31 protein-coding genes are annotated in these 41,819 nt (G+C 69.6%); 16 read left to right on the top strand and 15 right to left on the bottom strand.

The genetic code is table 11. From position 1 onward, the window contains the following. Positions 1–354 precede the first annotated feature (354 nt). Positions 355–675 (top strand): hypothetical protein, encoded by a 321-nt coding sequence (locus ACFV88_RS34370; protein ID WP_385496090.1) that lies wholly within the window; start codon positions 355–357, stop codon positions 673–675. Between the two features lie 1,119 nt (positions 676–1,794). Here the strand turns inward: ACFV88_RS34370 and ACFV88_RS34365 are convergent. The 7 genes from ACFV88_RS34365 to tap form a co-directional block, all read right to left on the bottom strand. Continuing rightward, entirely contained in the window at positions 1,795–2,046 is a 252-nt protein-coding gene (locus tag ACFV88_RS34365; protein WP_385496089.1) for a hypothetical protein, read from the bottom strand. Positions 2,047–2,183: 137 nt separating this feature from the next. After that, a complete protein-coding gene (locus tag ACFV88_RS34360) occupies positions 2,184–2,564 on the bottom strand; it encodes a hypothetical protein (RefSeq protein WP_385496088.1) in 381 nt (126 codons plus the stop codon). 1,422 nt (positions 2,565–3,986) lie between these two features. Continuing rightward, complete coding sequence (locus tag ACFV88_RS34355) at positions 3,987–5,216, bottom strand: GNAT family N-acetyltransferase (RefSeq protein WP_385496087.1); 1,230 nt, start codon at positions 5,214–5,216, stop codon at positions 3,987–3,989. Position 5,217: 1 nt separating this feature from the next. Next, the gene (locus ACFV88_RS34350) at positions 5,218–5,610 is read right to left on the bottom strand and encodes a hypothetical protein (RefSeq protein WP_385496086.1); all 393 of its coding nucleotides are present in this window, start codon (positions 5,608–5,610) and stop codon (positions 5,218–5,220) included. Between the two features lie 429 nt (positions 5,611–6,039). Continuing rightward, on the bottom strand, positions 6,040–6,954 hold the full coding sequence (locus tag ACFV88_RS34345; protein ID WP_385496085.1) for a hypothetical protein: 915 nt from the start codon (positions 6,952–6,954) through the stop codon (positions 6,040–6,042). A 228-nt stretch (positions 6,955–7,182) separates the two neighbouring features. Beyond that, the gene (gene tpg / locus ACFV88_RS34340; RefSeq protein WP_385496084.1) at positions 7,183–7,740 is read right to left on the bottom strand and encodes a telomere-protecting terminal protein Tpg; all 558 of its coding nucleotides are present in this window, start codon (positions 7,738–7,740) and stop codon (positions 7,183–7,185) included. Positions 7,741–7,755: 15 nt separating this feature from the next. Then, positions 7,756–9,936 carry a telomere-associated protein Tap gene (tap, locus tag ACFV88_RS34335; protein ID WP_385496083.1) on the bottom strand — a complete coding sequence of 727 codons (2,181 nt, stop codon included), beginning with the start codon at positions 9,934–9,936 and terminating at the stop codon, positions 7,756–7,758. A gap of 194 nt (positions 9,937–10,130) precedes the next feature. Here tap and ACFV88_RS34330 point away from each other — a divergent pair, with 194 nt between their 5' ends. The 3 genes from ACFV88_RS34330 (at position 10,131) to ACFV88_RS34320 (ending at position 15,164) form a co-directional block, all read left to right on the top strand. Further along, positions 10,131–12,557, top strand: coding sequence for a Helicase associated domain protein (locus ACFV88_RS34330; protein WP_385496082.1), 2,427 nt, complete (start codon positions 10,131–10,133; stop codon positions 12,555–12,557). Positions 12,558–12,650: 93 nt separating this feature from the next. Further along, positions 12,651–13,415: an HNH endonuclease family protein gene (locus ACFV88_RS34325; RefSeq protein WP_385496081.1), complete on the top strand. Its 765-nt coding sequence runs from the start codon at positions 12,651–12,653 to the stop codon at positions 13,413–13,415. A gap of 363 nt (positions 13,416–13,778) precedes the next feature. Next, positions 13,779–15,164 (top strand): hypothetical protein, encoded by a 1,386-nt coding sequence (locus ACFV88_RS34320; protein WP_385496080.1) that lies wholly within the window; start codon positions 13,779–13,781, stop codon positions 15,162–15,164. 114 nt (positions 15,165–15,278) lie between these two features. Here ACFV88_RS34320 and ACFV88_RS34315 read toward each other — a convergent pair whose 3' ends face one another. Next, positions 15,279–16,091: a TIGR02391 family protein gene (locus ACFV88_RS34315; protein ID WP_385496079.1), complete on the bottom strand. Its 813-nt coding sequence runs from the start codon at positions 16,089–16,091 to the stop codon at positions 15,279–15,281. 211 nt (positions 16,092–16,302) lie between these two features. Between ACFV88_RS34315 and ACFV88_RS34310 the strand changes: the two genes are divergently transcribed. Together ACFV88_RS34310 and ACFV88_RS34305 are read left to right on the top strand one after the other, a co-directional pair. Then, positions 16,303–17,736: a helix-turn-helix transcriptional regulator gene (locus tag ACFV88_RS34310; RefSeq protein WP_385496078.1), complete on the top strand. Its 1,434-nt coding sequence runs from the start codon at positions 16,303–16,305 to the stop codon at positions 17,734–17,736. A gap of 612 nt (positions 17,737–18,348) precedes the next feature. Further along, a complete protein-coding gene (locus ACFV88_RS34305) occupies positions 18,349–18,720 on the top strand; it encodes a hypothetical protein (protein ID WP_385496076.1) in 372 nt (123 codons plus the stop codon). A gap of 198 nt (positions 18,721–18,918) precedes the next feature. Here the strand turns inward: ACFV88_RS34305 and ACFV88_RS34300 are convergent, their stop codons facing one another. Continuing rightward, positions 18,919–19,530: a DUF2399 domain-containing protein gene (locus ACFV88_RS34300; RefSeq protein ID WP_385496075.1), complete on the bottom strand. Its 612-nt coding sequence runs from the start codon at positions 19,528–19,530 to the stop codon at positions 18,919–18,921. On the opposite strand from ACFV88_RS34300, the gene ACFV88_RS34295 reads away from it, so the two are divergent. Continuing rightward, positions 19,507–19,995, top strand: a complete 489-nt coding sequence (locus ACFV88_RS34295; protein ID WP_385496074.1) for a DUF4265 domain-containing protein — start codon at positions 19,507–19,509, stop codon at positions 19,993–19,995. The genes ACFV88_RS34300 and ACFV88_RS34295 overlap by 24 nt on opposite strands. A 13-nt stretch (positions 19,996–20,008) precedes the next feature. Here ACFV88_RS34295 and ACFV88_RS34290 read toward each other — a convergent pair whose 3' ends face one another. Then, positions 20,009–20,140: a hypothetical protein gene (locus tag ACFV88_RS34290; protein WP_385496073.1), complete on the bottom strand. Its 132-nt coding sequence runs from the start codon at positions 20,138–20,140 to the stop codon at positions 20,009–20,011. Positions 20,141–20,260: 120 nt separating this feature from the next. Here ACFV88_RS34290 and ACFV88_RS34285 point away from each other — a divergent pair, with 120 nt between their 5' ends. Next, positions 20,261–20,818, top strand: a complete 558-nt coding sequence (locus ACFV88_RS34285; RefSeq protein ID WP_385496072.1) for a hypothetical protein — start codon at positions 20,261–20,263, stop codon at positions 20,816–20,818. 213 nt (positions 20,819–21,031) lie between these two features. Here ACFV88_RS34285 and ACFV88_RS34280 read toward each other — a convergent pair whose 3' ends face one another. Then, on the bottom strand, positions 21,032–21,343 hold the full coding sequence (locus tag ACFV88_RS34280) for a helix-turn-helix domain-containing protein (RefSeq protein WP_385496071.1): 312 nt from the start codon (positions 21,341–21,343) through the stop codon (positions 21,032–21,034). Positions 21,344–21,418: 75 nt separating this feature from the next. Here ACFV88_RS34280 and ACFV88_RS34275 point away from each other — a divergent pair, with 75 nt between their 5' ends. Next, positions 21,419–22,345, top strand: coding sequence for a hypothetical protein (locus tag ACFV88_RS34275; RefSeq protein ID WP_385496070.1), 927 nt, complete (start codon positions 21,419–21,421; stop codon positions 22,343–22,345). Then, a complete protein-coding gene (locus ACFV88_RS34270; protein WP_385496068.1) occupies positions 22,342–24,159 on the top strand; it encodes a hypothetical protein in 1,818 nt (605 codons plus the stop codon). The genes ACFV88_RS34275 and ACFV88_RS34270 overlap by 4 nt, the downstream gene beginning before the upstream one ends. A 212-nt stretch (positions 24,160–24,371) precedes the next feature. Here ACFV88_RS34270 and ACFV88_RS34265 read toward each other — a convergent pair whose 3' ends face one another. Further along, complete coding sequence (locus ACFV88_RS34265; RefSeq protein WP_385496067.1) at positions 24,372–24,614, bottom strand: hypothetical protein; 243 nt, start codon at positions 24,612–24,614, stop codon at positions 24,372–24,374. Next, a complete protein-coding gene (locus ACFV88_RS34260) occupies positions 24,553–26,256 on the bottom strand; it encodes a DUF2397 family protein (protein ID WP_385496066.1) in 1,704 nt (567 codons plus the stop codon). Before ACFV88_RS34260 ends, ACFV88_RS34265 begins: the two co-directional genes overlap by 62 nt. Positions 26,257–26,546: 290 nt before the next feature. Between ACFV88_RS34260 and ACFV88_RS34255 the strand changes: the two genes are divergently transcribed. Then, positions 26,547–27,428 (top strand): hypothetical protein, encoded by an 882-nt coding sequence (locus ACFV88_RS34255; protein ID WP_385496064.1) that lies wholly within the window; start codon positions 26,547–26,549, stop codon positions 27,426–27,428. Beyond that, positions 27,413–30,925 carry a DEAD/DEAH box helicase gene (locus ACFV88_RS34250; protein WP_385496063.1) on the top strand — a complete coding sequence of 1,171 codons (3,513 nt, stop codon included), beginning with the start codon at positions 27,413–27,415 and terminating at the stop codon, positions 30,923–30,925. The genes ACFV88_RS34255 and ACFV88_RS34250 overlap by 16 nt, the downstream gene beginning before the upstream one ends. A 313-nt stretch (positions 30,926–31,238) precedes the next feature. Here ACFV88_RS34250 and ACFV88_RS34245 read toward each other — a convergent pair whose 3' ends face one another. Next, positions 31,239–31,484, bottom strand: a complete 246-nt coding sequence (locus ACFV88_RS34245; RefSeq protein WP_385496062.1) for a hypothetical protein — start codon at positions 31,482–31,484, stop codon at positions 31,239–31,241. Positions 31,485–31,865: 381 nt separating this feature from the next. Then, on the bottom strand, positions 31,866–34,580 hold the full coding sequence (locus ACFV88_RS34240; protein ID WP_385496061.1) for an ATP-binding protein: 2,715 nt from the start codon (positions 34,578–34,580) through the stop codon (positions 31,866–31,868). 472 nt (positions 34,581–35,052) lie between these two features. Here ACFV88_RS34240 and ACFV88_RS34235 point away from each other — a divergent pair, with 472 nt between their 5' ends. The 4 genes from ACFV88_RS34235 (at position 35,053) to ACFV88_RS34220 (ending at position 41,360) form a co-directional block, all read left to right on the top strand. Beyond that, positions 35,053–36,366 (top strand): hypothetical protein, encoded by a 1,314-nt coding sequence (locus tag ACFV88_RS34235; RefSeq protein WP_365859089.1) that lies wholly within the window; start codon positions 35,053–35,055, stop codon positions 36,364–36,366. Continuing rightward, positions 36,363–38,909 carry a ThiF family adenylyltransferase gene (locus ACFV88_RS34230; RefSeq protein ID WP_385496059.1) on the top strand — a complete coding sequence of 849 codons (2,547 nt, stop codon included), beginning with the start codon at positions 36,363–36,365 and terminating at the stop codon, positions 38,907–38,909. Before ACFV88_RS34235 ends, ACFV88_RS34230 begins: the two co-directional genes overlap by 4 nt. Next, a complete protein-coding gene (locus tag ACFV88_RS34225; protein ID WP_385496058.1) occupies positions 38,906–40,006 on the top strand; it encodes a patatin-like phospholipase family protein in 1,101 nt (366 codons plus the stop codon). The genes ACFV88_RS34230 and ACFV88_RS34225 overlap by 4 nt, the downstream gene beginning before the upstream one ends. 154 nt (positions 40,007–40,160) lie before the next feature. Continuing rightward, positions 40,161–41,360 (top strand): hypothetical protein, encoded by a 1,200-nt coding sequence (locus ACFV88_RS34220; RefSeq protein WP_385496057.1) that lies wholly within the window; start codon positions 40,161–40,163, stop codon positions 41,358–41,360. Positions 41,361–41,819 lie beyond the last annotated feature (459 nt).

Here is a 41,819-nt window from a genome sequence, read left to right as displayed (position 1 = left end):
TCCCCCGCAGTTCCTCGATCTCCCCAAGATCCACGACGGGCAGCATGCACCACCACGCGCCATCCCATCAAACCAACCTAACGAAGTACTACTAGGGCTTTCGGATTTTGGCTGGAGAAGGTTCTGAGTCTTCGGAAGCCGGGCCATGCACCAGATGCTGCCCGGGACGCGGGACACGCAGGGGCATGCTGCCCGTACGACGGGAGCCAGCGCACGCCTCATCCTGATCCCCCTCCACAGCCTGCGAAGATGGACCTGGAGCATTCGACGGGGAGCGAGGAGAGAGCGTGGCGTCTGGAGAGCCGCGTGGCCGACTACTCGTGGTCGACTTTGACTTCTTCTTCCACAACCCCTATGAGGGCCTTGCCGCTCGACGCATCCGTGCTCGACGGCCTCGGCCTCTCCGGCTTCGCCGTCCGGGCCCACGACCCTGCGCCGCTCGTCCCGCACGAGCCCGCACAGGACACGGTGAGCCAGGACCTGACCGGCCTGATGCGGAACATGCCCCCGGAGGAGGTCAGTCGCCGCCTCGAACATCTGCGGGGCCAGCAACGGCAGCGGATCACCGACCACCCCGCGCCTGCGCTCCCCCGAGCCCGCCCCAGCGCCCGCGACCAGCAGCAAGAACAGGCCGCCGCACACCAGCAGCGCCCTCAGGCCCCCGGCCTCAGCTAGAAGCGCTCAGGCACTCGCCCCGGCACCCACCTGCGCGACGGAGGGCGCCCGCCACCCTCTGCGCGGGCGATAGAGCACAGCCCGGGCGGCCCGGGCGAGGTGAACGCGGGCGGGGAACAAGGTGGATGCGGACCGCTGGATGCCGTGGCGCCGACCAAGGTCCCTTGACGCAGCTTCCCGCTCGATCGCCTCCTGGGACGCCGCGGCCCGCCTGCAGGCCCGCGCGCATCTCCTGTGGCTCGCCCAGCAGATCAGCGAGGCCCGCACGGTGGCCTAGGTCGCTCTCGACCACCGACCGTCGGCTACGCCCGCCTGCAGGATGCTCTGAACTTCACTCTCGTGCCCCAACTCCACGCTGACAGTGTGCTTGCGGGTACCGCCCAGGTGGAGGGCAAGGCTGGCATCCTGGCTCCTGAATGAATGGTCGGCGTGAGAGTGGGCGGAGCGTACGCCAGGTCGTTCCAACGTCAGCGAGGATTTTCCACTTTGGATTTCTTCGGGGGAGTGACACCCACACCCAGCGCGGCCCACCATGTAGTCACTTGGGCATTCGTGACGAGACACGTGTTGAGCTCCCAGTCCGGATGGCCTTGGGGGCGGATGTGCGTGAGAACGTCCCGGAGTGTTGCCTCAAGGGCTTCTACCCGGGCGACTTCGACAGCCTCGTGACTCATGACGCTCCTTCCAGGCAGGTTGCAGGGATCATACTCACCAGAGGTACGTGTCTTGTTGTGCATTTTCCCTGTCCGCGAGCGACCAGATTTCGGTGACTCACCGATCGCGGGCTGATCGTCCTGATCGTGTCATCGACCAGCTGGCAACACCCCGAAAACCGTTCGCAGAACGCTGCGCTACGCGTCCGTGTTCGCGTAGCCGCCCTACTCGCCGAGATCGTCGGGCCCCACTGGCATGCCCGATCGGGGAGGAACCCACGCGGCGCCGCGGCGGGCGACCCGCGCGGCCCGGCTGCCCGCACCACGAGCACACCTCCAGCGGCACATCCATACGCCGCTGGTAGGCGTCGGTCGCCAACAGGACATCATCCTCCGGGGCGGCGCGCGGGTTCCCGCAGGATGAGATGCCGCGTACCTCAGTGACGGCCTCCCTGGGCGAGGCGCTTCACTGTGGGCCCTCTTCCGCCTCTTCCGCGTTGCGTGCGGCGAGCTGCACCAACCACTCTTCGTAGGCGGCCAGGTAGTCATCAGCAACCACCTTGGCTTGAGCAAGTGCGGCCTCGCTCGGTTCGACGCGGTCGCCCAATGCGCCGTGAACCGTGATGCAGCACAGCCCGCGCGCGAAGAAGTCGAGCAACTTCTCCCGCTCCTGCGCCGCCTCTTCCCGAGTTGCGATCGGTTCGGGGGAAGTGTGCACCGTATGCCTCCTGTCGGAACGGTAACGAGAACGCCATCAAGACAGCGCGCGCCAACTCTTCGGGCAGGTGTGATCCTCCTCCACCAACAGCGAGAACTCATAATCGACTGACATGCCCATGGCGAACCATCAGGTCGTCATGCCCGCATAGGTGGTCGACTGGACGGCCGCCCACTGCGCGACCAGCCCGGCCGACAAAGGGGTTGGCCCGGGCCGCCGGGGCAGGGGTGGGTGGTGTCGAACAGGTTGATCCAGACCTTGACGGACGTGGCTGCGAAGCCGGTGTACTCCGCTTCCAGGGCCTTCTCCAGGCGCTGGTGGGCCGCGTACGCCTTCTCGTCCACGCTCTTCCAGCCCTCGCCCAGCCGGTGACCGGCTAGGTGAAGGAACCGGTCGGTCAGCAGCGACAGCTCCTCGGCCGTCGGCAGCGTCGAGTCCGCCTGACCGGACGCCCTCACGGGCGCGGCGGCAGCGCCACGGTGGCCGGTATCGGCGTCGTCGTTACGAGACGTGCTCACCGCCCGTCCCGCACCAGCGGCGCTTTCCCGTCACGAGGCCGCTACCCGGTGGCGTAGCCACTCCGCCCGGGGCGCCGAACAGGCCGGCTGGGACGCAACCGTCCAGACCAACCGCACGGACGACCTCGCCCACGCCCACATGACTGAGGGAACACCACGGGACAGGGCCGAAGTCATCGCACAGGTCCAGCGAGCCCTCACTGTTGTCACCCGCTACCACGACGAGCATCTGACCACCCACGCCGCTCGCGGACACCTGCGCACACTGGCTGCCTCTCTCGTCACCCTCGACAAGGCCCAGCGCGCCCTGCAACACGGCATCTGGGGCATCGCCGCCGCACGCCGAGCCCAGCACGACCACGCGAAGGGGCCCTGGAACGGCTACGACGAGCAACGGGCCACCGCTGACCTCACCCCCGTCCTCACCGACGGCGAAGCCCGCATCGCTCACCTGCGCCAGCGCCACCTCGACGCCACCCACGACGCCCTGACCGGCCTGATCCCCCAGCTCACCGACACCCCGCGGCACGGCCACCGGCACCACAACATGCGCAGCTACCTCGCCCCCCCTGGACCTGCTGCGCCAGGACCTCAACACCCTGGGCTCGCTGATCGATACGCAGCGCCATATCTGCACCGAACTCCGCACCCGCCTGAACACAGGCCCCCGGTTCGGCCAGAAACACGCCACCACCCACAAGCTGACCGTCGCCGAGGAACAACTGCAGAACCTACAGCGGCGCTACGCCAACACCCAGACTGAATTCGCCCTGTCCGTGACCCTCGCGCGGACCTTCGACCAGGTACGCACCCCCACACTCCCGGAAGTACCCGCCGCCGCACCGCCACGCCCCTCCCGCGGCACCGTCCCCACGACACAGAGAGGCCACGACCAGGCCACGGCCGCGGCACTCCTTCCAGGCCCTTCCGCTCACGGCAGGACCCCAGGCGCCTGACCGGACGGCCGGGGCCCCGCTGCTGGAAGCGGGGCTGGACATTGAGCATCCACACCTTCACCGCCTGTCTGTTGGGATGCACATGGACATCGAGGTGTCCGCCGAGCCGCTGGCCCTGTGCCGGGCGCCCATATGGCCGCAGGTACTGGGCCGCGAACCGGTATCGATGGTGAAACCGCCCTGCACGACGATCTCGGCCGCCCGGAAGCTGCCACCTGCCTTGGCGCGCAACGGGTGGCCGTTCGGGCTGTGTACACCACGCCGCCCCGTGCGTCCGGCTGTGGAATCTCGCGCGGGCCGACCGCTGCGCTGGGCCCGGGCGGTGCAGGAGAGGTTCAGGTCCTTGACCGGCGTACGCGCAGATGTTCCGCTGCTCCGTGATGCGGACGCTTCCATGACCGCAACTGCCCGCCATATCCCCCAGCCGTGCACCGGCCTTGGACACTCATCCGCTCCCGGCGCGTACTCACGCGCGGCGGCCTGGCCGCGGCGGGGTCTGCCCGGGCGCGGGGGGATGCGGCACGGCCGTCTGCGGTGGCGCGGGCGGGGGCCGGGTGGTTCGGGCGCGTGCGGTCCGGCCCAACAGGAGCCGTTCGGCCATGGCCTGGATCTGGGCGGCCCGGTCGGCGAAGGGCAGCGCGCCGCTGCGAGCCGCGGCCCGCAAGAAGCCCCCCTCGTCGTAGCGGGCCTGGTAGGAGGCACTGGCGTGCCGCGCCGAGACAGGGGCGATGGCGGCTGCGACAGCGGGGGCGAAGCCGGCCTGGTGGGTCAGGTGCTGCCGGTCGGCCTGGCGCCAGGCTAGTTCGGTGATGTCGACCGCCATGTCACCTGGGTGCGTGAACTTCACGCTCGTTGCCAGTGCGTGGGCCGTGGAGGGCAGGAGGGCCTGCAAGGGGGCCAGGGTGAACACCACGTGCGTGAGGGGCGGCCCGGCTGGCCGGCTGTCGTAGAGGGCTATGTGGTGGGCGTCGGCGAACGCGGACTGCCGGGTGGTGTTCCAGTACGCCTCGCGTGGCAGGTTGCCGTGTCCGAGGTGTTCCAGCAGTGCCGTGGCCCGCGCGCGGGAGTCCTGCGTGCGGTCGTGGACGTACTCATGCACTGCGGGAGGCAAGGCCAGCCGGGCTGCACCGTGCAAGGGCTGGGAGCCCAGGTCGACGTGCATCGGCGCAACCGGCCGGAAGGCGGCGGCGTGCAGGGCTGCTTCCGCTTCCAGACGTTCGCCGTAGCGGTAGATGGCGTCCCGGTGGCCGTCTAGGCCGTAGTGGTTGTTCTGGTGCGCGTTGTGGGCCATGTCCGAGGCGACGTTCACCGCGTCGAAGTAGCTGGCCCACTCGGCGGGCGGCCGGTTGTGGACATTGCGGTGCGGCGTCGGCTCCCGGTAGCCGTTCCACCACTGCGCACCGTCTTTGGTGCGCCAGCCGTGGTTGATCCAGGCCGTGGAATACGCCGCATACAGGGCGTCCATCAGCACCCCGGCCAGACCGCGCCGCTGGAAGTCGGGATGCACGCGCAGCATGGACACTTTCACCGCTTGCCCATCGGGGTGCAGGAAGAAGTCGAGCTGCCCTGCCACGCTCGAGCCGATCGACGCCACCAGATGGCGTCCCAGCCAGGGGACCATCCTTGGGTTGACCTTCTGCTCCGTCAACCACAGCGCCAGCCCCTCCTCAGGGAGACTCTCCGCATCTGCGGCCACGCTAGAGAGCGCCCGCCGAGGACACCACGGCCACCAGCCTGCTGCCCACCACCTCGCTGACGCCTTCCACCCCAGCGAGTGCGGCTGCGGCGTCCTCCTCCAGCCGCCGGGCCCCCTCGTCCTGTTCGAGGCCGGGCCGGCGCACCGTGTCGAAACGCAGGGTGCTTTGCACGACTGCCTCCGTCTGCCAGGCCCCCGTCGGCTCCCCAGCCTCGTAGGTGACCACCTTGGCTCTGCACGCCACGTTGCCGCGCACGTCGGGCGCCGAGCGGTGGTCGAAGATGACTTCCCCCGCTGCGGCGAGAGCGGTCATCAGTCGTGCGACCGCTTCCGGCGGCCCGCTCAGCTCTACGGCGCTGTAGGAGGGCTGTGACGTCTGCAACGACTCGCTCACGATTGGCTGCTTTCCTGGACTGCGGATGATTCCACAAGGAAGAACTCCCTTTCCTGCGAGAGAAGTTCCCCAACCCGGGCAGGGTGCGCTCCTACTCATTCCTGCGGCGCGCAGCAGGCGCTCGGCGTGCTCGCCCAGCACCTCCAGCCCGGGGAGGTGAGGTGTGGGAGCGGGACGAGGCGATGGGTAGGCGGAGACCGCGGTCGCCTGCGCCGACTTGCTGTCGGCCGTGTGGTTGGGAAGGGAGGGCCGCCGCGCCGCCGCCGGGGACACCGGAGCCGACGGGTACGCCGATCGTGCTGCACCGCCTCGTCGCAGCGGCCCCGGATGTCTGGACCGCCGACGTCCCCGTCGGCTCACTGCCCTGGACCGGGCGGAGCTCGACGCGTTCTACCTCGCCGCCGCAGGTGCTGACCTTGCCGCCGCTGTTCAGGTCAGGACGGCCCGGAGGCGGGCGAGGGTCTCAGCGTGGCGGACGTCGCGGGTGCGGTGCCATTTCAGGTTGGAGTACCACACCGGCCTTCCGGTGGCCGGATCAAGGAAGTCGACGGTGCATCCGGTTGAGGTGTGGTGGTGATCGCACTGGCAGGTGCACATCCTGTCGGTGACCTCCCACCCCAGTCCGCAGGGCTTCTGTGTCAGGAGCCGGATGAGGTCGGGGCAGGGCGGCCCGTCCGTCGTCTCCAGTCGTAGGCCCCTGCCGCTGGTCCAGACGTCGGTGCTGTTGACCGGCCCGGCCCCGGCGGTCGCCCGGATCCGGCGTAGGAGGGCGGACAGGGTGCCGAACGGCTCGATCGTCGGGGCGTCGTAGGCCGCCTTCTCGACGGGCGTCCAGCCCGGGTGCCGCAGCAGAGACCCGTAGAGGCTCTCGCGCTTCGCGGCGATCCGCTCCCACTTCCCTGGGCTGAACCCGCGCAGGAGGATCGCCGCACCCAGATCCGGCCGGTAAAGCTGCACCCCGCCGGGCACACGGGCACTGCGCAGCCCGGGCACACCGCCCACCCGGTCACGCGGGTCCTCACCAGCTTCCTTGACGTCACTGACCCGGGGATACAAGAGCTCGACCCAGTGCCCCAGGACCACCGGCTCGTCGACCAACTGCAGGGTGAGCACATCCTCCTCGGGCCGCACGCGCACGATGCCCAACGGATGACTGCTCAGACCACCCATCGAACAGACCCGCCGCAGGACCTCGGCCTCCAGCCGGGCCTGCGCTGTGTGCCGCACAGCCGGGATGGACAGCGCCAGGCCCGAGCCGGTCAACAACGGGTACAGAGCCTGGTGGTATTCACCGGTACTTTGCCGCCGGTCGGCGGTGAGATGGAGAGCAGCCGCAGGGTTCATGGGTCTTCTTCCGCGCGAAACCGGCCCCCGGGCGGTACGCGCTGTGAAGGAAACGGTTGGGTGCGGCAGATGATGTGGTGATGCTTCTGGCCGGTCCTCTGGCGACGGATACAGCGGGGGCGCCGTCCGTCGCGCGGCCGGGCGTTCACGGGGCCCGGACGTTATGGAAGCCGCCTGGCCGTGTTGTCGTCAACCCGGCGCGCGGGCGTGCCGGGACACCACCCCTGCTTACAGCCGGAACTGGAGGTCGAGGACGTCGGTGAGTTCGACTTCCAGGCCGTGTGCTCGTTTGCCGTTGTCGCGGAAGTACACCTCGCCGAGGGCTTCGGCGGTGAGCTGGAGCAGTTGGTCCTCGTCCGCTCCGGCGGCCTGGGCGTCGAGGAGGCGGGCGGCGTGGCGGGGCGGGAGGGCGAGGGTGAGGTGGCGGACGCGGGACTGGTCGGTGGACCCGGCGGCGGCGGTGTAGCCGAACCGGGCCTGCACGTCGATCATGATGCCGTCGGTCGTGGCCGCCTTCTGCAGGGCCCGTGCCCTGACCCGCGGCTGCCACCGCGTGCGGATCTCCCCCTCTAGTCGGGTGGCCAGCTGCGGGCGGGGATGCTTGATCTGGTCCTTCACATACCGCTCCACCGTGCGCCGGCTGATACCCAGCAGATCGGCTACCTGCTGGGTGCTGCCCTGGTGCTGGCGCACCAGGTAACGCATCCGTGCCCCCGCGGACTTGGGCACCGGGCGCGTGAACGCCCCCTGCACGGCCCGGCCGAGCTCTTCCTCAACGGTGACCATCTACCGCCACGCTCCCTATTCCCCGGTGTCCCGGGCGGTGACCTCACCGGTCTTGATGTACCGGGCGAGATTGGCGACCTTGCCTTGAGCGCCGAGTTGCTCCAGCACCCCGACACCCCACAGCACGTCCTGGGTGCCCTCGTGTTTGACCATGCCGGGAGAGACCCCGAGGCGGAACGAGCCGGGCACGGTCTTGCCGTCCTTGTCGTAGGGCAGGACGTTGAGGGGGCTGGGGCCGTCGGCGGTGTAGACGGCGCAGTCGGAGAGGACCGCGACGGGGTAGCGGCCGGTGGCGGCGGCGAGGGCGAGCATCTTGCGGTGCATGTTGACGCGGGCCCGGGAGATGACGGTGGCCCGGATGTCGGGGCGCCACGTCGGCCGGGCGAGCGCGGGCCACGCCTGCCCCGGCACCCACCCGCCGCCGCGGGCTTTCTCCTGCAGCTTGCCGATGCCGCCCTTGACGGTCATCTTCACCGCGTCCAGCACGATCCCCAGCTCAGGATCCCGCCCCTTGTATCCGTCCATCGCCCGCAAGAAGTCGCCCGGGGGCAGCTTCTCCGCCACGCCGAGGTCGGCCATGGTGGTGACGTAGGCGTCGCGCAGCCGCTTGTACCAGCTGTCCAGGTACCGCCCACTGCGGGGCCGTACCCACGCCTCGATGGGGGTGACGTCGTAGCCGAGCTCGACGGCGTACGCCACGGTCGGCGTCGCGTACCAGGCCGACCCCTCAGGACGCTCTCCGGTCGGGGTGAACGGGTTGGGCAGCAGACCGCCCTCAAGGTCGCACCACTGCTTGCCTACCTTCACCCGGCTCAGGTCGACGTGGGAGAGATCTACCAGCCACGAGCCCGGCACCGCCGGGTCGAAGACCGGGCCGGTGACGTGCTCGGGCGGTACGTCCAAGCCGACAACCGCCCCGTTGGCGGCCGCGCCGAAGGCCAGGTTCACGTCGATGCCGACCAGATGGGGCTGCATGCACTCCGCATCGGTGAGGTCCCGCGCCCAGTCGTACGCCTCCTCGAACAACCGCTCACCGGGCCCGCGGATGTGGAAGCGGGGCAGGTGGGCCAGGACGGGGTGCCCGTCGATCGCCTCGCACGGCGCGGGATCGACCGGCCGTGTGCCCAGGGAGCCAGGCCGGTGCTCGGAGCGCCGTTTACCGTCCTGGTCCGGCTCGCTCGCGCGGGTGGGCGGGTTGAGCGCGGTCATCAGCTCCAGCCCGCTCACCGCACTCGACCCGACCGGCGTCATCACCCGCTGCGCGTACACCCCCAGCACCCAGGCCAGCTCCACCGGGCCGAGCCTGGCGGCGTGAGACCAGGCGCGGTCGTCCAGGGCGTTCCAGGAGGGGATGCACAGCTGAACACACTGGCGGCGGCCACCGGTGATGGGGCGGTAGATCCGTGCCCACGGTCCCAGCCCGCGCCGGGTCAGCTTCCACCCCGCCCGCTCCAGCAGCTTGATGACCTTGTGGTCCTCGGGGAGCCGCCCGGCCGACCGTTCCGAGTCCGACAGGGTGGCGGGCAGGCCGTAGCGCTCGCACGCGACTGCGGTCAGGACCAGCAGCGGGTCGGCGTCCTTGCCTGACGCGTGCAGCTTCTGCGCCCCCACCCGCGCCTCGGCCAGGGCCCATTCCGCCAGGGCGGGAAGGGACTTGGCGGGCACGTCCAGGAGCAGACCGCCGGTGCCGTACCCGGTTACCTGCCGCTCGTCATCGGCGTCCAGGACGAGCAGCGGACCGTGCTCGTACGCGCCGGATCCTGCGGGCGCGGGGGAGTTGACGGCGGCGGCCCGGGGTGCGCCGGGGCGGCGTGAGTCGCGTGCCGGGCGCGGGGCGGCAGTCGGCGACGGCGGTGCGGTCGCAGGAGCCGGGACGGGGGCGGAGGCCGCCACAGGCGCGGAAGGTGCTGCCTCGGCCGGGGCGGCGGGCAGTGTGCCGCCCTCGGTGGCCGTGGGGGAGGGGTAGAGGCGGGCGAGCTGCTTCAACAAGTGCGCGTAGGGCTCCCGCTGGGGCGGGCGGGGTTCGGTCCTGCCCGACTCCCACGCGCCGACGGTCGCCCGCCGCACGTTGAGGGTGGCGGCCACTTCTTCGAGGGTGAGCCCGTGGGCCTGCCGCAGGCGCTTGCGCTCGGCGGCCGGGGGCAGTGGCGACCGGGACGCGACGAGCGCGTCAATGGCATCGAACAGCTCGGACATGGTGAACCTCCGCCACCACTGTACCCTTGAACCGAACATCAACCGTACAATGTGCGTTTGAATAGCGCATATTGACCGTACTCGGGGGAGCGGTGGTGGTAGCGTTAACCGGCCAGGGCTCTTGAGAAAGACCTGCCGTGACGCTCAGCGGGGCGGCGGCCGCCCGCCGCCCGCGCCACCCTCAGGAGTGCTGTATGACCGTGGTTGCCGCTAACGCCCCCGGCCATTTCGGCAAGCGGGCACTGTTCCCTGACCAGGTGGAAGCGGTGACCCGGGTGGCACGGCATCTCCGCCGCCCCGGGACGCGGGGGCTGTACGTTGCGGCGACGGGAACCGGTAAGACCCTGGTCTCGATCCGCGTGGCCGACGAACTGCGCGCCCGCTTCGTTCTGTTCGTCGTGCCCACCCTAGACCTGGCCGCCCAGACCGCACTGGCGTGGCGGCGCGACGGCCACCACGAGCACATGGTGATCGTCTCCTCCATGGACGCCGCCGGCCGCGACGCCCTGGTGGCAGCCCGCGTCATGTCCAGCAGCGACCCCGTCACCCTGGCCGCCCTGATGTCGGTGGTCGGGGAGGGAGCAGACCAGATCCCGGCTCTAACACTGATCTGCACCTACGACTCACTCGACAAGATCCAGGAGACCCGCAACACCGCATATGCGGTGCCGCCGTTCGACCTGGCGATCATGGACGAGGCGCACCGCATCGCCGGACGCCCCGACAAGAAGTGGGCCGCCGTCCACGACAACCAGCGCATCCGTGCGGACCGCCGCCTCTACATGACCGCCACCCCCCGCATCTTCGCCGCCCCCGACCTAGCCGAGTCCGCCGACACCACCCGCCCCCGCCGCACCCCCGTCGCCCCCGGCCCGGCAGCCGACCTGTTCGCCAACTCCATGAACAACGAACAGGTCTACGGGAAAAAGATCCTCGAGTATCCGCTGGCGAAGGCGATCGAGGACGGCCGAGCACCGGACTACCGCATCGTGGTGCCCACCCTCACCGACGACGACCTGCGCCGCCGCATCAACCTCCCTGCACCCGACCCCGACGGTGAGGGCGAGGGACCGGATCAGGCCCTGCGTACCACTGCCCTGCACCTGGCCGTGCTGCGCGCCATGGCTGACCACGGCCTGAACAAGGTGCTGGTCTACTTCAACCTGACCTCCGATGCCCGCCTCTTCGCCCGCGAACTGCCCCACACCCTGCGCCGGCTCGCCCGCACGGACCCCCACCTCGTCCCCGCCACCGCGCCGGAGACGCTGTTCGTCCACGGCGAGGACACCCCCCAGCAGCGCGAGGAGACCTTCACCCGCTTCGCCCAAGCTCCCACCGCAATCCTGACCAACGCGCGCCTGGTCACCGAGGGCGTCGACATCCCCAGCGTCGACGCTGTCGTCTTCGCCGACCCCACCCGCAGCGTCATCCGCTGCGTCCAAGCCCTAGGCCGCGCCCTGCGCCTGGACGTCTCCGGGAAGACCGCCTCCCTCATCGTCCCCGTCTGCCTGCCCCCCGACGCCAGCCCCGAAGACATCCTCGGCACCGCCTACGAACCGGTGTGGGCGATCGCCTCCGCGCTGGCCAGCCACGACCACCGCATCCTGGAACGCCTCCCCGACAAGGCCAACCGCCTGCCCAAGGAGACCAGCGATGTCATCGAACGCCGCTGGCACTTCGACTTCACCGTCCACCCCGAACGCATCGCCCAGGCCATGGACCTCGTCTCCTTCGACCCCCGAGACCCGACCACCTCGCGCTCCCGCCGTCTCGGGCTCGCCGCCGCCCAGGCCTACCACGACCAGCACGGCCACCTCGACGTCCCCACCGACTACACCGACCCCACCGGCCACACCCTGGGCACCTTCATCACCACCATGCGTGAGGCCCGCAAAGCCGGTCGCCTCGAAGCGAACTGGGTCGCCGAGCTCGACGCCCTGGACATGATCTGGGACAAGCATGAAGCCGCCTGGCGCTCTCACCTCACCGCGGCCGCCGACCACCACCGCACCCACGGCCATCTCGCCGTCCCCGCCACCACCCCGCTCGGAGCCTGGCTCGCCGAACAACGACACCTCGCTACCACCGACCAACTCGTCCTCATCCGCGCCGACGCTCTGACCGCGATCGACCCCAACTGGCGTCTGCCTTATGGTGCGGACTGGCAGCGCAAATACCACCTCCTGCGCACCCACCTACAGGCGGGCAACGACCCCACAGCCCTTACCGGAGACACCCGCATCGCCGGCGTGAACATCACCTCCTGGCTCAACCGCCAGCTCACCCGCTTCACCACCCTGCAACCCGGCCAGCGCGACCTGCTCACCGCACTCGACCTCACCCCCGCCACCAGCCCTCTGGTACCCGCCCGACGCACCCGTCGTACCTTCGCCCAGACCGTGCAGCTCCTGGAACTCTTCCTCCACCGCCACGGCCGCGCCCCCACCGCCCGCGAAACCCTCCGCGTCGACGGCGACACCGTCCAGATCGGCCCGTGGTTCGCCAAGACCCGTACCAAGTACCGCGAGGGTCAGCTCCCCACCGACCATGCAGCCCTCGTCGCCGCCCTCTTCGATGGAGACTGGTGTGCTCCGAACCCCACCCCGGCCGACCTGACGTAATACCCCGGCACCCGCCCCCGCGCTCGGCCCCCGATTTCCGGAGGCCACCAGCACATATGACCCCCTGTCACCTGGTGCGATGCTCCTGGGAACATGAGGCAACCCCACCGCCTCGATCCGGGAGCCCCTGTGACCCGCCACCGCACCCTCCTCCCGCTGGCCGCCGTCCTGCTCGCGCTGTCGCTCGCTGCCTGCGACCCACAGTCCGCGGATGACAATGCCAACCAGCCCCGTCCGGCACCCACGACGTCTGCCGCCCCGTCGAGAGCCGCAGGCGGGCCCCCGGAAGGCGCCCTCAGCCTCACCGACGCCATCGCGAAGATCCCGAAGGCTCACGAGAAACGCGACGGGTACGAACGCGACAGCTTCAAGCACTGGATCGACGAAGACCAAGACGGGTGCCCCACCCGCGCCGAAGTCCTCATCGAAGAAGCCACCACGAAACCCGAACAGGGCGAGCGCTGCACCCTGACCGGCGGAGCGTGGACCTCCTCCTATGACAACGTCGAGGTCACCGACGCCAAGCGCTTGGACATCGACCACATGGTCCCCCTCGCCGAAGCATGGGACAGCGGCGCCCACGCCTGGAGCGACGAACGCCGCCAGGCCTACGCCAACGACCTCACCGCCCCCCACTCCCTGATCGCGGTCACCGCCAAGACCAACCGCTCCAAGGGCGACAAGGACCCCGCCGACTGGCTCCCCCCGGCCATCGACGCCCACTGCGCCTACGCCGCCGACTGGACCGCGACCAAGCTCCGCTGGCACCTCAACGCGGACAACACCGAACATGCTGCCCTGCTCGACCTCGCCGGCCAGTGCCCCGACACAGCCGTCGAGTACGAACCCGCCCCCTAACACCTCGCGTTCCGGGACCCTGCCCGGCTACACCACTTCATGGGACATGATCTTCTACGGTTGCTGGGCATGAGCACGCAGGCCTTCCATGGCGCCTCTCTTCCACGCGATTGAGCAGGCCTGTGGTGAGCACGCCTACCAGCAGCTGCCCGCACCCGCACTGGCCAGCAGCCTGGCTACCCACGACGCCCCGCTGGGCCTGTACTCCGCCGCGCACCTGATCCAGAACAGCCTGTCTCCGACCGGTGAGCTGTCCCAAGGACCACCTGCCCCGCCGCTCGAACCGTTCGCGCCTCACCGCCCAGATCTGTGCCCCGGGCAATGGGGTCTCGCGGGCGGCGAAGTGCGCTACGTTCGTGCCACATGGAAGCAACATCCCCACTACGTGAAGCCGTTCTTTCCTGGCTTGAGCAGGCACGCGATCTTTCCTCCATACCCCAGGCCATCACTGATGTAGCACTGTCGGCGCGGCCGGAGTTCGAAGCCGTGATCAATGCGGTGGTGAGTGCCGCGCCGAAATCCGAGCACCGCGACCTGTACGGCAAGGTCGACGGTGACTGGCTGCCCCGATGGTCCACGCTCCTGGGAGGATCGAGACTGGGCGATGCGACCCGTCTGGTGGCCCAGGGCGCGACGGTGCCGGTAGAAGAGATCGCGGACAGTTTCGTCGCCTTCTGCACGGCCCCCGCGCCGGCAGCGGAGGACTGGCTGCTTCTCACCGGCGAACTCCCCGTGGGAACACGGATCCCGCTGGGCCGCTACACCCTGCAGGCCTTCGCCGCCGACGAACTGAGGCAGCTGGGCCCCATGCCGGCCCTCCAGGGCCTCCATCCGGGCGGGCTCGACCTCGATCTCCTGGCCGGTGCACCGTTCGTCCACGCCCCGAACCTCGAGCGCGCGCCGGACCGCGGAGGCACGGGCTGGTTCGACTTCGCCGGTCCACGTCCGGAATCCCTGCACTGGAGGGCGTTGCTGCCGCTGATCTTGTGGAGTGAGGAGCTGTTGCACGTCGACGCGGTGTTCGGCGTCGAGCGTGGCCGCTACTTCGACCTGAACCGGAACCAGGTGCCTACCACCATCCAGATTTCCGGGGGCCGTCACGGCATCCCAGAAGAAGTCGAAGTCCGCGAGATAGACAGCTTCTACGCGACTTCAGCTGCTCTCCTGCGGCTGCAGGTCTTCTGCTCGGCGGTGACAGCGAAGATCGATGCCGTCATGGACGGCATCACCAGCGGCAGGAGTCTCCCTAGAAAACGTGCCCGCCGCTTGGAGCGAGCTGCCCGTCACCTGCTGCAGGCCTACCAGCGCACCTACAGGGATGACGGCGTGTGGGAGGAAGAAACCGACGAGCGGCTTCTGGACTACGTCATCGCGCTGGAAGCCCTGATGGTCAGCCCCGGCGACAAGTCCGAGGGCATCAGCGAGAGGATCCGCACCCGGACAGCCGCTCTCTTCCCCGGCTCAATGCGCGAGGGCGTCGAGAGCAGAGTGCAGAAGGCGTACAGCGCGCGATCTAAGTACGTACACGGAGACCTGCTCGCCGGCCAGAAGGAGGCCGAACTGCGTGGACTTAGGTTGCTCGTCCGGCAGGTCGTTCTGCGCTGGCTCATCCTTACCCCCTATGACACTCAAGACCTCGCGCCGCGTCTTGACGCCGCAGCCCACTGCACCAGCTGCTCACGCGTCATCAACGAACCCCTACGCGCCTTCTTTCTGGCATCACCGCCTCAAGAGGACGTCCGAGCCTGAGACAGCACTGCCTCCGCTGCCGCGGCTGGCGTCGCCGCATGCTGCAGCCTGGGTTTCCGGTTCGGCAACTTCTTGGCCAGTGCAACTCAGGTGCGAGTTGCACTGACGGGGGCATCAGGAGGTGACGTGTGCGCTGTCGAGCCGTCGGTGCACCATCGAGAGTGTGGTGAGCAGTTCCAGCAGTTCCTCGTCGGTGACCGTGTGGTGAAGGCGCGGCTCGTGTGCGGCCGGGTTGCGGTACAGGCTGAACAGGTACTTGACCTGGTTCGCCAGCCCTTTCTGCTCATCCAGCCTGGGCCCCGTGACGTTTGCGTTGATGGCCACACGGGCCGTTCCGTGGCCGGCATGAGCACCGTGGTCGACCAGCCGCGCCCCGGCCAGGCCGTGGCCGGCGAGCTGCCGCAGCTGGTCGGCCATCGACTTGACCGCCTCGAGGCCGGAGTGGAAAGGGCTCTTGGCCAGGATCTCCACCAGGGTGCAGTAGCGCAGCGCCTCCGGGTGGGTAGAGCGGTGGCGCAGCTCGGCCCGCAGGGAACTGGCATGGCGTGTGATCTCGTTCAACGTGGCGGCCGCTGGCCCCCTGGCCACCTGCTCCTGGTTGTTCACCCGCAGCCCGACATGGACGAGGACCTCGTTGAGGTCGTCCTGCCGGCGTGAGAACGTGTGCGGCTGCTGGACGTAGCGCACTGGGGCCATCGCTTCTTTGATGAACGCGATCACGCAGTTCGACGCCCCCTGGCGCGCCTGCTGCGCCAGCAGCACCCCGGTCAGCCGGTCCCGCTTGTTGCCGCTGTCGGCGTCCGGCACCTTCACGACGGCCAGCAACTGCCCGATCTCCCGTTCCGTCAAGCCGTGAGCGGTGTCGCCGAGCACACCTGCCACCGCCGTGACGACCGTTGCCGGCCACGGCTCGTGACGTGTTGCCATATGCCGTCCTTTTCCCCTCGTCCCATGGCCAATCGGCCAGGGTGACACGGGTGTGAAGGGCAGATCCCCGCTTTCTCTGTTCATGGCGGCGGTGTGTGCGGCGCAGCGGCTGCCGGCCGGAGTGCTGCCCTGATGTGGCTATCACGCCAACTCGCCGCTGTGGAAACTGTCTCGAAATGGCTGTACCGATCCGCTTCCTAGTCGTGTAGTAATGGACGTCAACAGTGTTGTGGTCATCTACAGCAGTAAAATCGAGAAGGGGAACACGTTGGTCTACGACATTCGTCCGCTCGCCAACGGCCTGCGCACGGACCACCCGGTGCCCGGTCTGCCGTTCGTCGACGACTCACATCTACCACTCGACGCCGGTCCCGACGCCATCGAGGCCGTCGGCCGAAACAAGGGCGAAGGCATGTGGGGCCGTTGCGACTCCTCCCGCGAGGGAGGATGGCTGGCCTTCACCACCGACCCGATCGCCCACCACCTGGGCTGGGCCGTGCGCTACCACCCCGACCACGGGCGCACCGTGCTCCTGCTGCCCGGCAAGGACACCGCCAGCCTGCACACCTACTGGACAGGCGCACCGCTGCTGTTCCGGGCCGGCGGCTACTGGTGGGACGGCGAAGCCTGGTACCGGCCCGGCCAGATCTGGGACCCCGTCACCGAGGACTACGCCCGCCACAGGGCCCGCGCCACGGCCACCGTCCACGCCAACGACATGCTCGACGGCCACGCCCACCCTGACCGCGCACACGTGCACAAGATCGCCACCTTCGACCCCGCCACCGCGGCGCCGAACGACTGGCTCGACGACCTGACCCGGTGGGCGCAGCACCACCAGAAGCAGAACGACCCCCTGCCGCTCGACCGGTGCGTCGTCGACCTGGCCAGTCCCGAACTTGCCGGGGACCGGCTGCTCGGCGTGCCCGAGATGGCAGCGCTCGGCGGTATCACGGCCTCCACGTTGCGGGGTTACATCTCCCGCGGCGAGAACGACGTCCCCCTGCCACAGGCCACCGTCGGCGGCCGCGCCCAATGGTCCCGCCCGGTCGCCGAAGACTGGGCCGAAGCCCGGCGCCGCTCCTCCGAGGGACTGAAGAATGCCATGTCGGCTGGTGACCGGCACCGTCTCGCCCCGGGAGCGGCTCAGATTCGCGACCGTTTCAGCGAGACCTTCTTCCGCTTCCTGTGGAAGCGGCCCGACATCCGCAAACGCTGGGCCCTGCGCCACCGCAACGAGCCGAGCGTGCGGGAGGTAGCCGACCAACTGGCCTTCGAAGTCGCCGACAGTCTCCGGCAGATCATCCCGACCGACGCCCTCGGACCGACCCTCCGCCATGCCATCCTGGAGGACTTCACCACCTCACTCCGCATCGCCGAACGCCGGGGTCGTGAACTCACAGACTTCGACCTCATCCTGTCGCTGCCCCTGGCGAAGATGCTCAGCTGGTTCATCCAGCACTTCCCCACCTCGGCCCAGTGGTACCTCGGCGAGATCATGAGCGAGGCGGACAAGCAACTCGGCATCCCCGCCCAGGTGACGGGCGAAGCAATGCGGCGATCCGCGACCACGAACGGAGAACTCGACGCGCAGGCCGCGAAGGAGTTCTTCTCCCGTCTCGTGCCGAGGGAACCGGAGAGCTGAGACCACCAGCGGACCCGGAGGGGGCGGGAGCCGTCGACAGGGGCTTCCGCCCCGAGCGGCTTGAGGGCGCTGGTACGCGAGCTGACCGACCGGCCCTGTGAGTCAGGCTGGTTCAGTACGGTCGATCACGGCGCGCAGCTTCTCACGCAGGTCGAAATGCTCCTTGGCGGACGGCTGGGCCGCTGCCTCGGCCTCCCCGGCGGCGAGCTCCTCTTCGTCCGACCACTGGAATTCGGGCGCGGGGAGTTGAGGTAGCCGAGGCCGAGGAGTTCGTAGTCGTCTGGCGTCTTCAGCTGTCCGGTCTTCCGTTTGATCCTCTCGTCCTGCTCCAGACGAGGGAGTACGCGTTCGGCCGCTTCGCACGCGGTGAGCGCGCCCGTGTGGCATGACGGCGTCTGTCCAGCGCGCCGGAACGCGGTCTGTCCTCGCGAACGGAGGCGGGTCACACGTTCGGTGGTGGCCACTCTCTGGGCTCTTGGAGCAGCCCTGCCTGGTGGAAGTGGAGCGCGTCGGACGGGCTTCTGGGTCGTTGACCAGGGAGATGCATCAGGAGTGGAGGCCGGTCACGGTAGGTACCCGGCTTCCCGAGGCGAAATGGACTGGCTTGTGCCTGTGACCACGTTGTACTCGAGTTTGACCGCCGAGGATCTCACCCTTGGCGACGTCGACGCGCTGATCGGCTACCTTGCCGCCCACCTTCAGAATGCCAGTGAGGACGTCCCGTTCAGGAGCGACGCGTCTCGCGTGTTGAGCACGCTGAAGCGCATGGTGGAAACCCAAGGGGACGACACTCGGGCCGTGTTCGCCGCTGCCCCGGTCACCGAGGACCTTCTCGACGCCCGGTTGCGGCAGTGGAACAACTTGGCCCGCCTGACCTACGCATGGCACATGGAGGACGACTTCAGCGACCGCTGGAACCTCATCGAGTACCGTGACGCAGCCGCGGCCGCTGAGGAGGCGGCACGACGGCTAAGCCGACTGTGAAGCCACACGCCCGAGGCTGCGCGTTCCTCTCGTCGTCGACGGCGAGCATCAGGCCCGGTGGAATCTAGGCGAAGCCGATCCCGGCCCAGCCCGCACTTCACCGGGCTGAGGTCCCGGGCCAGGCTCCAGGTGCCTCGTCAGCGGCCCATGAGCATGCGGTGGCTTGATGCTCCGGCCACAGGCGGGCCGGAGCGTGGTCTAAGGGTGGGGGTGTCCGCGGCGGATGTCGTCGAGGAGGTTGTCGAGAAGAGCTTCTTCGTAGGCGGGGCGGCCCTGTGCGCGCATGACGGTGTGCAGTGCGGGGTCCCATTCCGTCTCGGGGAGGCGCTTGGTGTCCAAGGCAGTGGGCTGGAACGGGGTGGGATGCAGGCTCCGGACGTAGTCTTCAGCGTTCATGCGCCATGGACGCGCACGGGGGACGGCGCGTAGGGCGGCGCGCATGTGCTGGATTCCGGAGGCGTCGAAATCGGCACGTACGGCGATGCGCCAGCCGCTGTCCGCGAGGCGGGCCAGCGTGTCGAGTTCCGTGGCCGAGGGGGTGCCCACGGTGCACAACAGCCGAACGGGGACGGCCGGGGGGAGTTCGAGGGCTGCTGTGGTGACCGAGGGGTTCTCGGTCACGAACACCCAGGAGCCTTCATGCGACCGTTCTTGAGTTAGCTCAGGAGCGTTGACGGGGCTGTTCACGAGCGCCGCTGACCAGCGTCGAAGCCGGGGTTTGAAGATCTTTTCCCGCTCGTGGAGTGATCGTTCCCCACCCTGGCCGCAGCTGTGGATGATGATGCAGTGACGGACATCAGGGACGACCATGTGAAGGTCCATTTCCGGCTGGAGGTGGACGAGGCCGGCTGGCCGCCGGCGAGTGTGGAGAGCCTGTGGGCGGTGGATCTCGGCGGCGGGACCGTGCGTGTGGACAACACGCCCTGGTTCGTGCGGGGGGTTGCCAGTGGCGACATCATCCGGGTCGAGGTCGACGAGGACGGGGTGCGCTGGGCTGGTGAGACGGTGCGGGCGTCGGAGAACTGCGCCATCCGTCTGATCGTCCTGAGGGACGGTGGCTCGGCCGTCGCCCGGGGGACCGTGCTGGAGACGTTCCATCGACTGGGCACGACCGGCGAGGGGATCGAGCAGTTTCGGATGGTCGCTCTCGACGTTCCCCCGGCTGCGGACCTGCCTCGGATACGGAAGCTCTTGGAGCACGGAGAGGCCAAGGGGTGGTGGCACTGGGAGGAAGGGTGTGTCACTGCTGCCTGGAAGTCCACTGCCTCGGGATGAACGTTCCCAGTGGTTACTCGCGCCGCTGAGGCGGTGTTGGATTCTCACGGACTTTGGCGTCGAGCTGTTCGTTGCAGTTCCACAGGACGGACATGGCGGCGCCGACGGCCTCGAACTGGATGTCCGGGTCGCTGCTGTGGGGCATGAGGGCGGGAGAGGAGACTGGCATCAACCACCAGACAAGGTTGGTGGTTTGGCTGCCTGGCGTGGCTGGCATTCCCTACGATGTCTGGCATTGCGCGGTCGGTTCGAGGAGGGGCTGTTGGTGTCCGGTGAGACGGCTGCGGTTGAGGGGTTGCGCACAGCCGTGGGCTTCTACTCTGACAAGGCCGCACGTCTGCGTCAGCAGCGGGCCGAGCTGGAGAAGGAACTGGCCGCGGTTGAGTCTGAGTTAGCCAAGGCTGTGGCCAGTCGGGACCACTTGGCGTCCGCGCTGGACGAGATCACGGTCGACACACAGACCGCTGATCCTCGTGCCGACCAGCCTGAGGCTGAGGGCGTGAGCGCGGCGCGGTCGGCCGAGGATGAGCGCTCTGAGACGGGGGCTGCCCCTGATCAGGAGCGAGCCGCGGCTGCGCCGCGGAATCGTCAGTTGGGGCGGCAGGTGTTGCAGGTGCTGGCGACTGCGGGGCGCCCACTGCGGGCGAAGGAGATCACGGAGGCTATCGGGAGGCCCATCTCCGGCAAGGTGGGTGCGGCTGCGATCGAGACGACCCGAAAAACGTGCAAGCGGCATGTCAGGCACGGCCGGGCCGTTGAACCCGAACCGGGGGTTTTCAAGATCGCTGCCGCTCGCAGTGGCAACGCGAAGGGGGCGGCCTAGCGACTCCCCTTTCATGGATGTCCCCTCCTCCCGTTACGGGGAGAAGGGGACGTGTTCCGTTGAGCTTGGACCCTCTTCGGAACCTGTGACGCGGACCCCTTGGTAGTGGCTCACGCACTTCCCCCGAGGCTAGAGGAATTCAGCTCGCCTCGGGGGTGCGTGACCTATTTCATCGTTCCCGGACGTCCTGAGCCGGGAACGGAGAGGCCGATTTCAATACAGTTGACACCTTTTACTCCGGGGTGGGTAGAGCGGGACGGCGAGGAAGTCCTCCAAGCGGGCGACGGTGGCGATGTCGGGCCAACAGCGCCCCGCGATCAGATCAGCAATGGCCTGCCGGTTGACTCCCGATCCGTCTGCGACTCGCCGCAGACTCTTGGCCTGGCTCTTCAGGGCCTCGGTGAGGGTCCGGGCGATGGCCTGGATGACATCGGCGGCCGGGTCGTCGATGACGGCATGGGGCCAGGATTCCGGATCACGGGCAAGCTCGCGCGGCGGTCTGCTGCGGGCCAAACCTCCGACCATGTCGATGCACTCCTTTCCGTGAAGATCGGCTTCGATCCCTTCACTGGCTGCTTGTCCAGCCGGTGGGATTGGTCTGTGACGCTCAGTCCCGAGGTTTCCCGCAAGATCCGCGAGTACCGTCCCCGGCTGCCACAGCAGCAGTGGGCCACGGTCGCCGACTTGGTCCGGTCGACCGTGACAGCGGCGGCACCTGCCACCTGCTACGAGGCCAATCACCTGCTGCATGTCGTCGGCCGGCTCGCTGTCTGGGCCGACCAGTCGGGGCTCCCGCACGATCCCGGCACCTGGCTGCGGACGGAGACGATCGACGCGTTCGTACTGTCCGGCTGCACCACGGTGGAGAACTCGACGGTGCTGACCTACCGGACATGGCTGCGGCGGGTGCGGGAGGCGCTGGTGTGGGTACAGCGCGGGGAGGCTCCCCCCGTTCGGCTGTCCTCGCCCCGCGCACCCCAACCGCCTTACGAACACGGGGAGGTGGCCCGTCTGCGGGACTGGGCCGGGCACCTGCCCGGCCGGGCACGGCTGGACGGGCTGGCGCTCATGGTGCTCGGCGCCGGGTGCGGTCTTGCGCCCGGCGAGGTCGTACGCATCCGCGGCCATCACGTCCGCGTCACGTCCACCGGGGTCGCGGTGCTCGACCGGACCCTGCTCGGACGGCTGGTGGCCTGCCACACCGAATGGGAATCCGTGCTCGCCGACCTCGCCGAGGCAGCAGGGTCCGGGTTCCTCTACCGGCCGAGCCGCAAGGTCGCCGCGGCCAAGAACCTTGTCTCCTCGTGGCCCGTTCGGCATCGGCCCCACGCCGGACTGCCGCCGCTGTCGGCCCGCAGGCTGCGGTCGACATGGATCGTCGGACGGCTGGCCGAGGGCATCAGCCCGGTGATCGTCGCGTCCGCGGCCGGGATGGCCTCTCCCGCCGGGCTGGCGCCTTATCACCAATGGGTTCCGCCGTTGCCCGAGAAGGAGGTCGTCCGGCTTCTGCGGGGACGCCGCCGGTGAGGGCGCGGCCCGAAAGCGACCAGCTGGCGGCGCGGGCGCTGCGGCCCCGCGTCCGCCCCGGACGGCTGACCGAGATCCCCGATTCGAAGGTCGGCCAGCTGCTGGCCGTGCTGGACCGGTCCGGCCTGCCCGGCCAGTTGGAGGACATCCTGGCCGGGCGGCCCGGGCCATCCGGAATCCGGCCTCGGACAGTGCTGGCCGGTCTGATGCTCGCCGTCTACTACACCGGCCGGGCGACGATCGCCGACGCCTGGCGGGTCCTGCACTTCGGTCTGCGTCCCACGGCCCGCGCCTGGTTGGGCATCCCCGAACAGGCACCGGCAACGGCCCGCGAAGGCATCGCGGCCAGCCGCCGCCTCTACCAGGGGCTGGACCGGATCACCAGCGCCCTCGACCCGGCACGCTGCGACCGGCGCCGCCGCCTGCCCCAGGCGGACGCCAACGCCCACGCCGCAGCCTGGAAGGACAAGGCCGGCCGCACGGCCGCGGACCGGCTCCAGCGTCTGGCGAACGACCTCGTCCTGACCACCGTGCAACTGGCACAGGAGCGCGGCCACCTGCGGGCCTGGCGCGGTGACGTCGGCGTCGACGCCACGGCTATCCCCGTGATGGCCAAACCGGACAGTGAGCACTCCGATTCCGCCTCGGTCGAGATCACCGCAGGCTGGCACTTCAGCGGCGGATCCGACAAAGGCATCTTCGGCTACAGCGCCACACTCCTGGTCGCCGCCCACACCCGACCTCCCGGGCCAGCGGGCAAGACTCAAGGGCTGGTGGAGTACCCGCAACTGTGTCTTGGGCTGGTACTCGACACCCCCACCGTCCGCACCGGACCCAACGCGATCACCCTGCTGCGGCACCTCACCGAGCTCGGGCTGCCGACCGGCACCTGCGCGGCCGACCGCGCCTACACCGGATGCGCACCCGCCAACTTCCAGATCCCCGCCCGCCGGCTCGGCTACCGCCTCGCCCTGGACTACAAGGCCGAGGACCGCGGAGTCCAGGGAAGCTGGCAGGGAGCCGTACTCGTCGACGGATCCCTCGCCTGCCCCCACATCCCCGCCGCCCTCGCCAACGCGACCCACCGCGCAAACGACAAAGCCGTACGCCTGCGCAGCGACGAACTCAACCAAGCCATCGCGCAACGTGAGCCGTACTTCCTCAAGCTCAAACAGAACGCCGACGCCCGCGGCACGATCCGCCTCCAATGCCCGGCGGCTGGCCCCTCCCCGTCGGTGAACTGCCCACGGCGGGACCGCCTCCGCCCCCACAGCCCGCGCACCCCGGGGCCGCCCCAGGCCGTGATCAAACTGGGCGACACACGTACCCGTGCCAGCCACCCCGCCGCCCGGCCCACCATCCAGCTGCCCGAGAACGAATGGCTCGCCCCCAAGACGAAGGAGGAGCTTCCCTCCGTTTGCGGCGCATCGGCCATCAGCGTCCCCGCCGACGCCGGCGGCGACCTGAAGACCGCCAAGTTCCGTCAGGACAGCCGCTACCTGAGCTCCGTATGGGACCGCACCTACAAACCGATCCGCTCTCACAACGAGGGCATCAACGGGCGCCTGAAAAGCGCCGAGATGGACATCGGCAGCCCGAAACACCGGCGAGCCCCCGGACAGGTCGCCCAGACACTCCTGATCGCCATCATGATCAGCATCGGGAACCTGGACATCTTGGAAAGCTGGCTGTTCAGAAGCACCGGTGAGCACCTCACCGACATCGACGACGAGCCCGGCTACGGCCCGCTCTCGCCAGCATGCGAATCCCAGCCCAGGCACAACGCCGGACGGCACCCACCACCAACCCACTGACCACCACGCTGGACAACCACACAGCGCCACCACCAGCCCCGGCCCCCCGGGGCCCTCAGCCATGCCCGCACAGCAACAAGCCCCGGACCGAACCGCCCCCACGCCCAACATGTCGCCAGCCACCACCCCGAACAGCCATCGAACGAGCCCCGGAAACGACGAAACCCCGCCCGATCTCAACGATCGGACGGGATCTCGTTACCGCTCCAGAGCTAACTCAAGAACGGCCTGACCCGGACCGGCAGGGATTCCAGTACGGCGACCGTGAGCCAGAACCACACCCCCTGCGCACTGTCCCCCTCCGGCGGCCGGACCGAGCGCGGGGGAGCGGGGTTGTACACCCGCACCAGATCGGGCTCCACCACCAGCGCGCATCCCACTGCCGCGAGCAGCTCACGCAGCGCGCCCCGATGCCGGTACACCGCCTCGATGGCCGCATCGTCCCGCCCGCCCACCAGCCACGCCCGTGTCTTCAGCAACCGGGCCAACTGCCAGACCACTTCCTCCTCGTCCTCCCCCTGCCCCCAGCCTCCGACCGCGCTCACCGGGCCACCTCCACCAGCACCGCTGCCTGCAACCGGCCGCCGCCCGCATCGCCGGCCGCACCATCCCCCGGCGGCCCGGCGGCCCGAGGGTGGAAGGCCACCTGTCTTCCCGGCACCAGCACCGACCACGCCACTCCGTCGACGCGCCCCACCACCCCCCCCGCACGGTCGTCAGCGTGCAGTTGACCCCCTCCCAGTGCCCCACCCGCGCCCCGCCCGCCTCCACGCCCCGGGCCGCCGCCATCACCGCCCTCAGTGCCAGCCGGCACGCACGGTCCGTCAGCGGAAACACCCCGGCCAGGACCTCGGCGGCCGCCGCCCGCTTCTTCGCTTCGACGCGCTCCCGCTCGCGCGCCACCTCCCTGGCCGCCTCCTCGCGCTCCCGCCGCGGCGCCACCTGCCCCCGGGGACTGCTCTGACCACTCGCCCGCAGCATCGCCAGAGCGGGAACCCGGGGCCCCTTATGCCAGGAGACGACCGCGCCCCCCTCGCCCTCCGCACAGGTATGCAGCTTCGCCCACGGCCGGTCGGCCACTGACGCCCGGAACACCGCCTCACCCCGCTGCCCGTCGCGGCACGCCGCCGCCAAGGACAGCGCCTTGGCCCGCAGCGTCCCCGGCCCCGCCACACTCTGCTGCCGCCGCAGATTGGCGTGCATCATCGGAATCGCCCGCACTAGCTGCTGCCCGAACCGCCACGCCCTGCCCGACGCCGGCGCGAACCAGCTCAGCAACTGCTCCCAGTCCCCGCGCTGCGCCCCGCGCGACGGAGCGAGCACCCCGCGCGCGACCAATGCCCCGGCCCGCGACTGCGCCCCGCACCCCGCCGCCAGCGCGGCGAACCGGGGACGCAGCCCCATCAGCAGCCCGTGCACGGCCACCACCTCCCGGTCGAGGTGAACCACCACATGGGTCGCGTACTCCACGATCAGCTGCTTCAGCTCACCCGTGCCCTCTGCACCCAGGTCGAACCGGTCGGCGAGCCGGGCCAGCATGTCCGTCTGCCCCACCAGCGACGCATCCAGCTGGTCATGCTCCACGAACACCTGCCCCGCCAGCTTCGCCACCTCCTCAGGCGCCGCAACCTCCCCCTGCAAAGCCGTCAGCGCGTCACGGATCCGGGCCAGCCCGTCCAGCGCCACCTCCCGCTGCACCACCCCCTCCGCCGACAACACGGCCCACAGCCGCTGCACCTGGCGGCCCTGCGACGTTGCGGTGTACCGCCACCGTGCACCGCTCAGCTCCTGCCACCGCTCGATCTCGTTGTCCGGCTGCCCCGAAACCGCCAGGAACGTCTCCTGCAACGCCTTCAGCCGCTGCGCCACCACCCCCGGATGAAGAGCGACCCCCCGCGCCGCGAGCTCCACCGCGATCTCCGCAGGAGTCAGGTGATCGACGGCCTGGTCCAGCACACCCATGACGGCCGCGTACTCGTGACGGACCCTGCTGACGGTGTACCCCAACGCCCGGGTCGGATCCTGCGCCCCGGGCCCCGTCCTGGTCCACTCATCGACGATCCAGTCGTCAGCACCAGGATCACTAAAGATGGCCATATGTGTCATTCCTTCTTCCTGTCGCTTGTGTCTCAAAGGTGAAGAAGTGAGGCTAAAGGTCACTACTGACAACGCCTCCAGACACCGACGTGGCCACCTCCGTCCCGGAAGATGAAGCGGACGACGCCCCGTCCTCCAGCCGCGATGGGCCCCTGCTGCGCCCGCACCGCTCGCCAAGACCCGCACGAACCACTCGATAGGGTGACCTTGCCGAGGGCCACCTCGGCCCCCAGCGCCCAACTGGTAAGGCGCGGGTGGTCTGGGACGAGCAGGGGGTTCGGGTGGCGGACGTGTCGCCTGCGCAGGCGCTGGACCGAGCGACGGCCGTCGGCGGCCGGGTGGCCGGCCTGGTACGCCAGGAGTCCCGAGGAGAAGACCAGACGTGCCGCTGGGAGCTCGTCGTGACCCTCAGCAGCAGCCTTGAGGACCGGGCGGCCGCCGGGTGGATCATCGCCGACGAGATCATGAAGGAACGTACCGGCGGACGTCCCCGGAGCTATGGAAAGTGGCGCGAGGCCACCTTGAACGGGGTGAAGCTGACCGGGAAGGACCACGTGCTGGTGGAGCACTTCGCGAAGCCCGTCTTCGAGGCGGCAGCCGCGAAGAAGGAGGGCAACCACGGGCTGGCCGGGTACGTGGGCGAGTGGCTCTGGTACCTCCTGACCCGCGACCTGCCCAAGGATCCAGCGCGCACCGTGGAGATTCTCGGACCGCCGAAGGCTGCCGTCAACGACGGAGGCGGTGACGGACTCATCGTCTACCGGGAAGACGGAACAGCTCGGGGCTTCTCCTTCCGGCTGTGGGAGATGAAGAAGTACACCGGGGAAGCGAACCAGCCTGATGGAGCAATCCGAAATGGCTGGACGCAGCTCAACACCAAAGCGGGGACCTACCTGGGAATGCTCTCCTGGGGCGACAAACAGCTTGCTGACGACACCCGGGAGTTCGTGGGCAGTCTGACCGAGCAGTGGGTCGACGAGGAGGAGTCGGCAGGCGCCGGCGTCAGCGTCGCGCTGAACACCACGGCGATCCCGACGAAAGCATTCCACCTTGCGCACCAGCACTTCACCACCCACAAGCACCCCGGCGCACTCCAGGGTCTGGTCGTGGCGATCGACGATCTCGAGGGCTTCGCCCATGAGGTGAGGAAGTACGTGTGGACCGCACTCTAGATCCGGCCGTTCTCGCAACCGCCCTCGGCGACCACCGCCCCGGCGGGGTTCTGCCCTCGCCGGAGGAACTGCTGGCCGCCATCACGCAACTGGAGATCGCCGCCGTCCGCAGCGACCACGAGATCCCGGACGACGTGCTGGCCACGGCATGGCTCCTGCACGGACTGGCCGCGGTCGAGCCCGAGACACCCGGGTTCGACCCGGTGCGGGCCCGGCATGCCCTCGCGGTCAGCGCCCACGTGATGGACCTGGCCCTGTCCGACGAGCAGCGCTCTCCCACCGAGCGGCTGAGGATCGCCTTCGCCGCCCAGGCCGGCTACCGCCGGTGCGAGCAGGAGCCCAACGCCACCGCCGTCTACCGCCAGGTCAAGAACCTGGTGAACTTCACCTCCTCCCTCCCGGCACACATCGACACCCTGGCCCTGGAGGCCGGCGTCCTGTTTCTGGGCTTCGACCGGCCCGACCTGAACCGGGCCCTGGCCGCCTGGCGCCGACAGCTCGCGGAACTCCGCGAACTCATGGACGGTGATCCGCTCGCGGGCACGATGTACGGACCGGCCGAAGCCGTCGTCGAAGCGGTCCACCACCTGCGCCTGTTCCTCTTGTTGGGCGATCAGGACCGCCTGCAGGATGCACGGGACCTGCTGGGCAGCGTCCTCGACGGCCAGGCCGGCCGCGGTGACCCGACCGCCCGGTGGGTCGCTGCCCACCTCCTCGGACTCAGCGACGAGATGGCCGCCAGCAGTCTGTACACGCTCCTCCCGCAGGGAACCCCCGACGCGGTCGCCCGGACCTTCGCGATGTCCGATCCACCGGTGATGACTCTGTGGCGCCCACAGCGCCAGTTGCTGAACCTGGAGCGGGGCAACCCGGTCGACCCCGCCACCGGCCGGAGCCTGATCAGCGTACCCACCAGCGCGGGCAAGACGCTGATGGCCCAGCTGGTGATCTGCTCCCACCTGGCGCAGAAGCCCGGCCGCGTGGTCTACGTGTCGCCGATGCGCAGCTTGGGCCGGGAGATGCGGGCCGCGCTGCGCGCCCGGCTGCGACTGCTGGAGCGCAAGCTGGTCGCCGAGCAGCCGGACTTCCCGCTCGCCGACGGCAGCGGCTCCCTCGTCGGGGACGTGGACATCGTGACCCCGGAGCGGCTCATGCACATGATCCGCAACAACCCGGGCGCAGCACTGGACGAGGTCAGCCTCATCGTCGTCGACGAGGCCCACCACCTCGCGCAAGGCCGGCGCGGGTTCGTGCTGGAAAGCCTGCTCGCCCTACTGCGGACACGCTCCGACATCCGGCTGGTCCTGCTGTCCGCCGCCGTCGGCAACCGGGCGGCCCTGGCGTCATGGCTGGACCCCACGCGGCCGGCCCAGGAGGTGTACTTCACCGACGACTGGCGGGGCCCCAGGCGCCTGCACGGCCTCATGTACCCGCAACTGCTCAAGGACCAGGCCGAGCGCACCCCGCGCAAGCCGAGCAAGAACCATCCCTCCACCACCCGGGCCACTGTGCCGGTGGCCCCCCGGCTCGACATCCGGCCGACCACCGCCAGCCGCACCGACGGCCTGACCTTCCCCGAAGTCGGCGCCAGAGCGTACGCCTCCACCAACTCCCGGCAGTGGAAAGCCGCCACCAAACTCGGCGGGCCCCGCGACTACGAGGTGTTCGCCGCCGGCGCCGCCGCCCTGACCCGCGCCGGCAGCGTCCTGATGGTCGTCGCCAGCAAAGTCATCGCCAGGAACGCAGCCCGCGCCATGGCCGAGCACCTGGACGTCCGCCCCGAGGCCGCGGCACTCACCGAGTTCCTGGCCGAGACCCTCGGCGAGCAACACCCTCTGGTCAACTGCACCCGCCACGGTGTCGCCTTCCACCACGCCGATCTTCCCGACGACGTCCTCCACGCCGTCGAACAAGGCCTTCGTGACGGACACCTGCTGGCCATCGCCAGCACCACCACCCTCACCGACGGAGTCAACCTCCCGGTGCGCACCGTCATCATCAACCACACGGTCGAAGGCGACCCCACACGCGGCAACCAGCGCGGCCTCAGCCCCGCGAAACTCCTCAACGCCATCGGCCGGGCCGGCCGGGCCGGCCGCGAGAGCGAGGGATGGGTCATCCTCACCCGCCCCTACCCGCCCCAGGACGCGGAGTTCGAGACGCTCACCCCCGACAGTCAGCAACTCACCGTCACCTCCGAACTGCTCAGCGAAGACGCCCTGCGGTCACTCGCCCATGCCGAGTGGCAGATGCGGAACTCGCTCGACGGCCTGTTCAGCGTGATGGGAACCGTCGCGTCCGACTTCGCCACGTTCGTGTGGCTCGTCCTGCAGACCCACGCCGATACCCTCCACACGCCCGGCGACCGGCTCGACCCGGTGCGGTCACTGCTCGCGATGGAACAGTCCGACGACCCTTCGGTCCCGGCCCGCTGGATGGCGCTCGCGGAAGAGGTCACCGCGGTCTACGACGCCACCGACCCCGTCTCGACCCGCCGGTGGGCCAGCACCGGAACCAGCATCGGATCCGCCCGCTGGCTCGACGGTGTCGCCGGACGCCTCGCAGAGCAACTCGCCGCCAACGCGGCCCCCGAGGACACCCCGGACGAGATCAGCATCTTCTTCGGGGCACCCGAGTGGCCGCTGGAACAGACGCTGGACTTCCTTGCCGAGCAGGGCGCCTTCGACGCCCTCATGCTGACGCCCGAGGCCTTCGAGAGCTGGAAGCTCACCACCCAGCAGACCCCCAGCTTTCACGTTGACGTGCCCATCGGCGACGCGGTTCGGGACTGGATCTCTGGCCCATCCATCCCGGAGCTGGCCCGTACCTGGATCCCGGTCACCATGTCGTCCCACCCTCAGATGCTCGAGCTGACCGTCCAGAGCATCAAACAGGGCTTCGAGCACGCCATCAGCTGGACAGCCGGAGCTCTGATCAACCTCGTCAACACCCACCCCCTGCTGACCCCCACCACGCCCCGCCTGTTCGAACAGACGGCCTGGCACATCCGGCACGGCGTCGACACCGAGCAGGCCATCACACTGCTGACCTCCGGCATCACCTCCCGCCGCCTGGCCCACCAGATCGGCCGCGCCGCAGCGGAGACCGGCATCGGCTCCGGTGAACTCCGCACCTGGGTCGCCGATCAGCAGATCGAAGGCTGGATCACCGCGTACAAGGCCAACACCTACGAGGTCGAGGACCTCCTCGACTACGTGAGCACGCCGGCCAACCCTCTCAACGAACTGCTGCGAGGACACCCCGTCACCATCCCCCTCGCACAGGTGGGCCCGGGCACCACAGACGGACCGGTCACCCTCACCCACCCCGGCACGAAACCGGCGACCATCAGAGTCGACCGCAACGGAAACCAGATCGCCGCCATCCCCGCCGCCCGGCACCACGCCGTCCTCACCCTCCTCGACAGTGGACTCGACCTCACCCACCATCTTGAGGCCGGGCAGCTTGTCACCGCCTTGGCCACGCCCAGCTTGTAGAGCACCGAAAGCTAGCCGACCCAGGCGGGGTTGGCCTCACTGGTCCAGGACTGGAAGCGGGAGATCAGTCTGGCCCTGCGCAGCGGCTTCGCACCTGCCCTCCACAGCACATGCCAGCCGGGGTCCCCTCCACTCCATCGCCCGCCAGATCCTCAAGCGACCGCCTCCCGAAGCAGTATCGAAGTTCTGCCTGCGAATCGGCGATTTGCAGACAGAACTCGTCGGCGTCGGCCGTGTCGTGGTCCAGGGTCTTGCCGATGAACACGTGTCGACGGGAGGCAGGACACGGGGCTGCCCCCGGAGAGGGGCGGCGTCATCGACTGCCCTGCCCCGTGTCCTTGCCCGTCTGCTCCCGCAGGGTGCGCAGCCAGGTATCCATGAACCCGGCGGCGCCGGTGTCGTCCCCGGGCAGGTGGAAGATCGCCGGGTCGGCAGCCAGCTGTTCCATCAGGGCCGCGTAGAGCTCGTCGAGGTACGGCTCCAGGCAGGCGGCCAGGGCCTCGGCGAACTCCGTGGGGGAGGGGGAGAGGCCGATCATGTGGTCCAGGACGGGAAACATACCCCGCTCGTCGATGACGGCCCGCAGCGCGGCCAGCCCCGGCGTGTCCGGCATCCAGAGCGCTGTGGATTCCTGGTTTTGATCTGGGGCGCTTCAGGGTGTGAGCTGGGCGCACGTGGTCAAGTTGGATAGTTTGAATCGAGGTGCACGTGGTGTCTGACCTGTGCAGGTTGCTGTCTGCGTGGCTATGGCCAGCGCTAGATGGTGCTGTGAGCAGCGAATCCGTGATTGAGCTGGAAAGCCGCAACTATCGCCGGAACCCCTGTGGAGTTACTCGTATTTATGCAGGTCAGAGGCGTGTGAGAGTGCGCGGTGTCACCGGTCGGATGACCAGCGCGCCGGTTTGAGGGAACAGGCGATCGACCTGCCTGGCGGGGTCGGTCAGGGGCGGCCTTGTGCCTGTTGAGCAGCGAGTTCCTCGATGATGCTGGCCTGCTCGCGAATGTCGGCGGCCTGCGCTGGGGTGAACTCGTACCGTGTGAGGCTGCTGATCTCCGTTCTGGCCGCAGCGATGTCTCCGGTACGGGCGAGGACCACGGCTCGGTGGGACCTGAGCCCGACGATGAGTTCGGGCAGGTTGTAGGCCTGGGTGATGGGCAGGAGCTGCCGGTCGATCAAGTTCAGGGCGGCCTGTGCTTCGTCGAAGCGCAGCATGGTCTCGACCACGTCCTGGCCGAGGTCGACGGCGGATCGCCAGGCCCCTGCGGCCATGTAGAGCTTCATGGCGGGGAACGCGGCGCTGCCGTAGTCGAGTTTGAGCTGACGGCAGCACTTGACATGCATGGCGAAGCAGTCGGCGAGGCGCTTGTAGTCCTCGGGTGTCTCGCTGTTCAAACAGGCTTGTTGCAGTGCCTCGGTGGGGCCGTGGAGGTTGGCCAGGTCCAGGCCGAGGTGAACGCAGTAGGCGTCGGCGAGTTCCAGGGCTGCGGGGCCTGCGGCTCGGTAGCTGCCTGCGTGGTAGAGCCCCTGAACGTAGCCGTAGCGCAGAGATCGCTCCAGGAGAGAGGGGGCGAGAAGCTCAGCCAGGGCTGTCCTGAACGTAGCATCGAGGGCTTCGTTGTCACCGGTGTGCCCGTGCAGAGGGAACTGGCGGATGGCCACCAGGACCTGCTCACGTGGTCCGATCCCGCTGCCGCCCTCCGAGGCGAGGACTTCCATGGCGTGGACGTGGCGTGCGTAGGCCTCCCAGTTGGTGTCCCCATATGCCCAGGAGGCCAACGCACTGTGCGCATCAAGGCGGTCGACGGCGTCCCGACCCGGATCCTGCGCCACGTCCGCGATCACCGTGCGCAGTTCGCGCGGGAAGCCGCCCTCGTAGAAGCCTTCCTGACTGGTGATCTCCAGCAAGCGGTCGATCTGGCCGGTATCGGCGAGCAGCCGCATCCAGCGGGCCAGCCGCGGCAGTTCTCTGTGGCCCTCGAGAAGATCAGTCAGGGTCTGCTCGACACGGAGGGCGGCTTCCTCATGCAGGTCATGCGACCCATGGAGGGCCAACGATGCGGCCGCATCGTGGAGTTTGGCGAAACCGTCGGCGAATGTCTGCACGAGGCCGAGGCCTACGAGTTCGCGCACGGCCCTGGCCGCGGCAGCGGGACGTATCGGTCCCGCGGCTGCTGCCAGCTGCTGCAATTCCGGGCTGCTCAGGGGGACTTCAGCGATGGCCATGAGGCCGGCCATCGTGCGTGCCAGCACGGACAGGTGCTCGAAGGTCTGTGCCAGGATGCGTTCCTGGGCCGTGGGGGCGAGGTGGGTCTGCTCCTGCACCGCCGCGCAGAAGGCGCCACCGTCACCTGCGTAGTTAGTGCGGGTGAGCGCCGCGGAGTTGAGGACGTACAGCGGCATACCAGCTGTGAGTGCCAAGACCCGCTGTGCGGTGGGGTAGTCCAGGGTGCAGTCTTCGGCAGCGAAGACGGCGGCCACGGTGTCGGTGTCCCAGCCGGGCAAGGACTCGGCGGAGACACCCAGATGCGCGGCGAGCGCGGTCTGCTCCGGGTGGGGGTGGCCCAGCAGCGTGATCTGGGCCGTCGGCAGCGCCTGGACAAGCAGCCGTAGGTCGTCGGATGGGAGGTCGTGCACGTTGTCGATGACGACCGCGATGACTGTGCCGTCGTGAGTCAGTCGGCCGTGCACGGCCCGAAGGACGTCGATGCCGGCCCCGCTCGGCAGACTCAGGGCATCGGGCCCGCTCAGGTGCCGGGCAGCAACCTCCCGGGCCAGCGCGCCGGGCACCACTGCGGGTGGCATCTGGCCGGCATCGAAGTAGGTGACCGGGAGCGGGCACTGGGCGGCGGCGCGCGCCGCCCAGGTCGTCTTCCCGGCCCCGGAGAAGCCAGTCACCAGCCGCACGCGCTGCTCGCCCGTCAGCTCCGGTTCGCCGCCAGGCGGCCAGTAGACGTCGGGAACCTGGGGAAAGGCCTGCAGCTCCTCGACGAACTGCTCGTACAAGGAGGCCAGGTCACCGGTATGGAAGGCTCGCCCATGGGCTCCGGCGCTCGCGTACTGCACGCGGGCAGCCAGCTTCCACACCAGCGTCTGCGCTCCCAGGGACCCGAACGGGACCCGGGCGGCCTGCTCGGTGCACCACTGCAGGACACCGGTGAGATCCGCAGCAGTCGGCGGCAGCCACGTCTCTTCCGGATCTGGATGTCCCGGCCACAGCAGCGACACGCCTGCCGGCCAGCCCGTCTGCTGGGTCCGTTGCAGCAGATCCCGACCCGGTGCGGTATTGCTGACCACGATCAGCTTCGGCGCGCCGGGGCGCCGCCCCGCCGTGTGCTCCGCGCGCAGTTTGGCGAACTGTTCAACCGACCCGCTGATGTCACTCCACATCAGATTGCCCTGCCGGGTCTTGACCTGCAGGTAGAGATGCCGGTCCGGGAGCACGACCTCCAGGTCCTCGTCCAGCTCCATCAGCAGCGTCTGCGCACCGGCCTCACGCAGCCGCAGCAGACAGCCCACGGCGTACAGGTTCTGATAGGTGAATCCGCGGTGCAGGGAGGTGATCCGCCGCAGCTGCGCTGGATCGAGCGGGCCGGCCGTCCGTGCCGTGCTGTCCTGGGCGGTGTCGCCGGTCGGCGGTGGTTCCTCGTCGTGCACGCCCCCACGATATCGGCCCCTGCGCGGGCCGCGGCGCAGACCGCTGCCCCGGGGGCGGGAGTGTGTGAGGCGCCGGTGCGGCGCAGCAGCACAACTCCGCTCGCGGTGGCCTGGGATGCGGTATGCCCCAGCCGTAGGTACAGCATCGAGCCGTCCAGCCCACGACGCGGTCCAGCGCGGGGGACAGGGGCGGAAAGGGGCCGGGATCCGAGGAAGCGCCGCCAGCTCACCAGCGCCCCTTCCGTGGCGCTTCGGCACGGGAGCGGAATCTCTCGGTCCGCTCGCGTGGCGGCGTGCACCCTGCGGCCGCCGGGAGGCCGCCTCCAGGCCGACAGCCCCTGACATGGGCCCCGGCAGTACGTGAAATGCCTGGTGAGACCGTGTTGTCAGTGGCGCATGGTAGTTATGGAAGCAGAGAGAACGTGTGTGGTTCTCCCGCCAGTTGACCCACATCGAGTGAAGAGGCAACAGGATGGTCGAGACGGAACTCCCCGAGCGGGGAGTGGTGTTCTGGCCGGTCGGCACGGGCGACTCCACCACGCTCGTGCTCGGCGGCGACCTTGTCCTCCAGGTCGACCTGCGGGACATGAAGGCTGCCGACGAGAAGGACGCGGTCGTCGCCGCGGTCATCGACCGTCTCGCGGAGACCCTGCCGTGCCCCGACTGGCTTGATGGGGAGACCCCCTACCTCGCGGTGTTCGCCCTGACCCACGCCGACCTGGACCACTGCTGCGGGTTCGGGGACCTGGTGGACAGCGACATCCTGATCGGGGAGATCTGGGCGACGCCCCGGCTGTGGCGGGAGATCTCCCAGGACCAGACCATGTGCGAGGACGCCCGCCTCTTCCAGGACGAGGTCGAGCGCCGCGTCGCCGCCACCCTGGAGGCCCTCGCCAACGGCGAAGAGCCCGCCAGCGGCGACCGGGTCCGGATCATCGGCTACGACGACGACCGCGACCAGCACTCCTACAACGAGCTGCCCGACGAGTACTTCACCTTCCCCGGCAAGACAATCACGATGATCGACGGCAACGACCTGTCGGGAACGTTCGAGGCGTTCGTCCACGCCCCGTTCAAGGGCGACTGCGCCGGTGAACGCAACGAGACGTCCCTCGCCCTGCAGATCCGCATGCCCACCGGCACCGGCGCGACGGGCCGGCTGCTCCTGCTCGGCGACCTCGCCTACCCCACGATCAAGAAGATCTTCGACAACAGCGAGTACTTCGGCAACACCGACCGGGTGGAGTGGGACCTGCTGCTCTCCCCGCACCACTGCTCCAAGAAGGTCATGTACGCCAAGGGCGAGGACGGCGAGGAGGAGCGCAAGCAGGACATCCTCGACCAGTTCGAAACCTACGCCAGCCCGGACGCCCGGGTGATCGCCAGCTCCCGGCCCTTCCGGGACCAGGACGAGAAGGGACACAATCCGCCCCACCTGCTGGCCCGGGACGCCTACGCGGAGATCACCGTGCTGCCGGTGCTGTGCACGGGCGAGTACCCCACCAAGGACGAGCCCCGGCCGGTGGTGTTCGCCCTGGACCCCCTCTTCGGGTTCGAACTCGTCGACGTCGCCGAACTGGAGGCCAAGTCCCTGGTGATGAAGGCCGCGGGCGGCGGACGGCGGATGCTGGCCGCGCTGGGCACCACCCGCTTCCCGGCCGCCGCCTTCACCGCCACCGCCGCTCTCCCCTCCCCCCGGGCGGCCACCGCCGCGCGCAGCGCCGTCGAGCAGGCCCGAGGAGACAAGGCCGCACCCGCCACGCCCCTGGGATTCGGTGACGCGTGAGCGACCGCACCACTACGGCTGTCACGGCCGGCCAGCACCTCGCCCTCGACCAACTCCGGCAGATCACCGACTCCGACCGCGGGGTCTTCCTCTCCCACGTGGACACGGCACCCGCGGCCCCCACGGGCTTCGTGGAGGCGCGCATCAGCGTCGGATGCGCCGGCCTGCCCCGCGTCGAGGGCGGCCTGCGGCTGCGCAGCGAAGAGCCCGTCACCCTCTACATCCCGCCGGACTTCCCCTTCGAGGTCCCGCTGGTGCACACCCGGCACAAACGCTTCGCCGGGGCCCCGCACGTCGTCTGGGCCCGCTTCCCGTGCCTGTACCGCTCCACGGCGACCGAGTGGGACCCGGCTGATGGCATGTACGGGTTCATCACCCGCCTGCTGGACTGGTTCAAGGCTGCCGCGGCCGGTGAACTCGATGCCCCCGGCGAGCCGCTGCACCCGCCTCACGCGCTCGGAGACCACGCGGGCGGCCTGCTCGTCGTCCGCCGCGATGCGCCTACCGCCGCCGACGACGAGCCGTGGCTGGGCGCGGCCCTCCTGCACCATGTCAACGCCGACCGCAGCGACGTGGTCGGTTGGCTGCCCTTCGGCCGACCGTGGCCGCACACCCTCACCGACGCCCGGGCCGCGGCCCAACTCCCCGACGACGCCGAGGTATTCTTCGCCCCGGCTGTCATCACCACAGACCATCTGACCTTCGAATACCCCGACACCGCCCGGGCGCTCATCGCCGCGTTGGCGCGCGGCCGCATCACCGCCCGCATGATCCTCGGTCTCGTCGGCCTGGCCGCCGACCACAACCGCCGCCTGCGCACCACCGCCGACCAGACAGGCCCGGACGGCACATCCCGCCCGCCCGCCCCTGTCCATCTCCTGCTGGGCACCCCCTCCCGGGGCAACAGCGGCCACGGCTCCCGCCGGACCCACCTGGTGGCCTGGCACCTGCCCGACTTCGCCGACCAACTCACCCGCCGCGCCGTCACCGCCTACGTCGCCCGCCAACTGCCCGAACTCGGCGACGAGATCATGCAGATCGGCGAGGAATGGCTCGACACCCTGACCACCCGGTGGTTCAGCCTCTACGAGGCCCGCCCCGAGGTCACCGTCCGCCGCGACCACCACACCCCGGCGGCCTGGCTGCACGGCAAACGCATCCTCGTCCTGGGCGCCGGCGCGCTCGGTGCGCCCGCCGCCGACATCTGCGCCCGCGCCGGCGCCGCCCACGTCACCGTCGTCGACAAGTCACTCGTGCACCCCGGTATCCACGCCCGCCAGCCCTACACCGACCCCGACATCGGATACCCCAAGGCCGACGTCCTGGCCGACCGTCTCAACCAGATCGACCCGCACGCCACCCGTATCGAGTCCGTCGTCGCCGACATCACCCGCCGATTTCCCGTCCTCGGCGTGCACTCCTTCGACCTGATCCTGGACTGCACCGCCAACCGCGTCGTACGGGCCTACCTCGAACGCGCCCGCCGCACCGACCCCACCCCCTGGCCCCACCTCGCCACCTTGACGATCGGCCATCAGGCCACCCGCGGCATCGTCGCCCTCTCACCTCCAGGAGCCACCGGCGGCGGCACCGACGTCCTGCGCCGCACCTCCCTGGCCGCCCGCACCGACCCCACCGGTGCCCTGGCCGACATGGTCGAGGACTTCTTCCCCACCGAGCCCCGCACCGACCTCTTCCAGCCCGAACCCGGCTGCTCGGACGCCACCTTCACCGGCTCCGCCGCCGACGTCGCCGCCCTGGCCGGACAGCTCATGACCGGCATCCTCCACGCTCTGAACGCCCCCGACGGCCAGCACACCATGGCCGCGCTCACCGTCCGCACACCCAGCGGCCCCACCGACCCCCAGCCCGCCGGGCCGCGCTGGCTGACCTGGCCCAACGACACGACCATCACCGACGACGCCACCGGCTACGACGTCCGCATCGCCCCCGCCGCCCTCGCCGAGATGCGCGCCGAAGCCCGCCGCGGCGCCCGCGTCCGCGGCCCGCGCGTCGAAACCGGCGGCATGCTGCTCGGCACCATCGACGACGCCACCGGCATCATCCACGTCGACGAGGCCACCGGACCGCCCCCGGACTCCCTGCTGAGCGACACCTACTTCCAGCACGGCCTGGACGGCGTCACCCACCACCTCGCCTCCCGCCGCACCGCGACCGGCAACACCAGCCGCTTCCTCGGCCTGTGGCACACCCACCCCCACAGCCCGGCACAGCCCAGCGCGACCGACCGCACGGCCATGGAACTCCTGACCCTGCCCCTCGACGACGCCCCCACCCGAGCCCTCGTCCTCATCGCCGGAGGACCACCACCCGTCTGGCAGAAATGGCTCACCACCGCAGACGGACCCGACCTCTACGCCCGCCTCGCCACCCGCACCACCACGGCCGCCACCCCACCAGCTCCGACCGCGCCGGCCGGCCACCCCGGCCCAGGCCTGTGGTGGCCCGGCGGTTACGCCACCCGCCCCGCCACCGACAACACCCTGCCCGCCCCCCGCCGATCGGACGACGCCCGCCCATGACCCGCACCCTCGGCCTCGCCCTGTCCGGCGGCGGCTCCCGCGCGGCCGCCTTCCACCTCGGCTGTCTGCGCGCCCTCCACGACCGCGACCTCCTCGACCGCATCCGTGTCGTCTCCGGCATCTCCGGCGGCTCGCTGCTCGCCGCCCTGTGGGCCTACGGCCCGCCCGACTTCGCCGACTTCGACACCCGCACCACCGACCTGCTGCGCTCCGGCCTGCAACTGGCCATCGCACGCCAGGCGTTCACACCCTCCGCCGTCGCCCGCAACCTCACCGCGGCCGCCCGCGCCGGCGCCCGCGGAGCGTTCACCCGCGGCAGTGATGTCAGCGTCGCCCGCCCCGCCAACCGCACCGACGCCCTGGCCGCCGTCCTCGCCCGCCAGGCGTTCGGCACCCGCACCATGGCCGACGTCACCCACCCCGGCCTCGACGTCGTCCTGACCGCCACCGACCTGGCCACCACCAACGCCGTCCGCTTCGGCAGCACCCGCAGCGGCTGCTCCCGCTACGGCACCATCACCGAACCCATCCCCGCCGCCACCGCCGTGGCCGCCTCCGCCGCCTACCCCGCCCTGCTGCCCGCCCTGGAACGCACCTTCACCTTCCAGCACCGCGACGGACACCACCAGCAGCACACCGTGCTGCTCACCGACGGCGGCGTCTACGACAACCTCGGCCTGTCCGTCCTGGAACCCGGACGCTCACCCCACCACACCCAGCACGTCTACGACGTGTCCTTCATCATCGCCTGCGACGCGGGCCAGGGAGAACTCACCCTGAAAGCACCGCACTTCATGACCGGACGCCTCAGCCGCTCCTTCGCCACCGTCCACCGCAAAGCCCAGGACTCCGCCCGCTCCCGCCTGCACGAATGGGCCGCGAGCGGACGCATCGACGGATTCGCCCTGGCCTACCTCGGCATGAAAGACGACCGCCTGCCCGCCCCGCCCGCCGACCTCGTCCCCCGCAGCGCAGTGGCCACCTACCCGACCAACTTCGCCGCCATGACCCGCACCCACTTCGAGGCCATCACCACCCGCGGCGAACAGCTCATGCGCACCGTCCTGCCGATGTACCTGCGCCACCCCCGGCACTGAGGCCCCGTCGAAAACGAGCTGGGCGCACTCACCTGCCGGGGACTGGGCGACTGACGACGTGACACCCTGGGCGGCTGCAGGGCAGGGAGAATCGGACGTGACGGTGTGCGATACGCCATGACGCGGGCGCACCGCATCGGGGAGGAACACGACGTTGAGTACCGTATGGGCCCGGGTATGGCAGTTCCGGGTGCAAGGGCCGATGGTGACCGCCACCCAGGTCGGACAGGGTGACCTGGGGGTGGGACTGGCCCGGCTCATCCACATCAACGCGCTCGCCTGCGACCTCAACAGGGTCGTCGACTACCGCACCAGGCAGCTCGAGGTCCGCCTTCTGGCCAGCTATCTCGCAGCCCCCGGCGCCGGTGCCCCGCTCCAGGTCGATCACCGGGCATTCGTGGCGAGCTCGCGGCACATCCGCAGCTTCGTCACCGAAAGCTCAGGACTGGGCATGCTGACGGCGGCCAGCGAAGCCCTCTTCGCCTGGGACAACACGGCCCATGCCCTGCACAGTTTCGACGCACTGCCCGGCCGCATACTGACGGGCTATCAAAACGGCGGCATCAGACCGGACTTGCTGTTCCATCTGCCCGGAGGCAGGGTCGCGGGAGAGGCCCGGGGCCGGCACCGCCGCGCCAAGACACTCCTGCCGAAGCAGCCGCTCGCCGAGCAGAAGGGACGGCTGCAGGAACTCGCCCTCTGGTCGGCGTCCCACCGCGACCACGCCTACTTCATGAGCTGGGTCTGGATCGGCCGCTCCGGCGTCGCCGTGGATATCTTCCTTCCTCAGGACAAACGCTGGGACGGTGCACTGGACGACCGCTGGAAGCGGCAGGGCGGAGGCGGCCAATGGCGCTTTCCCGTGCGCGAGCGACGGCGCAGGCCACCAGAGGACCCCTCCGGGCAGATGCCGGCCGGCGATCCCGCACCGCCGTCGCCCACCACACCGCCCAGCGCACCATCCGCCCCACCGCCCGACACGGACGCACCGCAGGACGCGATGCCGCTGGCCGCTGCCCGCGCACAACCTGCGGCCGACCTGCTCTCACGGACCGGCCGCATGGTCCAGCGGCTGTACGACACCGCGCCCGCACTCGACGCGGAACTCGCCGGCATTCCCGTCCGCGGCGCCTGGGTGCCAGCCGACGCGCTGGGACCTGCCCGGCACGAGGTGCTGCTGGCCGTCCTGGCCGAACAGCCCCCGCCCCAGGCGGGTGTCCGGGAGCGCCTCGCCCGGGCCGAAGGCCGCTTCGACGCCTGCCTCGACGGACGCTTGCTCACCGTCGTGCGTTCCGCAGCCCAACCGCCCCCAGCCTGGCAGGACGTGGAACAGGTGCTGTTGAGCCCGGCGTGACACACCGGCACCCAAGCCCGCCCGGAACCCGGCAGGGGTGCCCGACGGCCGAGGCGTCCAACCGGCGCTGCGAGAGGCCCGCCGGACGCCGGGGCAGCCTTCCAGCGCCGAGCGCCGCAGCCCTGTCCTCGGTCATGCCGATCCGGACAGCTCACCCATCAGAGCAGCAACCGTCCGCCGCCACTGGCGGGCTTCCTTCCGCAGCGGGAACCACGCGTCGGCAGTCCGCCGGTCAAGCTCGGCGAACTCCGTCAGCTGCGCCGCCAGTTCAGCACTGCCGGCGCTGCCGACCGCTGCCGAGCGCACCTGGTCGGTGAGGCTGTGTAGCCGGTGCGCGGCGCGGTAGTAGGCGACCTGATCCTGGCTGAGAAAGTGTTGGGTAACTGATCAGTCGCATCCTGTGATGTGCTGGTGGTGATCTCCATGGTTGACGCTTGCGTGAAGATCACCGTCATGTGT

It is taken from the genome of Streptomyces sp. NPDC059816 (genome assembly GCF_042732055.1).
GTDB lineage: Bacteria > Actinomycetota > Actinomycetes > Streptomycetales > Streptomycetaceae > Streptomyces.
This window is presented reverse-complemented; position numbering and strand designations above follow the sequence as displayed.

Excerpts from the sequence above, each read along its gene's own strand:
- ACFV88_RS34370 (WP_385496090.1), top strand. The coding sequence starts at position 355 with ATGAGGGCCTTGCCGCTCGACGCATCCGTGCTCGACGGCCTCGGCCTC.
- ACFV88_RS34330 (WP_385496082.1), top strand. The coding sequence starts at position 10,131 with ATGACCGTGGTTGCCGCTAACGCCCCCGGCCATTTCGGCAAGCGGGCA.
- tap (WP_385496083.1), bottom strand. The coding sequence starts at position 9,936 with ATGTCCGAGCTGTTCGATGCCATTGACGCGCTCGTCGCGTCCCGGTCG.
- ACFV88_RS34325 (WP_385496081.1), top strand. The coding sequence starts at position 12,651 with ATGAGGCAACCCCACCGCCTCGATCCGGGAGCCCCTGTGACCCGCCAC.
- ACFV88_RS34290 (WP_385496073.1), bottom strand. The coding sequence starts at position 20,140 with ATGCCCCACAGCAGCGACCCGGACATCCAGTTCGAGGCCGTCGGCGCC.
- ACFV88_RS34300 (WP_385496075.1), bottom strand. The coding sequence starts at position 19,530 with ATGGTCGTCCCTGATGTCCGTCACTGCATCATCATCCACAGCTGCGGC.
- ACFV88_RS34260 (WP_385496066.1), bottom strand. The coding sequence starts at position 26,256 with ATGGCCATCTTTAGTGATCCTGGTGCTGACGACTGGATCGTCGATGAG.
- ACFV88_RS34245 (WP_385496062.1), bottom strand. The coding sequence starts at position 31,484 with ATGTTTCCCGTCCTGGACCACATGATCGGCCTCTCCCCCTCCCCCACG.
- ACFV88_RS34225 (WP_385496058.1), top strand. The coding sequence starts at position 38,906 with ATGACCCGCACCCTCGGCCTCGCCCTGTCCGGCGGCGGCTCCCGCGCG.
- tpg (WP_385496084.1), bottom strand. The coding sequence starts at position 7,740 with ATGGTCACCGTTGAGGAAGAGCTCGGCCGGGCCGTGCAGGGGGCGTTC.
- ACFV88_RS34235 (WP_365859089.1), top strand. The coding sequence starts at position 35,053 with ATGGTCGAGACGGAACTCCCCGAGCGGGGAGTGGTGTTCTGGCCGGTC.
- ACFV88_RS34310 (WP_385496078.1), top strand. The coding sequence starts at position 16,303 with ATGGACGTCAACAGTGTTGTGGTCATCTACAGCAGTAAAATCGAGAAG.
- ACFV88_RS34320 (WP_385496080.1), top strand. The coding sequence starts at position 13,779 with ATGGAAGCAACATCCCCACTACGTGAAGCCGTTCTTTCCTGGCTTGAG.
- ACFV88_RS34280 (WP_385496071.1), bottom strand. The coding sequence starts at position 21,343 with ATGGTCGGAGGTTTGGCCCGCAGCAGACCGCCGCGCGAGCTTGCCCGT.
- ACFV88_RS34315 (WP_385496079.1), bottom strand. The coding sequence starts at position 16,091 with ATGGCAACACGTCACGAGCCGTGGCCGGCAACGGTCGTCACGGCGGTG.
- ACFV88_RS34345 (WP_385496085.1), bottom strand. The coding sequence starts at position 6,954 with ATGAACCCTGCGGCTGCTCTCCATCTCACCGCCGACCGGCGGCAAAGT.